53 protein-coding genes are annotated in these 48,407 nt (G+C 71.0%); 13 read left to right on the forward strand and 40 right to left on the reverse strand.

Annotated features, from left to right (window positions below; translation table 11 throughout):
- Nucleotides 1-730: 730 nt before the first annotated feature.
- From IF55_RS33695 to IF55_RS33745, 11 genes are all read right to left on the reverse strand, one after another.
- The gene (locus tag IF55_RS33695; RefSeq protein ID WP_030891155.1) at nucleotides 731-1,003 is read right to left on the reverse strand and encodes a hypothetical protein; all 273 of its coding nucleotides are present in this window, start codon (nucleotides 1,001-1,003) and stop codon (nucleotides 731-733) included.
- Complete coding sequence (locus IF55_RS33700; RefSeq protein ID WP_030891157.1) at nucleotides 1,003-1,557, reverse strand: hypothetical protein; 555 nt, start codon at nucleotides 1,555-1,557, stop codon at nucleotides 1,003-1,005. The genes IF55_RS33695 and IF55_RS33700 overlap by 1 nt, the downstream gene beginning before the upstream one ends.
- Before the next feature lie 401 nt (nucleotides 1,558-1,958).
- Nucleotides 1,959-2,840 (reverse strand): hypothetical protein, encoded by an 882-nt coding sequence (locus tag IF55_RS33705; protein ID WP_048832997.1) that lies wholly within the window; start codon nucleotides 2,838-2,840, stop codon nucleotides 1,959-1,961.
- 16 nt (nucleotides 2,841-2,856) lie between these two features.
- A complete protein-coding gene (locus tag IF55_RS33710) occupies nucleotides 2,857-4,077 on the reverse strand; it encodes a C40 family peptidase (RefSeq protein ID WP_048832998.1) in 1,221 nt (406 codons plus the stop codon).
- Nucleotides 4,077-4,859, reverse strand: coding sequence for a hypothetical protein (locus tag IF55_RS33715; protein ID WP_030891166.1), 783 nt, complete (start codon nucleotides 4,857-4,859; stop codon nucleotides 4,077-4,079). The genes IF55_RS33710 and IF55_RS33715 overlap by 1 nt, the downstream gene beginning before the upstream one ends.
- Nucleotides 4,860-4,862: 3 nt before the next feature.
- Nucleotides 4,863-6,884, reverse strand: coding sequence for a hypothetical protein (locus IF55_RS40225; protein WP_030891167.1), 2,022 nt, complete (start codon nucleotides 6,882-6,884; stop codon nucleotides 4,863-4,865).
- The gene (locus IF55_RS33725) at nucleotides 6,885-7,487 is read right to left on the reverse strand and encodes a hypothetical protein (RefSeq protein WP_030891169.1); all 603 of its coding nucleotides are present in this window, start codon (nucleotides 7,485-7,487) and stop codon (nucleotides 6,885-6,887) included.
- The gene (locus IF55_RS33730; protein WP_048832999.1) at nucleotides 7,484-10,027 is read right to left on the reverse strand and encodes an ATP-binding protein; all 2,544 of its coding nucleotides are present in this window, start codon (nucleotides 10,025-10,027) and stop codon (nucleotides 7,484-7,486) included. Before IF55_RS33730 ends, IF55_RS33725 begins: the two co-directional genes overlap by 4 nt.
- Nucleotides 10,024-10,590, reverse strand: a complete 567-nt coding sequence (locus tag IF55_RS33735) for a hypothetical protein (protein ID WP_030891174.1) — start codon at nucleotides 10,588-10,590, stop codon at nucleotides 10,024-10,026. The genes IF55_RS33730 and IF55_RS33735 overlap by 4 nt, the downstream gene beginning before the upstream one ends.
- A gap of 1 nt (nucleotide 10,591) precedes the next feature.
- Nucleotides 10,592-10,864, reverse strand: coding sequence for a hypothetical protein (locus IF55_RS33740; protein ID WP_245661620.1), 273 nt, complete (start codon nucleotides 10,862-10,864; stop codon nucleotides 10,592-10,594).
- An 85-nt stretch (nucleotides 10,865-10,949) separates the two neighbouring features.
- Nucleotides 10,950-11,987 carry a conjugal transfer protein gene (locus IF55_RS33745; protein ID WP_048833000.1) on the reverse strand — a complete coding sequence of 346 codons (1,038 nt, stop codon included), beginning with the start codon at nucleotides 11,985-11,987 and terminating at the stop codon, nucleotides 10,950-10,952.
- Nucleotides 11,988-12,266: 279 nt separating this feature from the next.
- Here IF55_RS33745 and IF55_RS41550 point away from each other — a divergent pair, with 279 nt between their 5' ends.
- On the forward strand, nucleotides 12,267-12,692 hold the full coding sequence (locus tag IF55_RS41550; RefSeq protein ID WP_078645716.1) for a helix-turn-helix domain-containing protein: 426 nt from the start codon (nucleotides 12,267-12,269) through the stop codon (nucleotides 12,690-12,692).
- Between the two features lie 421 nt (nucleotides 12,693-13,113).
- Here the strand turns inward: IF55_RS41550 and IF55_RS33750 are convergent, their stop codons facing one another.
- From IF55_RS33750 to IF55_RS33760, 3 genes are all read right to left on the reverse strand, one after another.
- Nucleotides 13,114-15,408: a type IV secretory system conjugative DNA transfer family protein gene (locus tag IF55_RS33750; RefSeq protein WP_030891182.1), complete on the reverse strand. Its 2,295-nt coding sequence runs from the start codon at nucleotides 15,406-15,408 to the stop codon at nucleotides 13,114-13,116.
- 145 nt (nucleotides 15,409-15,553) lie between these two features.
- The gene (locus tag IF55_RS33755) at nucleotides 15,554-16,120 is read right to left on the reverse strand and encodes a flavoprotein (RefSeq protein WP_030891185.1); all 567 of its coding nucleotides are present in this window, start codon (nucleotides 16,118-16,120) and stop codon (nucleotides 15,554-15,556) included.
- A complete protein-coding gene (locus IF55_RS33760; RefSeq protein ID WP_030891188.1) occupies nucleotides 16,117-17,364 on the reverse strand; it encodes a helix-turn-helix domain-containing protein in 1,248 nt (415 codons plus the stop codon). Before IF55_RS33760 ends, IF55_RS33755 begins: the two co-directional genes overlap by 4 nt.
- Before the next feature lie 79 nt (nucleotides 17,365-17,443).
- Here IF55_RS33760 and IF55_RS33765 point away from each other — a divergent pair, with 79 nt between their 5' ends.
- Nucleotides 17,444-17,938 (forward strand): hypothetical protein, encoded by a 495-nt coding sequence (locus tag IF55_RS33765; protein WP_048833001.1) that lies wholly within the window; start codon nucleotides 17,444-17,446, stop codon nucleotides 17,936-17,938.
- Nucleotides 17,939-18,120: 182 nt separating this feature from the next.
- Here the strand turns inward: IF55_RS33765 and IF55_RS33770 are convergent, their stop codons facing one another.
- The gene (locus IF55_RS33770; RefSeq protein ID WP_030891194.1) at nucleotides 18,121-18,531 is read right to left on the reverse strand and encodes a hypothetical protein; all 411 of its coding nucleotides are present in this window, start codon (nucleotides 18,529-18,531) and stop codon (nucleotides 18,121-18,123) included.
- 242 nt (nucleotides 18,532-18,773) lie between these two features.
- On the opposite strand from IF55_RS33770, the gene IF55_RS33775 reads away from it, so the two are divergent.
- A complete protein-coding gene (locus IF55_RS33775) occupies nucleotides 18,774-19,205 on the forward strand; it encodes a hypothetical protein (RefSeq protein ID WP_157854571.1) in 432 nt (143 codons plus the stop codon).
- 4 nt (nucleotides 19,206-19,209) lie between these two features.
- Nucleotides 19,210-19,455, forward strand: a complete 246-nt coding sequence (locus IF55_RS33780; RefSeq protein WP_030891199.1) for a DUF7848 domain-containing protein — start codon at nucleotides 19,210-19,212, stop codon at nucleotides 19,453-19,455.
- A gap of 211 nt (nucleotides 19,456-19,666) precedes the next feature.
- On the opposite strand, the gene IF55_RS37965 is transcribed toward IF55_RS33780, so the two are convergent.
- The 16 genes from IF55_RS37965 to IF55_RS33865 all read right to left on the reverse strand — a co-directional run bounded on the left by IF55_RS37965 (nucleotide 19,667) and on the right by IF55_RS33865 (nucleotide 29,688).
- Nucleotides 19,667-20,470 (reverse strand): RapZ C-terminal domain-containing protein, encoded by an 804-nt coding sequence (locus IF55_RS37965; protein WP_078645718.1) that lies wholly within the window; start codon nucleotides 20,468-20,470, stop codon nucleotides 19,667-19,669.
- On the reverse strand, nucleotides 20,467-20,721 hold the full coding sequence (locus IF55_RS33795; RefSeq protein WP_030891202.1) for a hypothetical protein: 255 nt from the start codon (nucleotides 20,719-20,721) through the stop codon (nucleotides 20,467-20,469). Before IF55_RS33795 ends, IF55_RS37965 begins: the two co-directional genes overlap by 4 nt.
- A 5-nt stretch (nucleotides 20,722-20,726) precedes the next feature.
- Entirely contained in the window at nucleotides 20,727-21,155 is a 429-nt protein-coding gene (locus tag IF55_RS33800; RefSeq protein ID WP_030891205.1) for a hypothetical protein, read from the reverse strand.
- A 77-nt stretch (nucleotides 21,156-21,232) separates the two neighbouring features.
- A complete protein-coding gene (locus IF55_RS33805) occupies nucleotides 21,233-21,640 on the reverse strand; it encodes a hypothetical protein (protein ID WP_030891208.1) in 408 nt (135 codons plus the stop codon).
- A gap of 41 nt (nucleotides 21,641-21,681) precedes the next feature.
- Nucleotides 21,682-21,882 carry a hypothetical protein gene (locus tag IF55_RS33810; protein WP_030891211.1) on the reverse strand — a complete coding sequence of 67 codons (201 nt, stop codon included), beginning with the start codon at nucleotides 21,880-21,882 and terminating at the stop codon, nucleotides 21,682-21,684.
- A gap of 97 nt (nucleotides 21,883-21,979) precedes the next feature.
- A complete protein-coding gene (locus IF55_RS33815; protein ID WP_048833002.1) occupies nucleotides 21,980-22,897 on the reverse strand; it encodes a DUF4097 family beta strand repeat-containing protein in 918 nt (305 codons plus the stop codon).
- Between the two features lie 193 nt (nucleotides 22,898-23,090).
- Nucleotides 23,091-23,729 (reverse strand): hypothetical protein, encoded by a 639-nt coding sequence (locus IF55_RS33820; RefSeq protein WP_030891215.1) that lies wholly within the window; start codon nucleotides 23,727-23,729, stop codon nucleotides 23,091-23,093.
- Between the two features lie 11 nt (nucleotides 23,730-23,740).
- A complete protein-coding gene (locus IF55_RS36135; protein ID WP_030891218.1) occupies nucleotides 23,741-24,274 on the reverse strand; it encodes a hypothetical protein in 534 nt (177 codons plus the stop codon).
- Nucleotides 24,275-24,494: 220 nt separating this feature from the next.
- Entirely contained in the window at nucleotides 24,495-26,759 is a 2,265-nt protein-coding gene (locus tag IF55_RS33830) for a hypothetical protein (RefSeq protein WP_030891222.1), read from the reverse strand.
- Nucleotides 26,760-26,835: 76 nt separating this feature from the next.
- The gene (locus IF55_RS33835; RefSeq protein ID WP_030891225.1) at nucleotides 26,836-27,144 is read right to left on the reverse strand and encodes a hypothetical protein; all 309 of its coding nucleotides are present in this window, start codon (nucleotides 27,142-27,144) and stop codon (nucleotides 26,836-26,838) included.
- Entirely contained in the window at nucleotides 27,141-27,380 is a 240-nt protein-coding gene (locus IF55_RS33840; RefSeq protein ID WP_030891228.1) for a hypothetical protein, read from the reverse strand. Before IF55_RS33840 ends, IF55_RS33835 begins: the two co-directional genes overlap by 4 nt.
- The gene (locus IF55_RS33845) at nucleotides 27,377-28,648 is read right to left on the reverse strand and encodes a hypothetical protein (RefSeq protein ID WP_030891231.1); all 1,272 of its coding nucleotides are present in this window, start codon (nucleotides 28,646-28,648) and stop codon (nucleotides 27,377-27,379) included. The genes IF55_RS33840 and IF55_RS33845 overlap by 4 nt, the downstream gene beginning before the upstream one ends.
- Complete coding sequence (locus tag IF55_RS33850; protein ID WP_030891234.1) at nucleotides 28,645-28,926, reverse strand: hypothetical protein; 282 nt, start codon at nucleotides 28,924-28,926, stop codon at nucleotides 28,645-28,647. Before IF55_RS33850 ends, IF55_RS33845 begins: the two co-directional genes overlap by 4 nt.
- Nucleotides 28,923-29,108 carry a hypothetical protein gene (locus IF55_RS39020; RefSeq protein WP_030891237.1) on the reverse strand — a complete coding sequence of 62 codons (186 nt, stop codon included), beginning with the start codon at nucleotides 29,106-29,108 and terminating at the stop codon, nucleotides 28,923-28,925. The genes IF55_RS33850 and IF55_RS39020 overlap by 4 nt, the downstream gene beginning before the upstream one ends.
- Nucleotides 29,105-29,371 carry a hypothetical protein gene (locus tag IF55_RS33860; RefSeq protein WP_157854573.1) on the reverse strand — a complete coding sequence of 89 codons (267 nt, stop codon included), beginning with the start codon at nucleotides 29,369-29,371 and terminating at the stop codon, nucleotides 29,105-29,107. The genes IF55_RS39020 and IF55_RS33860 overlap by 4 nt, the downstream gene beginning before the upstream one ends.
- Entirely contained in the window at nucleotides 29,368-29,688 is a 321-nt protein-coding gene (locus IF55_RS33865) for a hypothetical protein (RefSeq protein WP_030891243.1), read from the reverse strand. The genes IF55_RS33860 and IF55_RS33865 overlap by 4 nt, the downstream gene beginning before the upstream one ends.
- Before the next feature lie 257 nt (nucleotides 29,689-29,945).
- Here IF55_RS33865 and IF55_RS33870 point away from each other — a divergent pair, with 257 nt between their 5' ends.
- Nucleotides 29,946-30,725, forward strand: a complete 780-nt coding sequence (locus IF55_RS33870; RefSeq protein WP_030891246.1) for a GntR family transcriptional regulator — start codon at nucleotides 29,946-29,948, stop codon at nucleotides 30,723-30,725.
- A 29-nt stretch (nucleotides 30,726-30,754) separates the two neighbouring features.
- Nucleotides 30,755-31,315 carry a UTRA domain-containing protein gene (locus IF55_RS33875; RefSeq protein ID WP_030891249.1) on the forward strand — a complete coding sequence of 187 codons (561 nt, stop codon included), beginning with the start codon at nucleotides 30,755-30,757 and terminating at the stop codon, nucleotides 31,313-31,315.
- Between the two features lie 77 nt (nucleotides 31,316-31,392).
- Here the strand turns inward: IF55_RS33875 and IF55_RS33880 are convergent, their stop codons facing one another.
- The 4 genes from IF55_RS33880 to IF55_RS33895 are packed head-to-tail and all read right to left on the reverse strand — an operon-like array spanning nucleotide 31,393 to nucleotide 32,524.
- Nucleotides 31,393-31,668 carry a hypothetical protein gene (locus IF55_RS33880; protein WP_030891251.1) on the reverse strand — a complete coding sequence of 92 codons (276 nt, stop codon included), beginning with the start codon at nucleotides 31,666-31,668 and terminating at the stop codon, nucleotides 31,393-31,395.
- Nucleotides 31,665-31,985 carry a hypothetical protein gene (locus IF55_RS33885; RefSeq protein ID WP_030891254.1) on the reverse strand — a complete coding sequence of 107 codons (321 nt, stop codon included), beginning with the start codon at nucleotides 31,983-31,985 and terminating at the stop codon, nucleotides 31,665-31,667. The genes IF55_RS33880 and IF55_RS33885 overlap by 4 nt, the downstream gene beginning before the upstream one ends.
- A 9-nt stretch (nucleotides 31,986-31,994) precedes the next feature.
- Complete coding sequence (locus IF55_RS33890) at nucleotides 31,995-32,255, reverse strand: hypothetical protein (protein WP_030891257.1); 261 nt, start codon at nucleotides 32,253-32,255, stop codon at nucleotides 31,995-31,997.
- Complete coding sequence (locus IF55_RS33895; protein ID WP_030891260.1) at nucleotides 32,252-32,524, reverse strand: hypothetical protein; 273 nt, start codon at nucleotides 32,522-32,524, stop codon at nucleotides 32,252-32,254. The genes IF55_RS33890 and IF55_RS33895 overlap by 4 nt, the downstream gene beginning before the upstream one ends.
- Nucleotides 32,525-32,678: 154 nt before the next feature.
- Here IF55_RS33895 and IF55_RS33900 point away from each other — a divergent pair, with 154 nt between their 5' ends.
- The 7 genes from IF55_RS33900 (at nucleotide 32,679) to IF55_RS33930 (ending at nucleotide 40,974) form a co-directional block, all read left to right on the forward strand.
- Complete coding sequence (locus IF55_RS33900) at nucleotides 32,679-32,978, forward strand: acyltransferase (RefSeq protein WP_245661623.1); 300 nt, start codon at nucleotides 32,679-32,681, stop codon at nucleotides 32,976-32,978.
- A 252-nt stretch (nucleotides 32,979-33,230) separates the two neighbouring features.
- Nucleotides 33,231-34,181, forward strand: coding sequence for a hypothetical protein (locus IF55_RS33905; protein WP_030891266.1), 951 nt, complete (start codon nucleotides 33,231-33,233; stop codon nucleotides 34,179-34,181).
- A 14-nt stretch (nucleotides 34,182-34,195) separates the two neighbouring features.
- Entirely contained in the window at nucleotides 34,196-34,750 is a 555-nt protein-coding gene (gene tpg, locus IF55_RS33910) for a telomere-protecting terminal protein Tpg (RefSeq protein WP_048833003.1), read from the forward strand.
- Nucleotides 34,747-36,468 (forward strand): telomere-associated protein Tap, encoded by a 1,722-nt coding sequence (gene tap / locus IF55_RS33915; RefSeq protein WP_245661624.1) that lies wholly within the window; start codon nucleotides 34,747-34,749, stop codon nucleotides 36,466-36,468. Before tpg ends, tap begins: the two co-directional genes overlap by 4 nt.
- 160 nt (nucleotides 36,469-36,628) lie before the next feature.
- Entirely contained in the window at nucleotides 36,629-38,974 is a 2,346-nt protein-coding gene (locus tag IF55_RS36140; RefSeq protein ID WP_051776235.1) for a DUF6884 domain-containing protein, read from the forward strand.
- Between the two features lie 90 nt (nucleotides 38,975-39,064).
- The gene (locus IF55_RS33925) at nucleotides 39,065-39,748 is read left to right on the forward strand and encodes a hypothetical protein (protein ID WP_030891279.1); all 684 of its coding nucleotides are present in this window, start codon (nucleotides 39,065-39,067) and stop codon (nucleotides 39,746-39,748) included.
- Nucleotides 39,745-40,974, forward strand: coding sequence for a hypothetical protein (locus tag IF55_RS33930; protein WP_030891282.1), 1,230 nt, complete (start codon nucleotides 39,745-39,747; stop codon nucleotides 40,972-40,974). The genes IF55_RS33925 and IF55_RS33930 overlap by 4 nt, the downstream gene beginning before the upstream one ends.
- Nucleotides 40,975-41,071: 97 nt before the next feature.
- On the opposite strand, the gene IF55_RS33935 is transcribed toward IF55_RS33930, so the two are convergent.
- From IF55_RS33935 to IF55_RS33955, 5 genes are all read right to left on the reverse strand, one after another.
- On the reverse strand, nucleotides 41,072-41,419 hold the full coding sequence (locus IF55_RS33935) for a hypothetical protein (RefSeq protein ID WP_030891284.1): 348 nt from the start codon (nucleotides 41,417-41,419) through the stop codon (nucleotides 41,072-41,074).
- 567 nt (nucleotides 41,420-41,986) lie between these two features.
- A complete protein-coding gene (locus IF55_RS33940; protein WP_030891286.1) occupies nucleotides 41,987-42,169 on the reverse strand; it encodes a hypothetical protein in 183 nt (60 codons plus the stop codon).
- Nucleotides 42,163-43,068 (reverse strand): hypothetical protein, encoded by a 906-nt coding sequence (locus IF55_RS33945; RefSeq protein WP_157854577.1) that lies wholly within the window; start codon nucleotides 43,066-43,068, stop codon nucleotides 42,163-42,165. Before IF55_RS33945 ends, IF55_RS33940 begins: the two co-directional genes overlap by 7 nt.
- Nucleotides 43,069-43,288: 220 nt before the next feature.
- Nucleotides 43,289-44,386, reverse strand: coding sequence for a TniQ family protein (locus tag IF55_RS33950; protein ID WP_030891291.1), 1,098 nt, complete (start codon nucleotides 44,384-44,386; stop codon nucleotides 43,289-43,291).
- 170 nt (nucleotides 44,387-44,556) lie between these two features.
- A complete protein-coding gene (locus tag IF55_RS33955) occupies nucleotides 44,557-47,514 on the reverse strand; it encodes a hypothetical protein (protein WP_048833004.1) in 2,958 nt (985 codons plus the stop codon).
- Nucleotides 47,515-48,407: the final 893 nt, after the last annotated feature.

Raw genomic sequence — 48,407 nt, forward strand, 5'->3', positions numbered from 1 at the left:
GGTCTGTACCATGCTTCGCATGGTACAACCGGTGATCGGCTTCGCCGATCACCTGACGGCGTTTCACGCCGTCTGCGGGCTCCGCTTCGCGGAGCCGGGGCCCCCGTTCCACGGGGGCCGAGAGGCGCCCAAGAGGCCGTTTCACGGCCTCTGAGCTGCGCTTTTGCCGCTTCGCGGCTAAGCGCCGCCGCTTCGCGGCGAGGCTGGCAGCGAGGGGGCGGGTGGGGGTCTGTCGTTCCGTTTCGGCTCGAACTGACAACCGATAAACCCGCTTTCCTCTCTCGCTTTTCTGTTGTTGCTCCAACATAGCCTATCTCGCATTGTTTATCAAGGGGGGGTGGTCGCCACTTTATGGGAGGCTTTATCGGAGTCTATTCCAATAACCCTGAAAGGGGTTATTGGATATCGACCAAAGGTCGATTCCATTTGCCCCGCAGGGGCGGGCCCCAAGGCGCGAAGCGCCTTTTAGGGGGGCCCACCGCGCTAGCGGCTGCCCGATAGGGCAGGATCTTTTCCGCCCCCGTGGCCGAAGGCCACTTAGGGGGGCGGGCTTCCCCTATGGACCCGCGAAGCGGGGACACGTCCGCCCGTGCCCGAAGGGCACTTAGGGGGCGGACCAGCCCGAAGGGCTGTCGATTGGCCGCGCATTTTGGGCATGGAAAAAGGGTGGCGATTCCCGCGCCACCCTTTTTCTGTTGCCTAGTTGTTATCTAGGCCGTGTCTCCTCCGGTCACTCCTCGCCCTCTTCGGCGACTTCGGCCTCGTAGTGCATGTAACCGGCCGAGACGAGGCACTCGGGCTCGACGTCGTTGAGTCGTGCGAGGTGGAACAGGTCCGCGAGGAGGTCCCCGCCAACCTCCCTGAGCTCGTCCTCGCCGACGTTGAGAGTGCCGTCGAAGTAGTTCTGTCCCGTCTCCTTTCCGAAGGCTTCAAGAGCCTTGAGCGCCCAATGGGCGCGGGTGCGGTTGGCCTCCTCGGGGCCCTCGTCGTAGATGCTCGTCATTAGTTCCACCCCCACCAGGAACGAATTTCCTCGACGGTCTCGCCGTAATTTTCCTCGACCATTTCCGCGAACGAGGAACCCGGATTTGCGAGGCAGAAAAGGGCCCCGTTTGCCGCGAGGTTGATTGCGTCCGTTTCCCCGCCGCCGAGGTTGAGGGCTTCAATGACCATGTCCGCCCCCTCATTCACTGCGGTGTGAATCTGGTCCTCGGTGTATCCGAGCCGAGGCGCGGCGATTCCCGCACGCCGAGCGTCGATGTATCGCCCGAGGGCTTCCGTCGCGCTGATCTGCGAGACGATCCGCGCGTATTCGGCGTTCGGGCACTGGTCGGAGCTGAGGAAATCCTCTACCGCCTCCATAAGGTCCGTGAGGGCGGCGGCGGGGTCCGAGACGTACCCGAGGGTTCCGTCGGCTCCCACGGCCCATACGTCGGTGCCGTCGAGGTCGATATCGGAGACGGCGAGGAGTTCACCGCATCCGATGCACTTGAACATTCCGTCGGCCTGAATACCGAACGGGGATTCTGCGCACGAGGCACAGATGATTGTCACCATGGGGTCACCTTTCGGGGTTGATCTTCCGTGGCGGTGACCAGGAAGCCACGCGGCGCCCCGTGTGCTTTTTGGCCCGGTGCGCGCCGTAGGCGCAGGGCCAAAAACTTTTCCGGTGAACGCGCCGAAGGCGCCCGGAAAAGCGGTCCGCGCTTGCGCGGACTGAATCGCGGTGAACGCGCCGAAGGCGCCCGCGATTCACCCGCAGGGCCCGCCAGGGCCCGGAGGGCGGCCCTCGGGGCGCCGTGTGGCAGCCTGGGCACCGCCACGGAAGAAAAGGGCCCGTAGGGCCGCTCAAGGGCCTCGCTGCGCCCTGCTGCGCCGCTCCCCCCGCCGTGCTGCGCCCGAACGCGCGAGGACCCCCCTCCCGGCCTGCGGAAGGGGGGTCCTCGGGTGTGCTGCTGCTACGCCGCCCCGTGCCGTGCTGCGCCGCTCTCCACCCACTGGACGACGTCGCGGGCGCGCAGCTCGTCGCCGTCGAGGAGGCCGAGGAGGCGCTCGGAGAGTTCGAGGGCGGTCTCGGCGTCCTCTGCCCGCAGGTAGCGCCATGCTGCGTGGGCGTTGCGGATCACTCGCGCGTTGTCCGTCTCGGGCTGCGCCTTGGCCTCTCGGCGGCGCTCGGCGGTGTCGAGGAGGAGCTCGGTTACTTCGGCCCACTCCCCGGACTGCGGGGCCTGCCGCGCGGTGAACGCTGCGCGGACTGTCAGCACGTTGACGGTGTACGGGTGCAGGGGGCCGTACTGCTCGGTGAGCGCGGTCTCGATGCGGTCGGCGGTGATGATGGCCTCGGCAAGCCTGCCGGCCTTTTCGTACGCGCGGAGCTCGCCCCAGATGCCGGAGTATTCGGCCGGCAGGACGGCCGCCCACTCCGGGGACATGTCGGGGCGCGGCTCGGCCGCGGTGGGGGGCCTGTTGACGGCGGCTTGCTGCGCCCGCTGGACGGTGGGGGCCGGGGGCGAAGTGGGGGGCGCTGGGGTGGCCTGTGCGGGCACCGGGGCGGGCGGCGGGGTCGGTGTGGGGTGCGGGTGGTCGAGGGTCGTCACGGTGCCGTCTACGGCCACGATGAGGGGCCAGGCCGACCCGTCCTGATCCTTGGCCACGGCGCGGACCGGGCGGCCGTGTAGCGCGGCCTTGATGCGCACCTCGGCAAGAGCCGCGAGGCGGGCCGCGTCGGCGTCGCCACCGCTGGTGATTTCCTCGCCGTCGACTGTGGCCGTGCCGGACGAGCTGAGGGTGATTGTGTAGACAGGGGTCGGTGGGATCTGGTCGGGGTCGATGGTGCTCATGGTCTTCTTTCTCCGCCTATCCACCCTTGGGGAAATAGGGCGGGGCCCATCCGAGATAGGTAGCGCCCCACTTGGTCTCGATATCTGTTGCGTCGACCACGTCGATATAGCCGGGCCGAACGATATCGTTACTGGCGATTTTCCCGCCACCGAGATATACGGCGACATGTCCCGCCCGCTGTCCGGTGTCCCAGTACATCAAGGCACCCGGGGGCGGATTCCTGTCTTTGTCATGCTTGAGGGCAGGCGGCATTTCCTTGTAGTGGTCAATCGCGTACGGGACTCCGGAGAAGTTCCAGCCGTACACCACGGCAACGAACGCGAGGCAGGCGCGATACCACTCGCCGGACCCCGTTTCTGCCTCGTTCCTGGCCCACTTGATCGCGGCCTCGGTGCTGCGGGGGTTCTTGACTTGGTTGGGCCATGGGGCGTCGCCGTCGTGGAACGGCTCCCCCGGCTTGCCGGGCTTCCCCGCCCCCTCGTTGTCGGTGAAGCACTCTTCGGGCCCCTCGGCCTGGTCGTCGCCGTTGGCGGCGTCGTCGGCCTGGTCCTGGTCCTCGTTGCCGGCGCCTGCCTCGCCCTTGCGGTCGAGGTCGATACCGGCCTCTTCGGCGATCTCGCGGGCGGCGTCCTCCTGGCCCGCGTAGAGGTCCGGGTGCGCGGACCGCTGCACCTTCTGCGCGGCGTCGCCGGGGGCCATGGTCTGCCACCCCTGTATGTCCGTCAGCCCGTGGATTCCGCGGGTCGACTTGGGGTCGTCGCCGAACAGGAACATGCCGGCGGCGTACTTCGGCTGCATGATCTGCGTCTTTGTGCCCCACCCCTGCGAGGGGCGTTGCTGGAACAGGCCGACCGAGTCGAGGTGGCCATGATCCAAGTTGAGGAGCGTCGACTCCTGTAGAGCGGTCATCAGGGCGACGAGGGTTGCGCGTCCGGACAGGCCGCCGTCTGCGGCCACCTGATCAATGGTCTTGGCGTTGGCTATCTGGTCTTGCCGGTAGTTGGCGCCGCCGGGGTTCTGCGCGGTCCCTTCGCCGTCGTCGTCGCCGAGGTCGACCCCGGGGGTTCCTCGGCCGCCGCAGCTATCGGCGAACGCCTTCCCTCCGATGCCGGCGCCGAAGACGCCGACGAGTAGAAGGAAGATCAGGAACCCCACGGCGCCGACGGCCCCGGCCTTGATAGCGAACCCGCGGCCCGCCACCTTGGCCAGGGCGCCGAGCGCGTCGCGTCCGTCCACTACAGCCCCAGAATCCGGGAGGCGCGCCAGGCGTCACCGCTGGGGTTGGTCAACTCGACCTGTAGAACGTGCTGTTCGTCGTAGGCGGTGTATCCCTCGACGTGGACTTTGGCAGTGACCTGCCGCCACACCCTGAGTGGGGTGTCGACTGGTAGACCTTCCTTTTCTGGGACCGGCCCCGCCTTGATCGTGGTCACGGTGGCCACCCCGCCGCGGCTGACGAGCTTGTCCCATGCCGGGTCGCTCGACGAGGCGAGGTTCTCGACGAGTGCCGGCGCCATATAGGGCGCGGCCCGCAGGACGGGTGCGGAGTGGTCCCCGTCGGCCGGGGGGTTGCGGGTGAGGTACCGGCGGATTGCCTCCTCGGCGACGTGTTCGGGCTCGCTCAGGTCGGCGGCCGGGGACGGCGTGGAGCTCGGGGAGCTCGTCGCCGTCTCGTCCGTTCCTGGCTTGTCGTCCTGCGCGGCCGGGGTGGGGCTCGCGCTCACCGAGCCGGCGGGCCGGTCGCTTCCGCCGGTCAGTCCGGGCCACAGCCACCGGGCGCCCGCGCCGAGTCCGAGGATCAGGGCGACGATCACCAGGGCAGCCGTCGGCTTGATCGGGTCTCGGCGGCGTTCCTCGCGAACCCACTGTGTGGTGCGGCGGCGGGCGTCGGCGCGGTGTGCCTTCCTGGCACGGCGGCGTTCACGGCGGCGGCCGGTGTCGACCTCCTCGGGGTAGTCCCATGAGCGCAGGATCTCGCGCCACTCCTGGGGGGTGCGGCTGTCGTCGTTCTTGGTCATGCGTCACCCCTTCGGGGTCCGTGGTGCGGGTACTGCGGGACGTCGGGCGGGCGCTACGGCCTTGGGCGGTGGCGTCGTGCTCCTGGCGGGCCGGGGCGCTGCGGGCCGGGGAGGCGGCCCGTTGGGGGTGCTGCGGATGACGGTCGCCTGAATCACCTTCGGGCCGTCGCCGGGCGCCGAGGGCGGGAGGGCCTGACGGAACCCGCCCGGCGTGGGGGCTGTGCCGGTCTCGGGCCGCAGGACGGCGCTCGGGGCCCTGCCGCCCGCTGTGCCGCCTGTCCCTGCGGTTCCTGCCGTCCCCGTAGGGAGCACGGGGCGAGGCCGGGGGGCGGGTGAGGGCGGGATCGCGGCGGCGCCCTTGCCGGATGGCGTGGCGCGGTCGCGGTCTCGGTCGAGGGTGATCACGGGGCCCGTGTCGGCGCGGCCGGCACCGACGGGAAGGGCCGGGCCCGGGTCGGCCGGGAGGGGCCGGGGGGCGGGCGGGCGCTGCGGTACGCGGGTGATGGTGACGCCGTAGTCGTCCGCGGTGCCTCCACCGCCGGGCGGGAGGGCGCCGCCTCCACCGCCACCGCCACCGCCACCGCCTCCACCGCCGCCGCCGCTGCCGCTCGGTCGGCGACGGGTGGTGACGGGCTGGTAGTCGTGGTCACTGCCGCGTCGGCGGCCTCGGCTGCTGTTGCCGCCGCCGAGGGCCTTCGCGGCGAGGAACCCGGCCATGGCGCCGCCACTGGTCCCGCTCACGCCGACGATCTGTGCAATGACGGCGCGGAACTTCATCGCGACGATGGCGGCGGCGATCGAGAGGCCCGAGGTCGGAAGCCACCCGTACTCGTTGAACATGGCGGTGCACGCTGCTTGGACGGATAGCACCGCGCCGAGGACCAGGGTCGCGATGATGCTTTCGAGGGTGCGGGCGAGGACCTGATCGAACCATGCCAACCCCCATTGCCGGGGGCGTCCGGGAATCACCCAGAGGCACGCGAAAAACACTCCGGTCAGCAAGAGCATTAGAGCGCCGAGGAGGCTCGCCAATGAGGTAAAGGCGAGCATGAGGACCAGGGCGGCGAACAGGATCACGGAAATGAGCGCGGGCAGCGTGACCATGATCCGGCCGACCGGTGAATGCCCCTGACGCCAGGTCACCGAGTCGCCGCCGACCGCCTCGTCGGTGACGTTGTCTTGCAGCCACTCTTTCCGCTTGTCTTTGTCGGCGCCTTGCTTGAGGAGGTCGTCGCCGTACTTCTCGCACACCTCGAATGAGCCGAATTCCGCAACACACCAGGGCGTGGCGACATATGAGCGCCACACGGCATCCGAGCTCTTTCGGAGCATGTCGTCACGGCCGTTGCCGGTGAACTTCGGCTCGTGGTCCATCTCGAACGGGAAGTCGGCCGTGCCGTCCCCGATGCCGGCGGATGCGGCGTCCATGGTGACGCTCGCTCCGACTGTGCGGGCGGTGTCGATGCCGCTCACCCACGTGCCGGGGCTGGTCAGGAGGGAGATCGAGACGACTCCGGAGATCATCACCCATGCGATTTGGGAGAGACCGCCCTCGCCGCCTCCCTGGCGGTTCTTGGCGAACGCGACGAGGGCCCCGACGGCGAGCGCACTCGGGAGGAGCGTTGCCGTCATGCCCTCAGCGGCGCCGCCGATGCTCTTTGTGATGGCGTCCTGAAGCGGCGGAATCGAGGTCAGTTGGAAAATCCACTGCACGATGACGACGCACGCCGTACCGATCACGGCGATTAGGGCCATGCAGATATCTGCGATGGCCTCGGCCATCGGGTCGAGGACGTCCCACTTTCCGAAATCGGAGTCGAGTTGCCAAAGGTTGGGATTGCTGTACGTCTCGTACAACGTCCCTTGCCCCTCGGGGACTTTGGAGTCCGGCGAGGGCATGAGATCGCCAATTCCGACGGGGTCGATATCGGCGGCTTGCGCGTGCCCGGCGAAAACCATGAGTGTGGTGAACGCGAACATCACGGGAATGAGTACGGTCCGCATTCGCGGAGTGGTGACGAGCATTTACCCCCCTGACAGGGCGGTACGGACCGGCGAGCCGTGGCCCATATCCCCCGCTTGTACGTCCTCGTGCTGGTCGACCAGCCAGGAACCGCCCTCGCGGACCAGGCGCAGCGCGCGGCGCGTTGTGGTGGCCTCCTTGCCGGGCCACTGCACGGTGTAGGTGATCAGGACGCCGTATCCCGCCGGGTGGTCCTCAACGGCCGGGACCTGGACGACGTCCGAGGCGGACACGGGCCCGGTGTCGGCCCGCTCGGGTCCGCTCGACGAGGGCCTCGCCCGTGGCGTCGGGGTCGAGCCGTCGGCGTAGGTCGGCGGGGAGTACGTGGGCGAGGGGCTCGACTCCTCGGGCGTCGGTGAGGAGCTCGGGGTGTTCTCGGCGACGCACTCGGCGACGGTGCCCCCGCGCAGCCGCGCCGAGCTCATCGCGCACCAGTCCTGCCAGTCCTGCCGGTTCTTGGCCTCCTGGTAGGAGCGGGCCACCTTGAGGACGGCGTCCGTCGGGTCTGCCGGCGGCTTGCTCCCCGCCTTGTCCTTCCCGTCCGAGGAGCACCCGGCGAGCGCCAGGGCACCGGCCGTGATCAGTACCGCCGTGGCCCGCTTCATGCGGCCCCCTTCTCCATGTCAATGCCGCCTTGTGCGGTGGCCTTCGGGGAGGTGTCGAGGAGCTTGAGGAGTTCGAGGCTCGGCACGTCCCATTGGACGGTTGCGCAGGAGAAACGGCGGTCCCTGATGATGCAGTGGCCGTGCCGAATCTCGCCGTCGGGCAGGAGGCCGACGGACTGAATCAGGGCGCGGGTGTGGTCGTTCTTCGGGAGGCCGAGGAGCTCGGCCAACGCGTCCTGTTGGTCCTTGGTGGTGAGCTGGAAACCGGCGACGGTGGTCAACTGCTCGACCACGCCGACGAGTTGAACGAGGCTCTCGGGGTCCTGCGTGTCCAAGAGGAGCGACGTCGCCAGGGCTCGGCCAACACGGGCGATGTAGGAGAGGAACGAGGCACCTTGCCGGGTGGCGGTGAGAACGTGCACCTCGGGGACACACACCGCCTTGCGCAGGCCGCGCAGGTCTCGGCGGCCTGCGGTGGTGACCCCGTAGGCCAACATCGAGTGCATGAGTGCGACAGAGAGGCGCTGGAGAGGGTTCCACTCCTCGCGCGGCGACTCGGCGCCGGGCAGGGAAAGGCCCGGCATCTGCACCACCCAGATTCCGGCCGAGGGTGTGAGCGGTTCCGTCTCGCCGGTCGGGCGGCCCATGAACGGGGCGCCGATCGCGTTCCGGCTGAGCTCGTAGAGGGCCTCGCCGGTTTCGCGGGCGAGCTCGTCCTCGTCCTGGCGGAGGTACTCGATCACCTTCCACGTAGCGGGGTCACCCTTGGCGATCACTTCGTTTGTGGCGCGGGTGATCGGCGTCTCGGCGCCCCGGGCGCGCAGGTGCGGCGGTACGGCAATGCTGAGCTGCGCCGGCACTTCGACCTGTGCGACTTCGGCGCCCTCCTTGGCCAGGAGCTTGAAGAGGTCGGCGAACCCGGCGAACTTCGGGCCGGTTTCGACGAGGTGCGCGTTCAGCCCGTACGCCTTCGCAGCCGTGACAACGCCGCCTAGATCGCCCTTGAAGTCGAGCGCGAGGCAGTACCCACCGCGGAACCCCGCGTCGAGCATCGAGAGCATCATCGCCGTTGTCTTACCTCGGCCTGACCTGCCGATATAGGCGGTCGTCGTCGCGTCCCCTCGATCCGATCCGGCAGTGACGTCATTCCGGAAGACTCCGGGGGTCGAGCCGGTCAGGTACCCGACGATGGGACCGGAGTCGTCACCGACGCGGGCGCCGCCCCAGAACCAGGAGCCAGACAGGGCGGTGACGTCGCGGGTGTGGCCGAGGTCGGGCACCCGGAGTTGGTCGCCCGGCTGCGTTTCGAGCCAGAGTTCGCGCTGTTCCTCGTCGCCGACGGTGACCTCGATCCCGAATCCACCGTAGTGGGACACGACGGCGTCCACACGGGCCCGCAGGTCGTCAAGGCTCTTGGTGCTGGTGACGACGAGGCGGGGGTGATCCTCGACGAGGGTCACGTCCTCGCGGCCCATGGCGAGTTTCAGCTCGGCCATGGCGCTTTCGGTCGACTCGATGTCGAGGCCGGGTTCCTCTGCACTGTTCTTGGCCGCCGACCGGCGCTGTTCCTTGGCGAGCTTGCGCGCGTCGTCGACCTTCTTGAGGGCCTCGCGCTTGGGCAGCACCTTGAACCGGACACTCGCCTCGGGTGAGACAGGCAGTATCAGCGCCGAGGCGTCGACGTTGGCGAGCTCCTCCTCGTCGAGGTCGGGCACGTAGTTGATCTCGGAGAGGATGCGCAGCCATTCCCCGCTTCCGGGGCTTTCCATGACGGCCGGGAACCCGGACATGGACAGGACCGACACCCACGCCGAGACGTCGCCGGTCGCGTCGACCACGCGCAGGTGATCGGGGAACGGCAGGATGCGCCCCCTCGTCAAGGCCGCGAGCTTGGCGCCGCTGATGATGCCGGCGTTCGCTGCGGGCAGGGGCGCGGCGCGGTGCTGCTCGCGCGAGATCATCCAGGCGAGCATCTCGACCGAGGCCGGTTGGGCTTTCCACGGGCTCGATTCGAGGCGGCGGCCGAGGCGGCGCATCGTCGCGTCGAGCTTGGCGAGCTCCTTGGAGCTGACGGCCGAGGACGCGATCCCTAGACCTTCCTGCACTCCCCGGCGGCTGAGCTTGGCGGCCTGCCCGGTGCGGTCGGTGATCCGGACGCCGAGGAGGAGGTGACGGGAGTCCAATCCGATCTGGTCGAGGCGCTGCACTCGCAGGTCTGCCCACGCGCGCCAGTTGCCCGCGGTGAACATCTCCTCGGCCTCGGCGGCGTAGTCCTCGGCGTGCAGCGGGGACCACAGAACGCGGAGGTGGCACTCGTACCCGGCCAGGGTCCGCGCGAGGGCACTGTCGGCCTGGTCGAGTTCACCGTCACGGGCGACGGTGCTCATGAGGTCAGTGTTCGAGCTCGCCAGGACGTACCAGGCTTCCGCGTGACTGTCGGTCACGCACAGTCCGTCGGCGAGGGCGACGTACTGCGGCGGCGCGGCCGAGCGGTCGCCCCCTACGCCGAGGAACGTCCCGATCCTCTGCGCGATCTTCATGCTTCCCCCTTGTGGTGCTGTAGTGCTTTGCGGCCGTGGGCTTTCACCACGGCGTCGGGGCCGTACAGGCGCGGCTTTGCGTTGAGGCGCAGCGGTGCGCCGGCACCCTGCGGTACGTCGTCGTCGCCGAGCCACCGCTCGACGAGTCCGCCGAGCACCGAGGAGGCGGCGAGGGTGTCGACCTTGCCGCCCCACCGGGCGCGGCGGCTGATCCATTCGCTTCGGGTCGCGGCCCGGCGCCCGCCGCAGATGATCGGCCGGTGTCCGAGGACGAGGTACCGAATCGAGATCGACCAGTTGGTGATGTTCCATCGGCGGTCGGTGCGGCGGCTGCGCTGCGTGCCGTAGACCACGGTCAGGAGCGGCGGCAGGAAGTAGATCGTGAACGTGATCCGCGAGGGCAGGCCGAACACGAGCAACAGGGAGCCGGTCCACACGATGTAGAGGGACAGGCCGAGGAGGAGCGCGCGGCGGGGGATGCCCTCGCCGAGGTCCATCCCGAGGAGCTCGTGTTGCCGGGTGTCGAGGCTGAAATGGTCGGTGTAGGTGTGGCCTCGCCGCATGTCAGGCGGTCCCGCTGACCTTGCCCCATACGCCGGTCAGGAAGCCCTGTACGGCGTCGGGGGCCCAGATGATCGCGCCGACGAACACGGCGCCGACGCCGAGCGTGATCATCTTCCCCCACTCGTCCTTGATGAAGTAGCCGACGGCCCGGATCGCGAGGAACGCCGCGAACAGGTTCCCGACGACAATCAAGATCCAGTCTTTGAGTTCCGCGCCCGTCGTGAGCGGGGCCGCCAAGATTTCGTGCGCTACGGGTGGGATGCGGTGTGCCACGGGTGTTCCCCCTTGAGTGATTAGCAAGCTGACCAGGAGTTATGACGGGTGCTCATGTTCTGTGAGCTGGGGACATACGCACCCGTCAGAGAGTGCCGCCGCGCACGTCGGCGACTTGCCACCGCGCAGCCTCGGCGCTCGACACCCGAGTGAGCTCTACGCGGTAGGTCTGCTCGACCGTGCCCTCGCCGAGCGTCCAGGAGACGCGGGCGGTACCGGTCCGGTCGTCGCCGGTCCCCTCGTCGATGGACCACGTAACGAGGCCCTTGTACTCGACACCTTCGGGGAGAGGCGGGACGCTCGCGCCGGGCGCGGTGACGGCTTCGGTGTCGCCGCCCGCGTAGGCGCGGAAGAACTGTTCGACGGTGCCCTCGGTCGACGCCGCGAGCTCCTGATCGGTCTTCGTGGTGGTGAGGTCGGGCGCCTTGGGGCCCTTGGTGGGGATGCCGACGAGGCCCGGCTCCCCCGTGACGATGACCCGCCCGGAGGTCTCTACGACCGGCACGTCAAGGCCCACCCACCGGGCGGGCGACTCGGGGGCCGCGGCCTTCTTCTTGTCCTTGCCGGACGGCGCGGGCGCTTCGGTCTTGATCAGGACGTCTACCCGTACGCGTGCTTGATGCTGACTGCCGGGGGTGACGGCGCCCGGCTGGACGGCGAGCACCTCCTGACGGCCGCGCCCGTCCCACCCGATCGAGGCGTCGGAGTTCTCGGGCATCAGGGCGGCCAGGAGCGCGGCGCGGTCCTCGGGCTTGTCCTGGTCCCACGCGAGGTAGGCCCGGCTGAACCTCGCGGCGACGGCCTGCGCTTCGGCGGTCGGGTAGGTCGGCGCGGCCGTCACCTTGGGGGCGGGCGGGACGTCGACCTTGGGCGGGATGAACCAGGCACGGACACCCGTCACGGCGGCGAGGAGCAGCACGAACCACACAAGGCCGCGCCCGAAGCGTCGGGCGAACACGGCGCCCGACTTCTCGTCTTGGGGAACCCACGGGGCGCGCGCCCCGGCCGCCGCGGACCGCTCGGCGGCGGAGGCCGGGGCGGTGTTCTTCTGCTGCGCGGCGAGCTCGGCGCCGGCACTCTCCCACGGGTTCGAGGGGCGCGTCTGCTGTGCCTGCGGGGGCACGGATGCCGGCGCTTTCTTGCTCTGGTCCGGCGTGGGCTCCGGTAGCCCTGCGGCCTTCCGGAGCATGGTCCCAAGCGACGGCATCCCGCAACCTCCCCCAAGTCAGGGCGCATTGAGCGCATTGGTGATCGACCCTATGCCGAGGGTGATCACAGCGTCAAAGAAATTCGCATGGCACATGCACCGGCTGTAGCCGTCCTGTGACGTGTTGCCAACGCGAGTGATCACGGACCGCTAGAGTGCGGCCCCATGTTGAGAACGATCGGGGGGGCATGACGGGTGCGCATACGTCGCGAGCGGCTGCGCGAATTGCGCACCCGGCGTCAGATGACGCAATCGGACGTGGCCGAGCTCCTCGGCTGTTCACGCGGTGCGGTTTCGACATGGGAAACCACCGGTCATCCCCCTAGACCGGCAACTATGCGCGCACTTGCCTTTCTTTACGGCGTCACTGTCTTCGACCTTATCGAGACCGAGTTACTTGATCTCAGAGTCATGCGATCCGTTTCCGGTATGCGCCAACGGGACGTGGCCGAGCTCCTCGGCGTTCTCCCCTCGACCTATTGCGATGTGGAGACGGGGCGGCGCGATCTACCCGCGCGGTGGGTTCCCATTATTTCCGAGGCTTTCAGCGTCCCCATGGAACTAGTAAGAGGTTTATCCCCGAGCGCTCGAAACAAGAGCGGCGGCGGCGCAGGTAATTGATACCTGCACCGCCGCCGCTCTTTGCCCGGCCTCGACCCCTCCTTACCGCTTAGCGCAGTGGGATAGCCACGACTCGGCGCATTTTCTGTGAATTGCATCCATTGCGGTTCCGGCGCCGCCATAGTAGATGACCCCTAGCGGGTCTTCCCGAATGGCGCTCATCCTGAACAGACTTTCCGCATGGGGAGCCAAGTTCCGCATTAGCGCATTCGCCTGCCCGTTATCGAGAGGAGGGACGGGAACACGATAGTGCCAACCAGAACCGACGAGGACCGGAGTAATCTCGGCGGACTCATCCGCCGCATACATGCGCGCTACGCCATGGAATAGATCGATCGAGAAATACGCCGCACGCCCCCTCGACAGTTCGTTACCGGTCTCGTCGAGGAACTGACACAGGAACCCGCTCGCGGTTTGTGCGTCAGCCATTTTTGGCCCCTTCCGACTGCACCTCTGCGGAGTCCTTGCGAGAGCTCGGGTTGTTCTCTTCCTGCCACTTTCGCCACTCGGCGAGCCACTTTGTGAGCTCCTCCTCGGAATAGTAGGAGGTCTGCCCGTCCGTGATTCCCTCGGGCGGTGTGATCCCTCGCGTGGCCCCCCGCTTGAAATACGTCCGGACCGTGGACGCCTTCCACGGGAGAATTCCCTTTGCGTGCGCGTCGGCAAGGCTGAACGTATCGGGGAGCTTCTCCTCCTGGTCCTCGACGAGCTCGGGGACGGGCCCGGTGCCGGCGCCTGTCGCGCCCCCTGTCGCGCCCGCTGTCACGAGGACCCCTGTCGTCCCCTGTGAGCTGGGAGAACCCCCCGTGATCCCCCTGTGTGCCGAGGAGGCGACACCGGCGAACGCGACGGGTCCGTGTTCGCCGCCGGGGAGGAACTTCGCGGTGGCCGCGGTGGCGTTCACCTCGACGAGGATCTCGGGCGTGATCCATGGGGCCATTTCCCCGCGGTCGAACCATTCGGGTGCGGGCGGGCATTGTGCGAGGTACGCGCCGACGTCGGGCGTGATGTAACTCGGCTGAATCTCGCGGACGTACAGGTAATCGGCGTCGGGGGCCTTTTGCTTGTCCGTGTAGGCGCCGCGCCCCTTGATTTTCGAGTTGAATCCGAGAACGGGTGTGCTCTGCCCGAATGCCACACTCCAGGAAACACGGTCCTGCTGGCCTACGGCGATGCGCGTCCCAATCTGCGCCCGCTCCATCGTTCCGCCGAAAAACGCGTTCGCGAACTGCTGCGTGCCGACGACGACACGGTGATTCGACGAACGGCCTTGCAGGAGGATAATCGCGAGCCAGTCAAGGAAGGGCGGGGTTCCCTTTCCCTTGATGCCGTACCGCCACCAGCTATACGCGAGCTTGATAAGCGTCGGGAGCTCATCGACGACGAGCGTCCTTGATACGAGTTGACTCCTCAACTGCGGATCGGCGTCCTTTTCGGCCGCCGCCTCGGCCGCCATCATTGAGGCGAGGAACTCAGCAAAAGCGGCGATGCACTCGCGCGTGGTCTTGTGGACGCGCACGCCCGAAAACCCTTCGGCTTCCTTGAGGCTGTTCCGCTTCGTGTCGAGAATGTCGATCAGCTCGCCATTCTGCCGCCCGTGCACGACCGGGATATAGAGCACGGTCGATTTACCGGAACCGGTGTCACCGGCCACACCCCAATGCGGCGTTGCCGTCTGCGTCTCGATTACAGCGTCTACGATGCTGTCGCCCTCGATCGCCCGACCGATGAATACGCGGAACGGGTCTCCGGTCGACCTCCACGGGACATAGTCGGGGAGGACGGGTTTCGGCGTGGGCGCAGGCTTGGGCGTCCACTCGGCGAAATGCTCTTTCGTCGTGCGCTCCCACCGGGACACCCATTCACCGGGTACGCGTTCCTCGATAACGCGCTCAATGGCGGCGACGGCCTCGGGTCCGCCCATCCATTTAGCGGGCAGGCGCAGCACGATTCGAGCACCGTCGGCGGTCATGTCGTCGGGTACCGATAGCCACCGCTCCCGGGGCTCGGTCTCCTCCATGCGGAGAATCTGACGGACTGCCACCCACACGCCAGGACCGTAGATTTGTCGATCCGTCCACACGGGCGATACGCGCCACCACCCGAGACCGGCCGGGCTGGTGAGTGCGGCGACAATCACCGCCCCCGCGACGGCGATTAGGACGAGCTCGGTTACGGCGGGGGCGCGCCACCATCCATAAGCCACCAGGAAGGGCGACAGGCGGACCGCTGAGCGCGCAGCGCGCGGCCATCGGTGCCAGGCGGCCAGGACGCGCCCGAGGCCGCGCAGGGCGCCCCACAGCACACGCACGGGAGCGGTGAGCGCCCGGACGATCCGGCGGGCCGGGCCGGTCTTGCCGAGCGGCACGGGCGGCGAGGAGCTGCTCGACGCGGAGCCGAGCTCGGCGACGGGCGTCTCGGTCTTCTGGTCATCCGGGAGCGGGGCGCCGGCACGCCACCATGTGGCCTCGCTGCGCGGTGTGCCGTTGAGCTCGCGGCCGGAGACGTACCGGCCGATGCCTGCGGCCACGTTCCCGAAGAACCGTTCAATGGAGCGGTTGAACTCGGCGCGCTCGGCCGGTGTCCCCTGGTTCGCGAGCACCGCGAGAACGATCATCACGGCGAACAATCCGCCGCCGCCGAGGCCGAGCGCGCCCCCGGGGACGTCGTGAAGGAGCTCGCGGACGTCCGGGAGCTCCGGTAGGGCGGTTTGCACTCCTCCCCCTCTCTGTTCCGCACGCCCGGCGGTACAGGGCGTGCCGTAGTGATCCTCGCGCACGGGTGTGTCAGGGCGCCGCCCTGTTCCCTGACACATCGACGCGCCCGGCCCCTCGGGGACCGGGCGCGGGACTGCGGGCGGGTCAGGAAGCGTCGGGCGCGGGGAGGTTGTCGAGGGCGAGCTCCCACGGGTACGCCTCGACGTCCCCGTGTTTCGGGCGGTGCGGGCGGAACCCGCCCTCGCCGCCGCCCTGGCCGTCGTCGAGGAGGACCCTCACCCCTGCCTCGCGCAGGAATGCGACGCTGCGGGCGAGCGCAGGGTGTCGGGCCTGCGCGTTGTTGAGGTACGGGAGCGCGACGAGGGGAAGGTCGAGGCCGATTGCCTCGGTGACCAGGCCGAGGGCGAGGGTGTCGCTTATGCCGGCGGCCCACTTGTTGAGGGTGTTGAAGGTGGCGGGGGCGACGAGGAGGGCGTCGGCGGCCGGGAGCGCGTCGGCCTGACTCGGGAGCTTGTACGTGTGGCGCACCGGGTGCCCGGTGGCCTCGCGCAGCTCGTCGAGCTCGCCCTCGGCGTCCTCGGTGGCCCACCGGTAGGCGGAAGGGGTGAGGACGAGGCAGACGTCCCAGCCTCGGGCCTGCGCGGCGCGGATGCCGGTACGGGCGTGACGGGCGGGCGGGGCGGCGCAGGTGATCAGATACAGGGTTTTCACCCGGGCAGTCCACAGCGCGCGGCGAGCGCCCGCAACCTCCCCTCGGCGTTGCCTGTCCCCAGTAGGCGCAGGTCGTCGACGAGTTGGCGGGTCCGCGGGCGGCAGTGAACCTCTTCCTCGGCTTCCCGTTCGGCATCGAGGAGCACCCCGACGGCTTCCTCGCGCTTCCCGGCCTGCGTGTAGGCGCGGGCGAGGTCGGCGAGGTGATGCGCGCGGCGCTCGCGGGGGAGCTCCGCACGGGCGGGCTCGGGGATGCGCAGGGCGACGGCGACGGCCTCGGCGCCCTCGGCGAGCTGGACGTGTGCGGCGACGCGGTACAGGGCGACATTCGTCCGGCCGAACGCGGTCCACAGTGCGTTGCCGTCGCCGTCGTCGCCGAGCTCCTCGGCGTGCTCGTCGGCCTGGTCGAGGAGCTCGGGAACGGCGCGGGCGGCCTGCGCGGCGCGGGCGTCGTCACGGTCGGCGGCCGTCGCCTTGGCCATGGCGGCTTTGAGGTAGAGCATCCCGAGCGTGGACAGGCCGGACGCCCCGGAGCGGATGAGGTCGGGGCCGAGGCGGTCGGCGGCGGCCGTGGCGAAGTCGGCGGCGGCGTGCGGCTGTCCGTGGTTGGTCATGGCGTCGGCCAGGTGGCGGGCGGCGCTCGCCATGATGACCGGATCGCCGGATCGTTCGGCGGCGAGCACCGCGCGGTGTCCGGCGATGTGCGCGAGGTCCCCCGACCCGAACTTGATCGCGGCGGCCTCGGTGAGCTGTAGGGCCATGGACAGGGCTCGGTACGCGGCGAGCTGGTCCTCTCCGGTGTGCCGGGCGGCGGCGCGGTTCGCCTCGGTGAGGAGCTCGGGGACCAGGCGGCCGAGGCTGGCGAATGCCGAGGACTGGAACGAGGTCCAGCCGTACGCCACGCGGCGGCGCAGCGTTTCGACGTCGAGCGGTTCGGCGCCGTCGGCGTCGGCGGTCCCCGTGATCACGTCGTGCCGTTGGAGGGCGGCCCGGATCTGCTCCAGCTCGGCCGCGTCGACACACTCGACGGTGGGCCGGTCGGCGAGGAGGTCGGCGAGGTCGATCCCGAGGACACGGGCGGCGGACTCCAGCACGGAGAGGCGGGGGTCTGCCTGCCGTTCGCCGCTTTCGAGTTGCTGCACCCATCGGCGGGTCTTGCCCATGAGGGCGGCGAAGTCGACTTGCGTGATCCGGCGGCGCTCTCGCCAATATGCGATGCGGCGGCCGACCTTCCGAGCGTCCATGGGCTCTACTCCGGGCCGAGTGCACAAGGCGCACAGACTGTGCGCCTACATTCCGTTGTACGCGCCTTACCGTCCGGATATGGCCAAGTCCCAAAACACCGCCCAACCGAGTTGGGCCGCGCTCCTCGACCTCGACGCCGACACGTACGCACGCCTGCGATATGCCGGCCGTTCCGCTACGGACATGGTGGCGGTCGGTCAGGCGTGGGACACGGTCCCCGCAGGGTGGGAGGCCCTCGCCGTAGCGCCGCTCGCGCGGGGCCTGGCGGCGCTCGACTGCCTCGGCCTGCCGCTCGATGGCGGGTTCCCGGTGATCGCCGATCACGGCCGATGCGAGCTGATCGTGTTGGTTGAGGAGGGCGCGCCCGGCCCGCTCGCCGAGCTCCAGGGCGTGCGCGTGCTCCGCTCCGGGACGTCGTTCCTCCTCGTCCCGTTCGGGGAGGTGGGCGGGTATCACGCCGCATGGCTGAGCCGTCCAACGTCGGGCCGGGCACGGTACGTTGACCCGTCGGCGTTGCGTGACGCCGTGCTCGCCGCCGAGGCGGAACGCGCGGAGCACGCTCGCGCCTGCTGACCCCGTGTGCGGCTCCTCCCCCCGTGGGGGCTGCGCACGGCCGCCGAGGGCCCCCGGAGCTCGCGCCTTGCTCCGGGGGCCCTCTCATGCCGCAGGGCGCCCGCTCCGGGTAGGAGCGGGCGCCCTGCGATGATGTGGGCCGAGGTCCCCGGCAATTCCCGTGCCGGGGACCTCGGCCGTTCTCACGCCGCCTTGGGCGGGCGGGTCTCGACGTCAGCCTCGGCGGCGCGGGCCTCGCCCTCGACGGCCGCCGCCTCGGTGCGCTGCGCGTTCGCGGCCTCGGCCGCTTCCCCGGCCTTCTCACCCTGGCGGGTCACCCATGCGGCGATGGCCTCGGGGCGCTGCGCGGCGGGCAGGCAGCCGCGGTGCCGGACGCGGTCCCGGCGCATGTGGCTGTAGAACATCAGCCCTTCCCACCCGCAGAGCTCGCAGCGGACGAGCCAGTGCACGTCACTGCCGGGGTATCCGGCGAGGGGCGTCCACGCGGTTTCGGCGAGGCGGGCGAACGCTCGCGCGGCGCTCTCCTCGTTGCGCCTCTGGTTCCACGGCCTTTCGAGGAGGTTCTCGGCGAGGTACGGGGTAATGACCTGCATCTTTCGGGCCTTTCCTTGCGGTGTGCTGCGGCTTTCTGCCGCACCCACACCCTTGCACACTTGCAACTCAACTACAAGTTGTGTTGCAAGTAATGCCGCGCCTCACTCGCCTCGATCGAGGGTGCCACCAGGGGTTATGACGAAAGGTCATTGTTTGTGAGCTGGGGGCATATGGGGTTGCCCGCACAAGGCGTACACACTGTGCGCCCACGGCGCGCCGGTCCGCTCATACGGTGCCGGACATGGCGCATTCACAGCACGTCCCCCCGTCCCCTGATCAGGGCCCCGAGCATCTGCCCACCCTTCGGCCGGCACCCGGTCCCGAAGTGGTCCGAGTCGAGGGTCCGGCCTTCGCACATGACCTCGTCCGCAGCCTCGACGAGGCGAGCGCGGCCGTCAGCTCACTGCCTGCCCTCGGCCCGTCCGCCGACGTCTCGGTGAGCGCGCTCACCGCACTCGTGTGCACCGGCTCAACCCCGGCCGACGCGCTGCAAGCGGCGGCCGAGCTCGCCCGGCAGGCACCCACCCTCGAACCGCACGCCCTCGCCCTGGCGAAGATGCCGGGACCGGTCGAGGGCATGTGGGAATGGCACATCACCATGACGGTCAGCTCGCGTGATCCCGTCACCGGGGAGTACGGGGGTTCCACCCATCACGCGGACCGGCGGCGGTGAAGGCATGACCGTGCGCGCCCGATACCGGCTACGGGACTACAAGATCACGGCCGACCCCGTCACCCCTCCCAGCCATCAGGCCGTATGCGTGACCGGCGAAGACGCCGACTGCGGCGCCGATTCGGACCACCAGGAGACCGAGGCCGCCGTCGAACGGTGGATCGCCGAACACACCCGGGACACGGGTCACGACTTCTACCGGCGGGCCCGGTGGGACTTCGTCAATACGGAACCGGGGGCGTGGCGGTGACCAGCGATCGGCAGCAACGACTTTGGGAGCGCGCCGAGCGGCTCCGCATAGCGGTTGACACCGTACGGGCCACCCGGCGGGCCATCGCGCAGGAACGAGGCACACGCGGCGGCGGGGGGCCTTCGTAGCGCCCTCTCCCCCGCAGCACGCGTGAGCGCCCGACCCCCTCGGCAGGGGTCGGGCGCTCACATGTATCAGCTGTAGGCCGGGCCTATCGCTCGACGACGGCCCGGTGAATGTCGCGGTGCTCGACCGTGACCCCGGCGCCGTAGTGCATGGCGAGGTGGTTGACCATCGCGGCCGAGCGGTGACGTCCTCCCGCGCAGCCGACTGCGACGCGCACCGGTCCGGCCGAGGGACCGGCGCGGAAGGAATCGACGGCGGCCAGGATCGCGCGGGCGAGCTCGGGGACACCGGGGGTGGCGAACACCGTGCGCGTCACGAGCTCGTGCTCGGCGGTGAGCTGTCGCAGCTCGGGGTTCACGTGGGGGTCTCGGAAGTGCTCGCGCATGTCGATGACGAGATCCGCCTCGGGAGCCGGGCCGTGCAGGAATCCGAAGCTGACGAGCTCGACCTCATCGGCTCCCCCGACGGTACGGCCGAGGGTCTGCCGACGGGCGTCGGCCAGGATCGAGGCGTGATCGAAAGCCAGGTCTCCGGGCTCTTGCAGCGGCACCCACCGCACGGCCGCAGCGTCGTCCCCGGCCGTGGCCGTGGTGCCGGCGGGCACCGTCACGGCGTAGGCCGCGGTGACGTACCGGCCTCGCGGATCGCGGTCGGGGTGGTCGTAGACGCCGATCAGGGTCAGATCCTCGGCGGCGACACGAACCCCCGTCTCCTCGAACAGCTCCCGCACCGCAGCCGTGAGGGACGTCTCCCCGGGGTCGACGTGCCCACCCGGAAATGCGAGCTGCCCCTCGAAGGGTGACCAGCGCCGTTCGATCATCAGGACGTCGGCGCCTCGGATGCACACCACGTCGGCGGTGTAGCGGATGACTTCGGGATTGTCGGTCATGCTTTCCCTTTCTCAGCTTCGGTCCGGCCTGCCTCGGTGATGCGGAAGAAGTGCGGGTGTCCGCGGTGCTCGTGCCCGGGGTCCGGCGCCCCCTGTACGTGGCCGCAATCGTCGATCGAGTCGGCGAGGCCGAGTTCTTCGAGTGCGAGCTCGTCGGCCTTGGTGACGCTGCGGGCGTCGATGCTGCCTTTGGGGTGCGCGGCGGCCAGGCGCAGGGCGGCGAGCCGGTTCGGGGTCAGGCGGGGCGGCACCGGGGTCAGTCCCGGACGGCGAGGTACGCGGCGAGGCCCTCGGCGAGGTGGTGTGTTGCCTGGTCGAGGAGGTACGCGCCGCCGAGCGGGCCGCCGAGCTCGTAGAAGTTGGCTTTCCCGGTGGCCTCGGCCGTCTTGCGGACCGGCCAACGGCGATCAATCACGTAATGCGTGGCGCCGGACAGGGCGAGCGCGGCGGCGATGCTGCGGGGCCGCAGGCCGAGGCCGAGGAGGCGGTTCCCCACCAGAAGCGCGGCGCCCTGCGTGGCCACATACGAGGCGACGTGTCCCGCGAGGGCCTTGTGCCCCTCGGCGCCGGGCTTGGCCTTGTGCTGCGCCTGGTGGTCGCTCTGTACCCAGTGGTCGGCGACGTCGGCGGCGATGCGGAGGAGGGCGTATACGGCGGGGTAGGCGGCGGCGCGGTTCACGGTCATGGTGGCGAGTCCTTCCGGTTGGGAGCCGGGGCCCCGGTCGGGGCCCCGGCGGCGGGGTGGGCGGGGAAGTGCCGGCGCTAGCTCTGCCGGTCGCAGCCGTGGGCCTTGGGGTCCGCGAGGTGGGCCTCGAACGCGGCGGCCTCGTACGGGGTCCACAGACGGGCGGTGATCGTCCGGCCGCAGTCCTCGCAGGACCAGGAGCGCGGGCCGTTCAGTCGTCCGTACGCGAGCCGGTGCGCTCGCTCGGTGAGGTCGGTCACCGTGCGGTCGACGGCGGCCAGGGCGACGATCCCGGCGACGACGACGCACGCGACGCGGGCGAACCCGCGGACCTCGTCGGCGAGCTGCTGCTCGATGAACCACGCGGCCGTGAGGGCGGCGGCGGCCGGAACGAGCGTGTGCACCAGGCCGAGGCCGAGGAGGCGCAGCCGGGCCGAGTTCTCCGTGATGGTGTGAAGGACGTTGCTGCGGGTGGACGTGTTCATGTGGTCGGTTCCTCTCGGTGGGGCGGGCGGGTGCTGGGGTGTCAGCGGCCGGTCTTGCGCAGCTCGTGCGCGTGGCACAGGACGGGGCCGATCAGGAGGGAAATCCGGTTCACGGTCCACCGGCCCTCGGTGAGCGGGCCCGGCTCGACCTCGTCCACGATTCGGCCGGTCCTGCCGACCGCGCGGGGGTCGTCCTCGCACGCCGTGATCTCGACCTCGTCACCCGCGTTGAACTGGGGCATGGCTCCTCGATCCGTTGTTTGGGTTTCGGCGAGCCGGGCCCCTGGCGATTCCCGCGCCAGGGGCCCGGCGGTCTCGGGCGGAACGCCCGGGGCGTGATCAGAAGGAGCGGCGGCGGGGGCTGCTGCTGCCGGAACGGCGCTGCGGGGTGCGAACGCGGCCGGACATGGAGTTGGCCTGTACGTCGAGGTTGTCGCCGAGGGCGGCCTCGGTGGCGGTCACGGTGACGTCGCCGCTCATCGTGCGGGCGCTGAGGTCCCCGCCCGCCGTCGCGTGAACGTGAATGCTTCCGCTCATCGTCTTGAGCCGGGCGGTTCCGCCGAAGTCACCAATGCGGATATCGCCGCTCATGGTGTTGCCCTCGACGACGTCCGTACGACCGAGGCGGACGTCGCCGGACTGCGTCTTGGCGGTGATCTGCGCGGCCCTGTCGACCACGACGTCACCGGACTGCGTCGAGGCGTCGACCCTGGCGACGTGTCCGGCGCGCACGTCGCCGGACTGCGTGTTACCGGTGACGTTGAGGATCGCGCCCTCGGCGATGACGTCGGCGGACTGCGTACGACCGATGACCGAACTGCCCTCGGGGACGGTGGCGGTGATCTCGATGGGAGAGCTGCCGTTGATGACCGTGGTCCCGCCGTTGCCGCTGATGCGGACGCCGTTCACGACGACGTCGCCGCCGACGATGGTCATGCCGGTCACTGATCCGGTGACGGTGCCGAAGGACTGGTAGACGGACGTTCCGCGCCTGCCGCCGCCCGTGATGATCGTGGTCCCGCCGCTGGTGCCGCCCTTGCCCTCGACGCTGACGTACAGGCCGGTGCCGGACTGGCGGAGCGTGGCCTCCCGGACGGCGTCGGCGGCGGGGCCCTCCTCGTCGGCGGTGTGAACCGTCAGGGTGGCCCGCTCGCAGTCGGCGGCGGCGCGGACGGTGATGGTGCCGCCGTGGCCGAAGAGGGCGGCGTCGATGGTGACGGGGCCGGTGTTCTCGGCGGCGATCTTGCGAGTGGTCATGTGGCGATCTCCCTTTGTGTGGGCGGTGGTTGGTCCGCGGCTTCCGGGCCGGTGCCCGGTGGTGCCGTGGGGTCCACCATGACATGACTTGCAGTCCAACTACAAGTCCAACTGCAAGTTGACTTGAAACTGCCGGACATGGTGGCGCCCCCGGGCCGGGGAACGGCTCCCGGGGGCGCTGGTCTGTGCGGGGTCAGTCCCCGTCGGCGGCGCCGTGCATCTTGCGCTCGTGCCGGCGTTCTCCGTAGGCCCCGGCCTCCCGGATGCCGTCGCGGGCGGCGCCGATGCCCTCGCGGCCGAGGTCGGCCACCGAACCGACGGCCGAGGCCCCGGCGGTGGCCACCTGCCCGGCGGCGGCGGCGGTCTGGCCGACGGCGCCCGCCACAGCGGCGACGGCGCCGAACGCTGCGGCGAGACTGCCGCCGGTCGCGCGCCCGGCGGGCTTGGCGGGTCCGGCCGGGGCGGTCTGGCCGGACTTCGCGGCGGCTGCGGCTGCGGCGCGGGCGGCCTTGGACTGCGCGGCGCCCTGGCCCTTGTTGACGAGGACACCCTCGATGGTTCCGGCCTTGAGGACCAGGCGGAACGGCTTGCCCTCCTCGGCCTGCGCGATGGTGTGGAGCTGCGCCGTGGTCAGGTTCTCGACCTGAAAGAAGCACTGCGCCCGGCTGCGGCGCTTGCCCGAGGCGTCGGCGTGCATCTCGCCGCACGTGGCGTTGATGACGCCGCCCGAGGGGATGAGCGTCAGCTCGCGCGGCGTGCTGCCTGATCCCCGGCTCGGGCAGCGCACCGCAGCACCGCCGACGGTGAGTTTGCGGATCTTGAGCGCGGTCATGTGCGGGGCTCCTATCGGTTGCTGATCGTGGCGGTGGCGGTGGCCTTGGCGCGGCCGAACAGTCCGGCCGTGGCGGTGGCCGTGGCGGTGGCGGTCTGCCTCCCGCCGCTCCGGCCGCGCTTGGCGACGGCGGCCACCAGGGCGAAGACGAACGCGAGGACAACGGCGATCTTGGCGAGGAGGACCAGGGCGGCGGCGAGGGTGGCGGCGGCCTCGGCGAAGAACTTGAGGGCGTAGGCGGCCAGGGCGAACGAGGCGGACGCCGAGACCAGGAGGAGCGCCGTCGTCTTGGCCCACGCGGGGACGGCGGTCGAGGCAGGGGCAGAGGCCGCGGGCGCGGTGCCGGCGGGGGCGGAAAGGTCGGCGTACTGGTAGATCGTGCGGCCGTCGAGGGTGCGGACCTCAACCACGGTCGGAAGGGCCTCGGGGGCGGCGGCGGGACGGTATTCGGCGGGGTGGCCCGGCATCGGCTCGGGGCGGTAGAGGGTGACGGCCTCGGCGCGCGTGTGGGTGGCCTCGGCGTAGGTGCGGGCGGTGTTTTCCATGATCGACGGCGCTCCTCGGCATGATCGCTTTGCGTGGGTTTGTGAAATCAGTACGGGCCGGGTCGGATCGGGTTATCGCAGGTCAGAGGCCCGTACGGGGCCAGTACGCGGGCCGGGGGGACGGTTTGGCGTACCGGCCCGGGTGGGGTCCGTACGTACGGCGTACCGGGCGCTGACCTGCGGCGTTCCGATCCGTACGGACCCCGTCCCGAGGGGCATATCAGCCCATACCGGCGGCCTTGCGGAGGTCGGCCAGGTAGTAGCCGTTCGCCCTTCCGCCGCTCGTCCAGCTCCGGACGGCGAGGGTGCGGTCGGTGCCGTCGAGGGCCTCGTCGAGCCTCTTCCGCAGGGCCGTTCCGCCGGTCCGGGCGTAGGTGGCTTGGTCCTCCTCGCCGACGCCGAGGGCGGCGGGCGCCCACGTCGCCGGGTCGAGCTCGGCGAGGCCGTCGAGGATCTCGGCCGTGGCGAGGCGCTCGGGGTTCTTCCTGTCCTCGAACACGGCGATCAGGTCGGCGAGGATGCCGCCGACGCGGGCCGCGCGTCCGGCCTGCCCCGCCGCTTCCCCGGCCAGAGTGCCGGCCTCGATGCGGAGCGCTCGGCCGCGCTCGCAGATCGCCCGGAATCCGGGGAGCTTGATGAGCAGGGAGCGCATGAAGCGGAGGCCGGTCTCGTCGGCGTGAATGCCCATGCCCTTGAACGCGGGGGCGAGATCCTTTGCGTTCCAGCCGGACGCGCTCGAACCGGTGCCGAGGACGGAGTCGCTCATCTGGTACGTGGCGCACAGGTGGGCGATGCGCTGCGGGATGGCGTCGCGCAGCGCCGAGGGGACGGCGTCGCCGGTCGGCTTCTGTGAGGCGAGAATCGGAATCAGGCCGACGGCCGGGCCCACCTTGGCAAGGGTGATGAGCGCCTTTTCGATGCGCTTTCCGTACGTGAGCTTGTCGTCTTCCTCTTCCTTGCCCTCGTCCTCCAAGTACCGCTGCAATTCGTCGATGATCAGGACGACCGGGTAAATCTTGTGGTCGCGGGTGATCTCGGGCGTGAGCTTTCCCTCGGGGCACACCTCGTCGGGGAGCTCGAACAGCGCGTCGTATCCCTCCTCCATTTCGCCAACGAGGTCTTCGAGGACGTGCGTCAGGCGGCGGACGGCGGGCTCGGTGACGCCCCGGATGTACGCCTCGGCGAGGAGGGCCGTAGCGGACCAGTCCTTACCGCCCTTGCCGTCGGCGACGATCATCCGGCACAGCGGGTCGAGGACGGCCGCCGCCGCAGCCGCGCGGGCCGTGAAGGTCTTGCCCTGGCGGGGCATGGCACCGACCAGGAGGCCGAAGAACAGGAGCTCGATCGCGGTGATACTGCCGGTCTCGTCCACGAACGTCGGGGCGCCGTCCCAGATGTTCCAGCGCTCGGCGGTCTCCAGCGGGGAGGGGACCGGGTCGCCGCCGAACGGGTGGGAGTCGGCGACGCGCATGTATACGCCGCCCTCGTGCCCGTCCTGGCGGATCGAGAGCTGAATCGCGTCCACGGCCAGGGCCGCGGCGAGGGGCTCGCGCTTGGCCGCTACTTCCTTGGCGGTCTTGCCTGCGGACCGGGGGAGGTCGAACCGGACGACGCTCGCCTTGTCGCCGGGCTCGCGGGCGATGAACCCGCGAATGGTGACCTCCTCGCCGTCCTTGAGGATGCCGACGTTCCGGGCGCGCAGTGCGGCGTTCAGGCCCTCGTCGGTGAGGACCCCGGCCCCGGTGAAGTCGGGGGTGTCCATCAGGGCGAACGTCCCGTCGGGCTGGCGGCGGATCAGCTCGCGGCGGCCGAGGGCGTAGAGGACGCCGAACACCGGCAGGAGGACCGGCGCGGCCATGACCCATCCCCAGGTCTCGCCGAGGGCCAGGAGGGCGGCGGTGTAGGTGGTGCAGCCGGTCAGGCCGTAGACGGTGAGCGGCTCGCGGCGGCGGGCCTTGGCCTCCTTGCGGCGGTCGGCGCGCAGGTCGGCGATGTGCTCCGGGCCCGCCTTGGTGCGCCGGACCTTGTCCGCGATCTCGCCGTACTCGGTGGCCCCGAGGTACGACCAGGCGTCACGGGCGCCGACGCGGGCGCCGAGGGCGCTCACCTTGGCCGCGCGCCACAGGTAGACCGGGGAGCGCAGGGCGTGGAACCCGGCGGCGTTGAGCCACTCGGCGCGGCGCTGACGCCATACGCCCGGGTCGGTGAGGGACTCGGGGATGAGGGTCCGCAGGTTCCAGCCGTCGCGCTCGTCGAGGATTTCGAGGACACCGGCCTCGTCCTCGGCCGGGGTGCCGGCGGGGGCGTCGACCTTGTCGAGGCGCACGGTCCCGGTGGTCAGGTCGGGCAGTCCGGCCGGGGTGGTGCGGACCGCGTCGCGGGCGGCCTCCTCGATGCGGGTCAGGGTCTCGGCGTCGCGGTAGGCGGCGAGGTCGACGAGCTGCGCCTCGGTCTCGATACCGCGCTCGGTCTCGGTGGTGGACATGCGGGGTGTTCCTTTCTCGGGGGCCCGGCCGCCGGGGGCGGGCGGCCGGGCGTGGTGCTGGGGGGCGAGCGCGGTGTCAGGCGGTGGGGCCGAGGTCGGCCTCGTCGAGCTCGGCGAGCGCGAGGTGAAGCCGGGCGCGGGCGGTGTCCGATCCGCAGCCGACGGCCGTCCCGTAGGCGAGGGACTGCCGGGCGTCCTCGGCGGCCTGCCACGCCTTGGCCACGTGGGCGTTCGACATGGGGGCCGTCTCGAACACGAGGTAGACGAGGCCGAGTTCGGCGCAGGCGCGGCCGAGCTGCGGGTGATGCGCGGCGGCCTCGGCGTCGGCCTGGTCGGCGAGCTCGGCGGCGATCTGGCGGTACACGCTGCGGTCGGTGGCGATCACTTCTCGCCCTCCTTCTTGGTGGCCTTGGCCGCCTTCTTGGTGGCGTTGCGGACGGCGAGGGACTTCGCACCGGCCCGGAGGAGGGCGGGGCCCCAGAGGATGAGGGCCAGGAGGAGGGCGCCGACGAGGGCGGCGGGGCCCCATCCGTTCTCGGGGACGAGGCGGATCATCACGTACGTGCCGGCGGGGGCCGCGAGGATCAGGGCGCGGGGCGGGGTGTGGGAGGCGGCGCTCATCGGGCGTTCTTCCTTTCGGCCTTGACGTGGTCCCGGAGCCGCATCGCGTAGCGGTAGTTACCGCCGCCGATGGCCTGCCGGACGTTCTTCACGGACAGGTGGGCGGCGCCGCCGAGGAGGTCGGCGAGGGCTCGAACCTGTGCGATGTGGGAGGCGTCGAGGGGCTTGTCGGGGACCTTCGGAGCGGTCCGACCGGAGACTCGGCCGATCGCTTGCTTCCCTTTGCGCCCAAGGGTTTTCGCGGTTCGACCACCCTTGCCCGGTCCGCCGTTCGGGCCGCCCGAGGAGCGGCGCGCGGCCGGTCCGTCGTCGCCCCCGTCGGGCGGGAAGATGTCCGCGAGGAGCTGCTCGACGGCGAGCGTTTCGACCCCCACGCCGTGGGCGGCGGCGAGGGCCTTGTCGGCGTGGCCCCGGCGGGCGACGACGCGGGCCGTGGTGGCGAGCTCGGCGCCGTGCTCGTCGCGCCACGCGGTCCGCCATGCCTCCTCGGTGTCGATCGTGCCGAAGGGGTGCGCGGTCAGAATGTCGGTGTACCGGCTGTAGACCGTGGGGAAGCGGCGGCGGCGCTTGCGGTCGTGGCGACGGCGGCGGCGGTCCTCTCGGCGCTGCGCCTTGGTGCGGGTCGACTTGGTTCCGTGACGGCCCCAGCCGCGGACCTCCCAGAAGAAGACGCCGGCATAGCTCGCGGCGGCGAGGACCCATGCGAGCCACCCGCCGGACGACTCGGGGGCGTGGCTGTAGTTGATGACTGCGGCGAAGCTCGCGCAGGCCCACATGACCACCCGGAAGCGGCCGACCGGGCGGCCCTCCTTCTTGGCCCGCTCACCGGACACGGTGGCCACCCACGCCCCCGCCTCCAGCATCACGGCGAGGCACAGGGAGATCAGTCCGGGGAGGCTTTCGCCGTTAAGGGCGCGGAGCTGGAAATAGAGGGCCGGGACGATGCCGCAGGCCATGACGAGCAAGGCGCCGACGGTGTCGCCCTCGGTGCCGAGCTTGGCGAGCCGCTCGGCGCGGACCTTCTTCCGCTCGGCCTTGCGCTTGGCCTTCTCGCGCTTGCGCTCGGCGCGGAGTCGGCGCTCCTCTTCCTGCCGGGCCTCCTCGTCCTTGCGGCGCTGCTCGGCGCGGGCCTCGTCCCGGATGCGGGCGGCCTCGGCCTCGGCAAGGCGTTCCTTGCGGGCGGCCTCGGCCTCGGCGAGGCGGTCGCGGCGGTCCTCCTCGCGCTCGGTCTTCCGGTCGAGGCGGCGCTCCTCGTAGAACGTGGTCACTTGGTGATCTCCTTACGGGCGCCTCGGGGGGCGAGGAGGCAGAGGGGGCAGTGAGGGAGAGGGCGGCCGACCCGGTCGGCGCGGATGCCCTCGGCGGCGAGGAGCGTCCCGACGACGGCGGCGGCGATGGCCTGTCCGGCGTGTCCGGCGATGAGCGAGACGACGAACCAGTCAGCGACCAGGAAGAGGACCACGCACCCGGTGGCGATGTGGTGGAGGGCGGCGAGGACTCCGCACGTCGAGACGGCGAGGATGCGCCGCGCGGTGGCGGTGGTCATCGGGTGGCCTCCTCGTCGGCGAGGGCGTCGAGGCGGTCGCGGTCGGCGCGGCGGCGGCGCTCGGCGGCCCACAGCTCGGCGCAACGGCCCGACTCGTGGGCGGCGGTCTTGGTGGGGATCTTGGCGACGGCGAGCGTCTCGGGGGAGACGTCGCGGACCAGGGCGCAGGCGGCGGCGCTCATGCCGTGCGTCCGGTCGGCGTCGAGGTGGGGCGGTAGGTGACGGCGGCCCGGATGGCGAGGCGGGCGAGGATGCCGGCGCCCGTGAGGAACGCGGCGGCCTTGAGCGCGGTCACCAGGGCGGTGAACAGGGTCACCAGGAACGGGGCGGCGGCGTAGACGAGGCCGACCAGGACGAGGACCAGGGCCAGGAGGGCGGCCGGGTGCAGTCGGTCGGCGCGGCCGGTCAGGGCGCGCAGGGCGCGGGCGAGGCGGTCGAACTTCACGCGGCCCACCGCCCGGCGAACACGTCCTCGGGCTCGTAGCCCTTGGCGTCGTCCTCGCGCTCGATCTCCTCGACGATCCCGGCGACGAGGTCGAGGGAGGCGCCGCGCGGGATGAGGCCGGAGTCGGCCATGTCGACCAGGGCGTACAGCCGGGCGTACTCGTCGAGCTCGCTCTCGCCGCCGATCGGGCCGAGGACGAGGTCGACGTCGAGGCCGAGCTCGGTGGACAGGTCCATGCGGGTGGGGGCGATACCGGCCGCGGAATCGGTCGTGCCGATTCGCAGGACACCGGCGCTTTCGGGCATGGTGGTGCGCACGCGGATCACTCCTTTGAGCAGAGTCGGGGTGTCCGCCTAGCGGCCTCGGAGCGTGGACAAGACGCACCGGGGCCGCGCCCGTTTTAGGCGTGGCGGACTAGCGCAGTTCCGGGGTCCTTGCGGGCCCTGGTTCTGCCGTGCCGTGCGGCACACCAGAAGTAGAGCACCGAATGGAATCCATTGCAATAGTCTTGGATTCCATCCATGCTGTGTTGGCAGCCGAAGACGACCGGATGGGTTGCAGATAAGGTGACCGCATGAATCAGGACGAGCCGCGCCGAGCGACATTCCGCGCAGTCGCCGACGAGGTGCGCGGGCGCATCAAGGGGGGCACCTACGCCCCCGGTACCAAGCTCCCCACCGAGGGGGAGCTCGCCGACCAGATCGGCACGAACAGGGGGACCGCCGCGCAGGCCCTGCGCCTCCTCGCGTCCGAGGGACTGATTCACAAGTCCCGGCGGGGCGCGTTCGTGCACCGGATCGTGACCAAGATCCTCCGGGACTCGACCTCTCGGTACGTGCGCGCCCGCCGCGAGGAGGGCCAGGCCCGAGGAGCGTTCGAGGCGGAGATCCGCGCACTCGGCCTGACCCCGTCATCCGTCACCGCTACCCACCACATGAAGCCGCCGGCATGGGTAGCCGACCTCCTCGGGGTAGACGCGAACAGCGTCTCGACGCTCGCCCGGGTCCGGCGGATGCTCGCCGACGACGTCCCGGTACAGCTCGCGACGTCGTACCTCCCCTTGGAGATCGCGGCGGGGACGCGGCTCGAAGAGATCGACACGGGGCCCGGCGGCTCTAAGTCCAGGCTCGCCGAGCTCGGCCACGCACAAGCCCTGATCACGGAAGAGATCGAGGTCAGGTCACCGACACCCGAGGAGGTTGAGGCGCTGGACATGGCGGAGGACCAGCGCGTTTTCGAGATCGCCCACATCGGGCGGACCGAGGACGGCCGCGCCGTCGAGGTCACCGTTCACGTGCTGCCCACCCACCTTTGGCGCCTGTCCTACTCCTGGCCCCTCGGCCCCACGCACTGACCACCCACACGGAAGGGACTCCACTGCACATGGCACAGAACACGATCACCGAGACCGGCGGCATCCTCCGCGACGCCCGCAGCCGCTACCGCACCGCGCAGCGCGAGGCCGACGGCGCGCACGGCGCGTACGAGAGCGAGACCCGCCGCAGCGGGGGCACCCCGCGCGCCGAGGTGTCGGTGAGCCGGGCCGAGGCCCCGGCCGACGTCGCCGAGCTCCTCGGCACCGAGGGGCCGGTCGTCGTCCGCGCCCGGCGCATGTTCGACGGCGCGCGCCTGGTCCAGCTCGCCGACACGTGGATTCCGGCCGACGTCGCCGAGGCGGCCGGTATCGAACAGGTCGACACGGGAGCGGGCGGGATCATCTCCCGGATGCGCGAGGCCGGGTTCGACCAGGGCACCGAGGCCGTCGAGGACGTCGACCAGCGTCCGGCCACCGCCGACCAGGCCGCCGCGCTCGGCGTCGAGGAGGGCGCCCTCCTGCTGACCGTGACGCACGTCGGCGCGACCGCCGAGGGGCGCGTCGTCGAGGTCACCCGGCACACGCTCGCCCCCGGCTGGACGCTGCGTTACGCGGTCCCGCTGGACTGACCCGCAGCTCGCGCACAGCAAAGAGCGCCCGGCCCCTCTGGGGTCGGGCGCTCGGCTTTTCTCTCCAAATGGAGAGGTCAGGGCCCGGAGATCAGGGCCACGACGAGGACCTCGCGGGCGGCCTCGTCGACGCGGTACAGGACGGACGTCCACGCCATACGCCCGCCGACCGTGAGCAAGGCGGTGTAGAGGCCCCCGACGCGGTCCGGGTAGAGCTCGCCGCTTGCGTACGGGTCGGCGGCGAGTCGGGCCTCGAACGCGAGGATGGCGGACCGCTCCTCTGCCGTGGCCGTGGCCAGTCCGGCGCGGCCGGTGTCGGAGTAGACGACAGACCAGGGAGTGCCGGCGGTCACCGGCTGGACTCCTGGCGGCCGTCGGCGCCGAGGATCTCGGCCGAGGTCCAGCGCGGGGCGGCGGGGTCAGTGGATGCGGCGACGGCGGCGAGGATCGCGGGCCGGGTGCGCATGACGAGCCGGTGCCGCCAACTGCGGACGAGGGCGGCGTACTCCTCGGGGTCGTCGAGGTCGAGCTCCCCGAGCTGCGCCTCGAACTCCTCGCGGTCCGCGGGGCTCGCCGCGGTGAGGGCGGCCCGTAGCTGCGTGACGGTACGCGGGCCCGCGTGCGCCTGCGTGCGGTAGGGATCGGGCCTCTCGGCCGGGGCTGCGCTCATGAGGGGTTCCTAACGGTTGAGGCGGCGAACGGCAGAGGGCACTACCAACAGCGCGACGTCCGCGACGAGGACCAGACCGAGGAGCGTCCAGGCGGACCAGGCCGCAAGGAGGCCGTTCCCGAAGTACAGCGAGACGCCCGCACCAAGGACGGCCGCGAGGGTTCCCCCGCCGATCGTGGCGTACTCCCGCGTGACGGCCAGGCCGTAGAGGGCGCCGAGTCCGCCGGCAACGAGGGCGAGGTCGCCGTACGTGCCGATGCCGAGGTTCACGCGGCCTTGGCCTTCCGTCCGGCCTTGGCCGCCTCGCGCTCCTCGGCCGCCTTGGCAAGCCATCCCGGGTGGGCGGCCTCGACGAGGTCACGGAGGTACTGACTCGTGATGCCGGCCTCGCGGGCGACGGCGGACAGGTGGCCGTACTTGCTCGACGTGATCGCGGCCTTTACCGCAGCGTCGAGGAGCGCGGCTTTGTCGTCCTCGGCGGTCTTGGCGGACCGGTCGGCCTTCTTACGGAGTGCTTCGAGATCGGGTGTGGTGGTCATGGGGGCAGGATGACACGTTTGCAGATCCACTACAAGCAAGACTTGTAGATGTGCTGCAAGCATGGAAGAGTGTCGGTTGTCGGTGTGGCGCATGTGGCCGCACTTCTCTGTCTGGCACTATGACCACCGGTCATACACAGTGAGGAACCGTCATATGGCTAAGGGCATGAGTAGCGAGGAAACGCTACGGGTGACCGTGGCTGCACTGATGCGCGCAACGGGTGAGAACCAGACCGTGTTGGCGCGCGGCCTGCGGATCACTCAGGGTGCGGTCTCGCGGAAGCAGGTCGGCAAGGCGTCGTGGTCGCTCGGTGACATTGACCGCCTCTCGGCGCACTACGGCGTTCCGGTCCCGGATCTCCTCTGCGGTCCGACGCACGCCGTGGAACAGCTCCCCCACATTCGCCGCGCAGCCATAATCGGCGGCTCTCAGAGCGTCCTCACCGTGGCTTAGCCGCTGGTCACATGCCGTGTCTGCACCGCTACGGGCCCGGCATAGCCTGTAACCCACACACAACCGAACCAAATGCGGAAAGCCCCACCGGACTACTCGGGAGTTACCAGCTCCCGACCGATGAGGCTTACCGCATGACCGCGCTTAGGTCTCCTGCGAGTGTACCCACGCCTCCCCGAAGGTCACACCGCAGCGGGCCGGAAAGGCCGATTCGTGGCACCACATCGGGCGATCAGCCCGGACAACTGCCCCATGTGCCGCAAGATCTTTGCGGTACTTGAGGACCGACAGAAAGCCGATCCCGAGAACGAGAACCCGATCACTACCGAGGAGCTCGGGAGCCTGGTCGGCCTCAAGAAGAGGGCGACGCAAAACCACCTCTCCAACCTGTTCCAGCGCGGGCGCCTCGACGCCGACCGGCGGACCCCGATCCCGGGCATTCCGGCAGTCACTCAGCCGCAGCTCCCCGGCGCGGTCGAGTGGGCCCGGCGCGTCATCGAGTCCGACCCGGTGTTCGCTCCCGACCCCACGTGTGCGAAGTGCCTTGTTGCTCTGGCGGGGTTCGGGTGGCGCGGCCAGATCGACCCGGCCGAGCTCGCCGCCGCCGCCGGGGTGTCGGTGCGGTCCGTCGAACGGCACCGGCCCCACCTCGTCGAGTTTGATTACGTCCGGTTCACCGTCGTGCCCGTACCTACCGGGGGCGCCGGGAAGTTCAAGGGCCGAAAGCCCTCGCGGTTCGAGCTGATGAGCGGGTTCTACGCCCGCCCCCTCACCGACGAGGAGCGCGCGCTCGTCCCGGCTCGGGCGGCGCAGATCATCGACCGCGTCCGCTGGTATGTCGGCGTCTCCCCCGAGGAGCGGTTCAACGCCGAGACGGCCGTCGGGTTCGTCCTGCGGGCCGGGTGGCCCGAGGAGGCGATCCTCAAGGCTCTCGACGCGAGCGAGGACCGGCACGCGTTCAACCCGAACGGCTACCTGCACAAGCTCTTGGGCAAGCTGCGCGGTCAGCGCTACTTGATCCCGGCTCAGGAGTCCTTCACGGGCGAGGGGTACCGGCGCCTCGCCGAGTGCTCGGTCTGCCGCACGGCCACGTGGACGACCGCGCCCGCGAGTCACCGTGTGCTGTGCGGCGGCGGCACCTGCCTTGAGGCCGGGTCCGATCACGACACCCGCGACGTCCGTCCCCTGCACCGTTCGGCCTGAGAGGAGAGGGCACAGTGAAGATCCTTAGCGCGCTGCGCGCCAAGTTCCAGACCCGCGACATTCCCAAGACTCCTCGGGGCCGGTTCAACGCCCTGTTGCGCCGCGAGAAGGGCAACACGGCCAAGGTCGCCGAACGCCTCGGCATCTCGCGCCGTCAGGTTCAGCGCCTCGTCAAGGGCGAGCGGAAGATCGAGAACAGCAAGCCCGAGACCCTCGGCCGCCTCGAACAGGAGGTGCGCAAAGAGCATCAGCCGCGCGTCACCGCCAAGGCGCAGAAGGAAGCCCAGGAGCGCGGCCTCGTCATCGAGACCCGGGCCGCGGTGGGGTTCACGGCGGACGCCGGCACGACGGATGACCCGCGGATGCGGCGCCTCACCGAGGAGGTTCCGCCCGAGCTGATTCCCGAGGTGTTCGAGGCCCTGCGCAACGGGGACGAGGCCAAGCTCAACGAGCTCGCGGCTAAGGCGGTGTCGCCGTACTTCTACACCCCCGGCACGGCCGCCAACGAGGACGAGCTCGGGATCGAGCTCACGGATATCGACTACATCGAGTTCGACTACAGGGGATGACGACCATGACCGAGAAGACCTACGCCGCTCCCCTGGCTGTCCTTTCCGCAGCCGACGGCGCCCTCGTCGCCGACCTCCCGAACGTGCAGCGCATCGACCTGCCGGGCGAGGTCACCGACCTTGCCACGGCCGCCGATTGGGCCCTCGGGTACGGCCTCGGCGCGGCCAAGCTGTCGCAGTACGGCGAGGACACCGGGCCTCTCCTGGTCCTGACCGAGTCCGCCGTCGAGTTCCTCGGCCTCCCGCCCCGGCTGGACGACCGCAAGCGCCTGCGGGTGCCCGACGACGATCCGGCCGTCAAGGCTCTGACCGAGGCCGGGTGGACGCTCAGCCGCGCGGGCCTCGGCGGCTGGTCCTTCCTGTTCCGCGACCGGACCGAGGTGCACGTCGCCGTGGTCCCGTGGGGCGCTTTCAGCGACAACATGCGATGGGGCGACATGGACGCCGTCGCCGCCGATCCCGGCGCCCTGGCGTACACCCTCGGCCTGTACGCCGAGCGGGTCATCAGCCCGACCGGCTCGACCGCCGGATGCAGCCTGTCCCTGATGACGGCCGTACGGCCGCCGACGGTAGCCAAGTTCGACCGGGGCACCGGCCGTATGCGCCGCGTCCCGGTGCCCGGCTCGCTGCACAGGGCCGTGGACCCCGCGCCGCCCGAGGCGCCCGACGAGCACCCGATCGCGGCCGAGCGCACCCGCGAGGAGTCCAAGAGCCCGGCTCACGTCCTCGTCGAGGAGGCCCTCAACTGGTACCGCGAGGCCACCGAGGAGGAGGCCGCGCTCCCGTACGTGGTCGGCCTCGACGTGAACACCGCGTTTCTCGCCGCAGCGAACAGGCTCACGGTCGGACTCGGCGAGGCGGTTTACACCGACGGCCCGGTGTTCGACAAGAAGCTCCCCGGCGCGTGGCTGGTCGACCTGTCCGGCGCCAAGCTGCGCACCAAGGATCTCCGCACCAAGCAGTGGCGCGAGCTCCCCGAGCACTTCCCCTCGCCGTTCACCCCGGACGGACGGCCGCCGTCCGGCCCGGCCTGGTACGCGACGCCGACCCTGGCGTACGCGCAAGAGCTCGGGATCGAGGTCCGGCCGCTCGCGGCGTGGCTGCGCCCGGATGCCGGCGGGTACCTCGACCTGTGGCACAACCGCCTTCGCGCGGCGTACATGGACACGCTCGCCGATCTCGGCATCACCGAGGACATGGACGAGGCGGCGTTCATCGACGCTATGGCCACGGTCAAGGCCCGTGATCCCGAGGCCGTCGCGCTCCTGTCCGCAATCAAGGCCACGGCAAAGGGCGGCATCGGCAAGATGCGCGAGAGGCCGCAGGGCAGCACCAAGCGCGAGGGGCGCAACGCCCCGTGGGCGGCGCTCAAGCGGCCGACCTGGCGCCCCGATATCCGCGCGGCCGTGATCAGCGCCTCACGCGTCGGGCAGCATCGGAAGATGGTCAAGGTCTGGAACGCCGTCGGCCTGGTCCCGCTCGCCGTCCTGGCGGACTGCGTGATCTACCCCTCGGCGCAGCCGACGGCCCTTGCCGTGATGGCACGCAAGGAGGACGGGAGCCCGCTCCCGGGTGCGTTCCGCCTCGGCCCGAATCCCGGGTTCGTGAAGCAAGAGGGCGTGCAGCCCATGCAGTGGTACCAGGCCATGACCGCGAAGCGGGCGAACCCCGGCCGGTTCATCAAAGAGGGCCGCGACGCCGTCCGCGACGGCGAATAGTCACCTGACGGCACAACAGGGCGGGGCCCGGCGCGATGCGCCGGGCCCCGCCCTTTTCCCACGCTCGAAGATTCAATAGAACTTGCAGCATGACTTGTAGTTGACTTGCGAGTATGGGAGGGTGGTCGGACCGCAGCACACCGACGAGGAGCCGCACCGAATGCCTACCGAGTACGTCACCCGGACCGGGATCGCCGTCGACCACCACGGCCGAGGAGAGGCTCGCCTCGACTTCCCCCGCGCAGCCGGGAAGGGCAAGCCGCGCGCCGCCGCCGCGCGCCGCCTCGCGGTCATCTACAACGTGACGGCCCGGCACCCCTGGCGGACGCTGCACTACAACCCGGCGAGCCCGGACGCCCCCGCGCCGACGCCCGACGAGCTGTGCCTCGACCTGTCCGGCGATCCCGAGCGCCTCGCCCGGTTCCTGTCCGCCGTCCCGCGCTACCTCGCCCGCGTCGAGGCCCTCGCCACCAAGGCCGCCCGCGTCTACGGCCGGTGGGCCCGCAGCGTGGCCGCCGAGGAGGCGCTCGAATACGTCGATGCCGGCGGGCGCCGCGCCTACGCCGCGCGGTTCCGCGCCGAGGCGTTCGCGGCCGTGGCCGACTACCTCGGCATCACCGGCCTGCCGCCCCTGCCGCTGGACTCGTCCCGCCCGATGTGGGACCAGGCGCGCGCCGTGGCGTACGACGTCGCCAAGGCCGAGGGTCCGGTCGAGCTGCGCGCGATGCACGACCAGGCCGAGGCCGAGGAGATCCTCGCCCGCGCCGACCGCACGCCCGACCCGGCCGCCGTGGCGTTCGAGCGCGAGCTCGGCGAGCTGTACGACGCGCAGGCCCGGCGCAGCGCCCGCCTGTTCGCCGCGCTCGACGGAGAGGAGCTCTCCGCCGACGAGGAGCCGGTCGAGGAGGCCGCGGCCGAGGACGTCGTCGAGGACCAGGAGGACGAGGAGCTCGTCGAGGCGCCCCTCACCCGGGTACAGCGGCGTTGGCTGCACACCGCCGCCGCGCACCCCGCCGGGCACTTCCCGAACGGCTGCAACCTGCGGACGCTCGCGGCTCTTGAGGCCGCCGGATACGTCGAGTGGGTGCCGCGCTACAACTTCGGTCCTCGCGTCCGGATCGCCGACTCGCTCAAGCCGAACCCGGGTACGGTCCGGATCACCGAGGCGGGGCGGCGGCGGGCGGCGCGCGAGGAGCGCGAGCGCGTCGTGATCGTTCCGTGCGGTGGTCGCAAGGCTGTGTGGACTGACGGCCTGCGCAAGGGCGAGCCGATTCCCGTCCTCCCGGCTGGCGAGATGTACGTCGGGAGCTATCACCGGGCTGCGCGTCGGGCCGCCGACGCCCTCACTCGCGGCGGCCGGTCCGGTCGGGTGCTGATCCTGTCCGCGAAACACGGCCTCGTCGAGCTCACTGAGTGGATCATCACGTACGAACTGCGGGCCGGTGACCCGGGCACCGTGGACGGCGAGACGCTGCGCAAGCAGGCGCACGAGCTCGGGATCTCGGGGGCGGCCGTGACGGTGCTCGGCGGCCGGGCGTACGTCGACCTCGCCCGCGAGGCGTTCCCCGACCTTGACTCGCCGCTCGCCGGTACGCGGGGGATCGGCGAACAGCTCGCGCGTCTGGCCTCGATCTACGATCCCGCCCGCCGTCCGGCCGAGGCCGCCGTCGCGCAGCTCGTCGAGGACCAGGCCGACGAGCTCGCCCCAGCCGAGGCGCCGGTCGAGGCCCTCGCCTCACCGGCCCCGGCGCGTCGGGCTGAGCTCGCCCCCGCCCTTGCCGGCAGGCGCGGCCGACACTTCCGGGCGGGCGGGCGGCCGGTGTCGCGTGCCGTGTCGCGCGGCCCCCTGTCGCGCCCTGTGACCTGCGGAGACTCCCCCGCCTCCCCGGGCCTGCGACGGGCGCGACAGGGGGCCGTACAGGGCGACGGCGCGCCCTGTCCCCCGTACCGGTGGACCGCAGCGCGGCGGGGCGACGAGGGCCCCGTGATCGGGCACGGTGAGCGGGTGCACCGCCCCGTGATCGGCCTCGCCGCCGCAGCTCTCGCCCTCCTGGCCACCGCCGGGTGCGTGTCTGTCTCCCCCGCCGACAGCCGGGCGCCCGCCCCACGTCACCGGCCCGCCGCGCCTGTCCCGGTGCCTGCGTTCACCGCGGCCGAGGTCAGGCAGGCCCCAGCCGTCGAGGAGCTCGTTACGACCGGTCCGGCGCCCTCCTCGGCTTCCGCCGTGCCTCCCCGGCCGCAGCCCCGCGCCCCCGTCGGACCGCCCTCGGCGCGGGTCGAGCGTCGGCTCGCCGACCCCCGGGCGGCCCACCCGCCGGCACCTCCTCGCCGGGAACGCCCGACGCCGGTCCGACGGCCTGCGCCGCGCCCTGCGCACCCGGCGCCACGCGCCCCGGAGCGGGCGCCGAGCTCGGCCGAGTACGGCATGAGGGACGTGTGCCGGGCCGCGCAGGGCGTCACCGACCCGAGCCTCGCGGCGTTGTGCCGTGACACGTACGGCGGTTGAGGCCGGGGGAGACCCGTCGACTCGTCCCGCACGCCGACCCGCTCGGTTAACCCGTGCCGCGCACGCTTGATCACGGGCTAACGTCATCGCATGACGACTCTCACACCCCCCGTGGTGATCCCCGAGCAGGGGCGCAGGATCGCGTTCGTCGGCAAGGGCGGCACCGGCAAAAGCACGATCATCGCCCACATGCTCAAGCACTGGAACGCGGCCGGCATCCCGGCCTCGGCCATGGACGCCGACGAGCCCGGCGACGAGGAAAAGGGCAGCCTCCTGGAGTGGTCGGACGAGGCCGACCTCGGCGGACCGGTGTACCCGGCGCCGAACCGCTCCAAGGTCCGCGACCAGCTCGTGAAGTACACCCCCGAGGGCGGCCTCCTGGCCGTCGACACCGGAGCGTGGAACCGCAAGGCCGGGAACATGCACTTCGCCGTGTTGAGCGGTGTCGACCTCGCAGTGTTGACGCTCCCCCCGACCCGTATGGAGATGAACCGCGCCGGTTCCGTCCTCGCGGCGATCGACCACCTTGAAGAGGTCGGCGCCCACTTCCCCCGCCTCGTCATCTGCCTGACCCTGACGAACGCCTCGGCCAAGGCCGCTGACACCACGTACCGGGACCTGACCGGCGGCGGATTCACCGTGCTCAAGACCCGTATCCCGCGCGTGGACAAGGAAGACGGTTACGGCCAGTCGTACGGCCTCGAACCGCAGCTCGTTGCCGGTTCGCCGATGGACCTCCTCGCCGTCGAGCTCGCCAAGGAGGCCGCCGCGTGACGGTGCAAACGACGAACCGCGCCGACCTCCTCAACCGGGCCCGCAAGGGGAACCGGGCAGTCAAGAACAACGCCGCGCACCTGCCCGACCTGACGTCGGCCGTGTCCGGCGTGGCGGAGCTCGCCGACCAGCTCCCCGACCTCGACGACGTCCGGGAGGTTTCCGAGGATGACCGGTCCCCGCTCGACGAGACCGAGGCCCGGCAGCGGGCCGTAACCGAACAGGTCATTCACGCCGCCCTCGCGGCCGGTGATGCCGCAATCTGGGTGATCGGCAAGGCCCTAACGGTGGCAGCCAAGGGCAAGTTTCACCGGGACCAGGGCATGACGTTCGACGAGTACGCGCGGGCGGAAACTGGGAAGTCGCCCGCGCACGCCCGGCGGTGGATGGACGGCGCGCCCCTCGCCCTGGCGGTGGCCGCCGCGACGTCGAGCACCCCGCCCGAGGGGCACGTTCGGCCCCTGCGGAAGATCGAGAAGGAGATCGGGACGCGTCCCGCGATCGAGCTCTACCGCAGCGCGGACAAGGCATCCGGAGAGGGCGGCCGGAAGGTCACCGGGGCCGTACTCGTCGAGATCCGGAAGGAGCTCCCGGCCGAACTCCCCGAGGACACCGAGGAGGCCGTCGCCGTCGTACGCGAGGCCGCCCGCCGCGTCATGACCAAGGCGCCGGCATCCGCCGGTTCCTCTCCAAATGGAGAGAAGACCGAGGGAGCCGACGAGGACCAAGAGCAGAGCGGCGAGGGGGCCGAGTCGAGCACTCCGCCGCCCGTGCGGGTCTCGGCGGTCGTTCCGGCCTCGGTGGCGGCGACGCTCGAAGAGTGGGCCGGATACCTCTCACTCGGCCACCGGGTACCGCTCGACTCCTCGGCCGTGCTCGCCGTCGCCGTCGAGCTCGCCGTGAGCAATGGCGCGCCGTCGCTCCAGCTTCTTTCGGAGCGGATCGAGGCGCAGCACGCCGAGCACATAAGCCGGGGCGTAGACCGGTTCGAGTGGCGGCCGTCGCCTCGCTCCAAGTCCGTCCGCACGGCCGAGCGGCGCCTCAAGGGGCACCCTGCCTCGAAGGCGTGGGCGCCGCGCTGCGCCGTCCCGGCCGAGGGCGAGGAGGCCGCGCCGTGCGACGAGCTCGTGATCTGGAAGGTTGACGACGAGAAGCGCGGGACGTCGTTCTACTGCGACAAGCACCTACCGGCCGAGGACACCCCGCCCGGCATCTGGCGGGACTGACCCCGCCCGTTTCTCTCCAATTGGAGAGACCGCAGGAACCGCGACGGCCCCGGAGCTCTGAGGAGCTCCGGGGCCGCGGTGCGTCGGCCGGCATGTCTCACGCGCGAGGCGGGATCGCTTCCGGTGCGTCATTGGGCCAGGACCATTCGCCCGTGTCGTGGCCCTCGGCCGGGTCATGTCCCGGTTCACCCTCGCACTGCCACCAGTCGCCGACCTCGTCGGGGAACAATGCGCTGCACTGGCCCGGCTCAGGTTCCGGCGGCGGGGTCAGGAATCCGGCGCCTGCGAGGACGGTTGTCACGACCTCCTCGACCTTCGCCTCGCCCATGGCGTCCGCCCACTTGCCGAGGCTGCCGCGGGCGGACTCGACGACCGAGGCGTACCGCTCCTCACTGATCACCGTGCGGGCCGTGCTCTGCGCCTCGACGTCTGCGGCGTCGGCCATGGCGGTTCCCCTCTCTGGTTTTACTGCGGGCCCCCACCTTGGCATGAGTTGTAGGTGAATTGCAAGTGTGGTTACAAGTTGCGGGCGGTCGGTGCACCCCTCGCCACCGAAACCGCCACCGAAACCGCCACCCGGCACGGACAGGCCGCGCGGTGACCTGGCAGGACTCTGAGAAACCGCAGGTCACCCCCGAAACCGCCAAGTGGTGCACCCCCTCGCAACCGAAACCGCCAAACGGTGCACCCCTCTCCCAGCAGGGGTTATGACGAGTGCGCATGTTCTGTGAGCTGGGGACATACGGCCCACTCGCCCGGCGCGAGCCACCCCGGCGGGCGTCACCCCCAATCCGAGTTGTAACTCACTTGCAATTGGCCCGACGGCCGTCCGCCGAGGCGTAGCGCGACCACCGGAACCGGCACCCCCGGCAGGGCCGAGACGCTACGATCGGCAACCGTGCAGGGCGTGCACGCACATCACTGCCGGACGTGTTCCGCAGTCAAGGTCTTTCGAGGCCCACGCAGAGGGCCCCGACGGGTCGAACCGTCGGGGCCCTCGCCTATGCGCGGTTCACCAGTCGAGCGCCGGACCGGCGAGGCGGCCGTCGTGCGTACTCGGCTCCTCGCCGTACACCGGGACGTCGTACGTGTCCCACCGGGGCGGTTCGCTCTCGTCCGGACACGTGCAGATCCCGCCCTCGTACATGAGGAGCTCGCACTCCTCGTCGTGGTCGAGGGGGCCGCGCCTCACCATGCGGAGGGCGGCGCGTTGTCGAGGTCGAAAGCCGGGGACCAGTCGGCGGCCGTGGGCCGCGGATCGGTGGCCGGCACTTCCGAGGGCGGGCCGAGCTCGTCCTCGCCCGGCCGGTCGTCGTAGTCCTCGGGCGGTTCGGCGTCGCCCTCGGGGCCGTCGTCGAGGTAGCCGGGCTCGTCCTCCTGGCCCTCCTCGGTGAGTGGCTCCTCGTCGTCCTGGTCCTCGTCGTCGTACCGGTCGTAGTCGTCCTCGGGCGTGGGGTAGTCGGCGGGGTCGAGCTCCTCCTCGTCCTCGTCGGCGTCGAACCCGGGGAAGTTCGGATGCCGTACGCCGTCGTAGACGAGCGTCGTGAAGCCGTCGCCGCCGTTGGGGTTCGGGCGCCGCTCACCCCACGGGAGCTCGGGGAGCTCGACCGATGCCTCGGACCCTTCGCCGCACTCGGCGCACTGGTAGGTGTCCCACCATGACGTGATGCCCCAGAGCGAACCGGGGAAGCGGTCGACGTGGACGAGGCGCCCCCCGCAGTCGACGGCCGCGCCTGTCTCGGTGGCGTACTCCTCGGCGCAGCCGTCGCCGTGGTGGCACTGCCCGGAGCACCGGCACGGCCGGGCCGGGTCCGGCTCGGGCCGCCATACCGCCTCGGCTCGGGCCCGCTGCTCGGGGGAGGCGTCGGCGGGCAGTGCCCGGATGCCGAGCTCCTCGGCGGTGATGCCGAGCTCGGCCTCGGCGGCGGTCGGTTCGAGGACGTACACCACGGCGGCCGGGGCGGGTGCCGGCGTCCCGTCGGTGGCGGTCTCGGCGAGCTCGGCGCGCGCCCGGTTCAGCGCGTCGTGATACCCGATGCCCTCGGTGTCTTGGATCTCTCGCGCCCGCTTCTGTGCGGCGTCACGCTTCGGCATGGCGATGCCCTCCCAGTGCCGGGCCTCGGTCCCCACGCCACCCGCCCGGTACGGAACGGATCGTCAGCTCACTGCCTGCGGACCGGCTTCCCGAGGGACCTTCTACCGTCGGTGCCCTGGCACGGCGTGGGCGCGCGGGCGGCGGTATGGGCGGCGGTCCCGCCCTACCGAGAACCGTAGCGGAGGGCACCGACAGTCGAGGGCTAACCGGGGGACGGCCCTACTTCCGGGGCAGGCCGGTGCACCCGGAGTAGGGCACCCATCGGCAGCTCGGCGCGCGCCCGTTGCAGTGCGGGCATACGCCCGTGGTCGAGGTGAGCGGGAGGCCGTAGACCCACATCAGGCAGGAGGGCGCCCGCAGCGGTCCGTGTTCCTCGGGGCGGGGGCGGTGGTGAAGCGCGGGGAGGCGGTTCCAGCGTCGTTCGGCGGCGCCGCGTCCCGTCGGCTTCCCCGGCGGTTCGGGTCGGTGCTGCTCTAGCCAGTAGGTCAGTGGGGCGCGTTCCCGGCGGGTGAGAGTGCCGGCGGGGGCGAGCTGCGCGACGGAGTCGAGCCACCGCTCGGGCGAGGCACCCGGGCGCCTGCGCCGCTCCTCCCACTTCCACATGAGCTCGGCCAGGGCGACGGCCTCGGGGTAGACGGCGACGGGTGCCGCGCGGCGGCGGTGCCGTGCCATGTCGAGGGAGTCCTCGCGCTCCCGCCATGCGTCGGCGACGAGTCCGGACGCCCACCACCAGAGGGTGACCTGATGAGCGTCCGTCACGAGTGCATCGGCGGCCGGGCCCAAGCGGTGAACCATCGCGCGGTGTTGGGCCAGGGCCCGCCCGAGGTCCGGGACGGGGCCGGTGTCGACAAGGTACCCGCCGTCATCCCCGGCCATCCACCGACGGCCGCAGCCGCAGGGGCGCCACCGGTGGCCCTCGGCGGCGAGCCACGCCCCAGGCTCCATGCAGAGCGGGCAGGCGGGCAGGGGAGGGGCGCCGAGGTCCCTCGGCCAGGGCTCGACGGTCGGTGCGTCAACGAGGCCGCCGGGCCGCACCCCGGGCAACGCGCGTGCGAGTTGCTCGGGCTCCCGTCCCACCAGGGCGGCGAGCTGCGCGAGGCCCTCGGCGGGGAGGCGGACCTCCTCGCGCTGCGGCATGAGGCCGTCGTCGGGGAGCTCGGGGGCACCCTCGACGAGTGCCCCGAGGAGGGTGTCGACGGGTAGGCCGTTGGCGGTCGAGGTGCGGATCAGGAACGAGGCGAGGGTCTCGCCCTGGATCAGCGGGACGCGGATCGGGAGGTCATCCGCGGTGAGGTCTGCGCGGCCGGTGGCGTTCATGTCGGCACCGTGGCACACCCCACGGACAGGGCGCCCACGAACGGGTGACGTCGCCCCGGACGAGGGTCTCGACGGTGTCATGCGCTTGGCGCGTCCCTGTCAAGTTTTGGGAGAGCTCGCCACCTCGACCCCCGGGGAGGGAGGCCCTTTTGACGCGACCCTGTCAAGTCTTAGGGGAAGCGCCGGCATCGGCCCCACGGGGCCGGGGGTGGGGGCGGGCCCCGCTCCCGACACCTCCCGTTCTCCCCGGACGCCTGTCGCGTGCCCTGTCGCGTGGCTTGTCGCGTGGCGCCCTGTCGCGTGCTGTGACCTGCGCGAACACCCCAAGATCCCCCCGCCTGCGCCCGACGCGACAGGCCCCGCCCGACCGCCGCCGGGCACCCCTCGGCCGGACGCTCGGCCGCCACCGGGCATCCCTCGGCCCGACGCTCGGCCGCCGCCTCGGCCGCCGCCGGACGCTCGACGTCCGGCACCAAGAGGCCAACCTCGGCGTAGCGGGGGGTGGACAGCAGGACACCCACACCGAGCCATCCGGGCGCGTCCCCCTCCCGTCCGCGCGCCACAACCGACCCGTTGTCGAGTCGCTCGACACCGGTCAAGGTCACCGGGGCGCCCCATGTCTCGGGGGATAGGGGACCGCCGTCCGCGTGCCCTCCACGTACCGGCACGCACCGCCCCGGGGTGCGGACAACGTCCCCAGGCTCGACGGCGTCCCACGTGGTGAAGCGCCACCCGTCCGGCGCCACCGTGCGGGCCCGCATCTTGCGCGTGCGGTCCGCCTCGGCTGCGGCCCGAGCGTCGACCAACCCGACGAGTCGGCCCGCCGCCGCCGCGCGGCTCGTGTGGTCGGTCGCCTGCCGCTCGTCGAGGCCGCGGGCCCACCACGTCCGGCGCGTCCGGTGGACGTGCCCGACCGGCGCGCCGTCGACCGACACCGGATAGCGTCCCTCAGCGTCCCGGCGGCCGAACTGATACCGGGGCGCCTCCTCGACCGCAGCCTCGGCCGGCACCGGAGCGGACTCCACCCGCGCAGCCTCGGCCGCCTCCTGACGTCGCGCCCACACCGTGCGGTCCCGCGCATACTCGGCCACCGTGGCACCGAGCGCGCGCACCTTGTCGGCCACGGGCGCGATGCGATCGGCCGCACCGGTCCCGCGCTCCCGCGCGGCACGGTCGTGCAGCTCCTCGGCCGCCTCCAGTGCCGCACGTGCCTGCCGGTACCGGCCGCCCGGAACCTTCGTGTTCTCGTGCCGTGCGTCGCCCATCAGGGCCCGCATGATGACCAGTTCACCGGCCATGCGCTCACACAGCACCCGCGCGGTGTGCTCACGGTTCCGCGCCTCGGCGAGTGCCTCGGCCCGGTACTGGTCCGTTGACGTATCGACGATGCGCACGGCCGTGCCCGCGTACCGGCTCACGGTGCAGTAGCCGACGTTCCAACCCTTGACGGTCCCTCGGTCGGTCAGGGTCGGGTACGCGATGAACGGCTCGCCGTTGACCGCCGCAAGAGCCTGCCGCGCGATCCACACGAGGCGGAGTGCGTTCGTCTCCCCGATACGGCGGTCGACACCCTGCGCCCCGATCCACGCGTTCGGACGGCGCGCGGCCTCGTAGCGCTCCTCGGCGTCCGCGAGGGACCGCTCCGCGCGCTCCAGCTCGGCCGCCGCCGTCTGCTCAGCCTCGGCCCATGCGAACACCTCAGCGACGGTACGGGCGTCCGCCTCGCACCCGTCGGCGAGCACCCGAGCACGCTCGGCGCAGTCCCGCGCACGGGCGGGGTCCGTGATCTCGGAACCGTCGTACCAGTCGCGCCGCGCGGAAATCTCAAGGTTGTACGCGGTCCGAGACCGGCGGTCGATACGGGCGAAAGCGGCCCGCACCCGCGCGCCCTCGGCCTCGTCGAGCCGCTCAACAGGCATTGCCTCGTAGAAGTTGGTCCGGTGCCGGACGGCCGTCACTGTGACCTCGTACGCCTCGGCCGCGCGGGACGCGTGTCCCTCCGCCTCCTCGGCCCACTGCCGAGCGGTCCGGCCGTCGCACGTCGCCACCGGGGCCGCAGGCTCGACCGCGGCCTCGGCCGCACGGAGCGCCGCGCGCCGCTCCTCGGCATCGGCCGGACCCTCCTCGGCCCGCTCGATAGCCTCCTCGGCCTCGGCCCACTCACCGCACAGCATGAGTTGACCGGCCGCCCGGAGCTCCTCCTCGTCCGACATGATCAGTTCACCGATCCGGACCGCCTCGGGGTCGACCGTGCGCGCCGCACCCGATCCGTACCGGGCGAGCATCGCGCACATGATCTCTCGGCACGCGCACAGCCATTCGCCACACTTCATGCACTCGTCGTCAGCCGTGGCGCGCGCCTCCTCGGCCGCCTCCTTCGCAGCCTCGGCCGCCTCCTCGGCAGTGCCGAGCGTCTCCCGCGCCGTCTCGCGCGCATCCTTCGCGAGCTCGTAAGCGCGGTCAGCCTCGGTTTCGTACAGGGCACCGGTAGCGGCCTCGGCACTCTTCCGGCACTCGGTGGCCGCACGCTGCGCCCGCTGAAATGCGCGCTTGCACTCGGCGACCGCCTCGGCCGCACCCTTCGCGTCCGCCTCGGCCTGGTCCGCCTCGGCCTCGGCCTCGGCCCACGTGCGCGCGGCCTCGGCCGCTTCCTGCGCCGCCTCGGCCGAGTGCCTGAATCCCTCGGCCGCATCCTTGTGCTTCCGCGCCTCGGCGAGCGCGTCCTCGGCCTTACGACCGGCCTTGACGGCGTCGAGGGCAGCGCCCGCAGCCATGACACCGGCCTCGGCCTCGGCGACCGTAGCGGCCTCGGCATCACCGGCCGGAACCTTGACCGGCGCGGCCTCGGCGTCCGGGGTGCCCGCGGCATCGGACCGGTGGAACGCGAGCGTCTCGCGGTAGCCGTGCGCGTTCGAGGCCGACCACTTGCCCGCACGCCACGTGTACCGGAGTGCCCGACGGTCGGACGGGGTGGCGAGGATCAGCGTCCACGCGTCGCGCTCCTGGTCCCGCTCGACCATGGCGCCCCAACCTCGACGGGTGGCGGTAGTCGCGAGCGCTCCGAGGTTCCGGGGCGCGCCATTCGCCAGTGCCTCGGCAACGGGCATCGGGAGTGCGTTCGTGGTCATGCGTGGTTCCTTCCGGTCTGGCCCGCCGGGGTGTTCCCCCGGCGGTTGGTGCGGTCCCCACACTAGCCAACTTTCAACCCAACTACAAGTTGAGTTACAAGTGAATCTGCGAGTTGCATCCCGCGCGGCGGCCGGCACTCCCGGACCTCAGTCGAAACCGCCACGGGTGCACCCCGCGCACCCCGGACCGGCTCGCGCTCGGCGTCCGCTCGCACCCATGGCGATCACCCACAAGGGGGCCGCTATGCAGCCTGTACGGCCGTCTGCCGCGCGGGACGGCTGCGCGCGGCGTAGAGTCCGCACTCGCGCCCCAACCTCGCTACGGGGCGTACAGCGGGTTTCGCCACCGGGTCCGACTTGTGGAAAAGGGGTGCATCTCATGGCGGTTTCGGCATTGACCAGCGGGAACGCTCCCCGAGGGACCGAAACCGCCACGGGGTGCACACGAGGCGGTAAGGGTTCAAACTTTGGTGGCGCTCCTTACTCGAACACCCAAATAGGAACGGTTTCCAATAAGGCCAGTGCCGGCGGTGCCGTTTTCGCTGGTCAGCGCCGAAACCGCCAAGTGGTGCACCTCCCCCCTTCTGTTCGATTTCCGAAGTGTGGAAAAGGGGTGCACGTTTTGGCGGTTACGGTGATCACTTCGGAAGGGGTTCGAGGGTCCGAATGATCGAAAAATGGCGGTTGACCTGCGGGAATGATGTTGTCCACAGGGGTGCACCGTTTGGCGGTTTGTAACCAAGATCCATCCCTCGACCCGCAGCCAAAGGCAGTGATCCGCGAAGCGGATCACCAGGGCCCGCGAAGCGGGCCCATAGCAGACAGCGTGAAACGCTGTCAAGGGATCGGCGAAGCCGATCACCGGTTGTACCACGCGTAGCGTGGTACAGACC

It is taken from the genome of Streptomyces varsoviensis, from assembly GCF_000718635.1.
Lineage (GTDB): Bacteria > Actinomycetota > Actinomycetes > Streptomycetales > Streptomycetaceae > Streptomyces > Streptomyces varsoviensis.

Excerpts from the sequence above, each read along its gene's own strand:
- IF55_RS33695 (WP_030891155.1), bottom strand. The coding sequence starts at position 1,003 with ATGACGAGCATCTACGACGAGGGCCCCGAGGAGGCCAACCGCACCCGC.
- IF55_RS33700 (WP_030891157.1), bottom strand. The coding sequence starts at position 1,557 with ATGGTGACAATCATCTGTGCCTCGTGCGCAGAATCCCCGTTCGGTATT.
- IF55_RS33705 (WP_048832997.1), bottom strand. The coding sequence starts at position 2,840 with ATGAGCACCATCGACCCCGACCAGATCCCACCGACCCCTGTCTACACA.
- IF55_RS33715 (WP_030891166.1), bottom strand. The coding sequence starts at position 4,859 with ATGACCAAGAACGACGACAGCCGCACCCCCCAGGAGTGGCGCGAGATC.
- IF55_RS40225 (WP_030891167.1), bottom strand. The coding sequence starts at position 6,884 with ATGCTCGTCACCACTCCGCGAATGCGGACCGTACTCATTCCCGTGATG.
- IF55_RS33725 (WP_030891169.1), bottom strand. The coding sequence starts at position 7,487 with ATGAAGCGGGCCACGGCGGTACTGATCACGGCCGGTGCCCTGGCGCTC.
- IF55_RS33730 (WP_048832999.1), bottom strand. The coding sequence starts at position 10,027 with ATGAAGATCGCGCAGAGGATCGGGACGTTCCTCGGCGTAGGGGGCGAC.
- IF55_RS33735 (WP_030891174.1), bottom strand. The coding sequence starts at position 10,590 with ATGCGGCGAGGCCACACCTACACCGACCATTTCAGCCTCGACACCCGG.
- IF55_RS33760 (WP_030891188.1), bottom strand. The coding sequence starts at position 17,364 with ATGGACGCTCGGAAGGTCGGCCGCCGCATCGCATATTGGCGAGAGCGC.
- IF55_RS33765 (WP_048833001.1), top strand. The coding sequence starts at position 17,444 with ATGGCCAAGTCCCAAAACACCGCCCAACCGAGTTGGGCCGCGCTCCTC.
- IF55_RS33770 (WP_030891194.1), bottom strand. The coding sequence starts at position 18,531 with ATGCAGGTCATTACCCCGTACCTCGCCGAGAACCTCCTCGAAAGGCCG.
- IF55_RS33775 (WP_157854571.1), top strand. The coding sequence starts at position 18,774 with ATGGCGCATTCACAGCACGTCCCCCCGTCCCCTGATCAGGGCCCCGAG.
- IF55_RS33780 (WP_030891199.1), top strand. The coding sequence starts at position 19,210 with ATGACCGTGCGCGCCCGATACCGGCTACGGGACTACAAGATCACGGCC.
- IF55_RS37965 (WP_078645718.1), bottom strand. The coding sequence starts at position 20,470 with ATGACCGACAATCCCGAAGTCATCCGCTACACCGCCGACGTGGTGTGC.
- IF55_RS33800 (WP_030891205.1), bottom strand. The coding sequence starts at position 21,155 with ATGACCGTGAACCGCGCCGCCGCCTACCCCGCCGTATACGCCCTCCTC.
- IF55_RS33805 (WP_030891208.1), bottom strand. The coding sequence starts at position 21,640 with ATGAACACGTCCACCCGCAGCAACGTCCTTCACACCATCACGGAGAAC.
- IF55_RS33810 (WP_030891211.1), bottom strand. The coding sequence starts at position 21,882 with ATGCCCCAGTTCAACGCGGGTGACGAGGTCGAGATCACGGCGTGCGAG.
- IF55_RS33815 (WP_048833002.1), bottom strand. The coding sequence starts at position 22,897 with ATGACCACTCGCAAGATCGCCGCCGAGAACACCGGCCCCGTCACCATC.
- IF55_RS33820 (WP_030891215.1), bottom strand. The coding sequence starts at position 23,729 with ATGACCGCGCTCAAGATCCGCAAACTCACCGTCGGCGGTGCTGCGGTG.
- IF55_RS36135 (WP_030891218.1), bottom strand. The coding sequence starts at position 24,274 with ATGGAAAACACCGCCCGCACCTACGCCGAGGCCACCCACACGCGCGCC.
- IF55_RS33830 (WP_030891222.1), bottom strand. The coding sequence starts at position 26,759 with ATGTCCACCACCGAGACCGAGCGCGGTATCGAGACCGAGGCGCAGCTC.
- IF55_RS33840 (WP_030891228.1), bottom strand. The coding sequence starts at position 27,380 with ATGAGCGCCGCCTCCCACACCCCGCCCCGCGCCCTGATCCTCGCGGCC.
- IF55_RS33850 (WP_030891234.1), bottom strand. The coding sequence starts at position 28,926 with ATGACCACCGCCACCGCGCGGCGCATCCTCGCCGTCTCGACGTGCGGA.
- IF55_RS39020 (WP_030891237.1), bottom strand. The coding sequence starts at position 29,108 with ATGAGCGCCGCCGCCTGCGCCCTGGTCCGCGACGTCTCCCCCGAGACG.
- IF55_RS33870 (WP_030891246.1), top strand. The coding sequence starts at position 29,946 with ATGAATCAGGACGAGCCGCGCCGAGCGACATTCCGCGCAGTCGCCGAC.
- IF55_RS33875 (WP_030891249.1), top strand. The coding sequence starts at position 30,755 with ATGGCACAGAACACGATCACCGAGACCGGCGGCATCCTCCGCGACGCC.
- IF55_RS33885 (WP_030891254.1), bottom strand. The coding sequence starts at position 31,985 with ATGAGCGCAGCCCCGGCCGAGAGGCCCGATCCCTACCGCACGCAGGCG.
- IF55_RS33895 (WP_030891260.1), bottom strand. The coding sequence starts at position 32,524 with ATGACCACCACACCCGATCTCGAAGCACTCCGTAAGAAGGCCGACCGG.
- IF55_RS33900 (WP_245661623.1), top strand. The coding sequence starts at position 32,679 with ATGGCTAAGGGCATGAGTAGCGAGGAAACGCTACGGGTGACCGTGGCT.
- IF55_RS33905 (WP_030891266.1), top strand. The coding sequence starts at position 33,231 with ATGTGCCGCAAGATCTTTGCGGTACTTGAGGACCGACAGAAAGCCGAT.
- tap (WP_245661624.1), top strand. The coding sequence starts at position 34,747 with ATGACGACCATGACCGAGAAGACCTACGCCGCTCCCCTGGCTGTCCTT.
- IF55_RS36140 (WP_051776235.1), top strand. The coding sequence starts at position 36,629 with ATGCCTACCGAGTACGTCACCCGGACCGGGATCGCCGTCGACCACCAC.
- IF55_RS33925 (WP_030891279.1), top strand. The coding sequence starts at position 39,065 with ATGACGACTCTCACACCCCCCGTGGTGATCCCCGAGCAGGGGCGCAGG.
- IF55_RS33935 (WP_030891284.1), bottom strand. The coding sequence starts at position 41,419 with ATGGCCGACGCCGCAGACGTCGAGGCGCAGAGCACGGCCCGCACGGTG.
- IF55_RS33940 (WP_030891286.1), bottom strand. The coding sequence starts at position 42,169 with ATGGTGAGGCGCGGCCCCCTCGACCACGACGAGGAGTGCGAGCTCCTC.
- IF55_RS33945 (WP_157854577.1), bottom strand. The coding sequence starts at position 43,068 with ATGCCGAAGCGTGACGCCGCACAGAAGCGGGCGCGAGAGATCCAAGAC.
- IF55_RS33950 (WP_030891291.1), bottom strand. The coding sequence starts at position 44,386 with ATGAACGCCACCGGCCGCGCAGACCTCACCGCGGATGACCTCCCGATC.
- IF55_RS33955 (WP_048833004.1), bottom strand. The coding sequence starts at position 47,514 with ATGACCACGAACGCACTCCCGATGCCCGTTGCCGAGGCACTGGCGAAT.